Origin of the sequence: Aliidiomarina maris (genome assembly GCF_003987335.1) — a bacterium.
Taxonomy (GTDB): Bacteria; Pseudomonadota; Gammaproteobacteria; order Enterobacterales; family Alteromonadaceae; genus Aliidiomarina; species Aliidiomarina maris.
Genome location: NZ_PIPK01000003.1, coordinates 229,681 through 287,351, shown reverse-complemented (window position 1 = coordinate 287,351; position 57,671 = coordinate 229,681). Strand labels below are relative to the sequence as shown.

The following is a 57,671-nucleotide window of genomic DNA, read 5'->3' as shown; positions in this document are numbered from 1 at the left end:
TCGTGCCCCATGCTTTTTTAGCCATAGCAGCAAGCCGACTTGATCGTCAGCGGGCCAGTTGGCTAAGAACTGGCCGAAGCTACCATGGGCTTCACTGGCATCGACTATCATCATGGCATTACGTGGTACGGTGGCAATTTTTTGCATATTGCGCACAATGCGCTCGTCGCGGGCTAAGTCTTCCAAACGTTCAGGCGGCACTTGCTGCCAATACAGCGGTACAAAGCCACTAAATGCGGCCTCAAAACCATCCCATTTGGCTTCGATTATGCGCCATACAAACCCAGCGCGAAACACACACTTGGTGATAGTCGCTAAATAACGGTCGTCGCCAAGCTCGGCAAGTTGCTGCGCGGAAGCCACTTTCGGCAAGCGCGCTTGCACCGCTGGTGCTTCTTTCACTGATAGTGGCAGCTACGAGTATGGCCTCGCTGCAAGCGCTCGGATTTTGGCAACTACCGGTGAGGTCATGGTATTTGGCGTTAGCTTTGTCTGCTCTGGTTACTGCAATTGTCGCCCCGCTGGTGACATGGCAGTTGGTGAATATGGTGTTTCGCATTCATCAACTGCAGCGTGATTTACGCCAATTAGCCACCTTCGATGCGCTACCTGGATTGCTCAACCTCGGCCATGGTGCTGGTGCTCACGTGCTTAAATCTTTTGGGCGCATGCTGAGTGATTTAGTACGTGGGTCCGACGTAGTGGGGCGGATCGGTGGCGAAGAGTTTTTAATTTGTTTGTACGGCGTGAGCCCCGAAGCGTTAGCCGATTACTACGACAAGTTGATTCATGCGGCGCGCTTACAGCCATATTTCTACGCCGGTCAGCGCTTTCATGTGACCGCCAGCGTGGGAGCGACACACTTTAAAGGCACGCACTTGGCGCTTGGGCAACTGATCCAGCAAGCGGATGAAACCCTGTATCAAGCCAAGCGCGCAGGGCGCGACCAGTGGCGTATGTACACTGCGGTAAAACCATCCAAGCACGCACTCAGTTGGGAGATATAAAAAAAGCCCCTACGGTTTAGGTAGAGGCTTCTGGATGACTATAAGTCGTGTTGTACTGAGCGCTTAATCAACGCGAGTTTTCAAACCACGACGGATCAGTAACGCGTCGGTAGTTGGCTCTTGGCCACGGAACTCAATATATGAGTCCATTGGTGGACGCGAGTTACCAACTTCTAAAATATTGCGACGGTAGATATCGCCGTTTTCGCGCGTTAAGCCACCTTTGCTTTGCACATAAGCAAACGCGTCAGCCGCCAAGATTTCACTCCACATATACGCGTAGTAACCAGCTGAGTAGCCGCCACCAATTGAATGGTTGAAGTACGTTGACTTATAACGCGGTGGTACGGCTGGTAAATCGACACCGTATTTAGCAAGGGCCGCTGCTTCAAATTCTTCAACGTCTTGCTCGCCTGCATCGGCGCTTAACATGTGCCATTCCATGTCGAGGAATGAAGCGGCAATGTACTCAAGGGTATCGAAACCTTGGTTAAAGCTGCGCGACTCAAGCACTTTGTCGAGTAATTCTTGTGGAATTGGCTCGCCCGTTTCGTAGTGCTTAGCATAGTTTGCTAATACGTCTGGGTAAGCCGCCCAATCTTCTTCAAACGTTGACGGGAACTCAACGAAATCGCGTGATACCGAAGTACCGGCTAAGGTTGGGTAGTTGACGTTTGAGAACATGCCGTGGATACCATGGCCAAGCTCGTGGAACATGGTGGTGACATGGTCATATGAAATCAGGGTAGGCTCGCCGTCTGGGCCTTTAGGAATGTTCATCACATTCACCACCACTGGTTTTTGCTCCAGTAAGTGTGATTGACCAACAAACGAGCTCATCCATGCACCGCCACGTTTGCCTTCGCGGGCAAAGTAGTCGGCATAGAAAATCGCTAAGCTGGTGCCGTCGTGGTCGAATACTTCATACACTTCAACGTCTTCGTGGTAGGCTGGTAAGTCTTCACGGCGCTCAAAAGTAATGCCGTATAAACGGTTCATGGTGTAGAACACGCCGTCATGTAATACGCGGTTGAACTCGAAGTATTCACGCACTTCGCTTTCGTCCATGTCATACAATTCTTGGCGTACTTTTTCTGCGTAGAATTCCCAATCCCACGGCTGAACTTCGTAGTCACCGCCTTCTTGCTCAATCATCGCCTGAATGTTGGCTTGCTCAGCGCGGGTATTTTCAACCACCGCTGGTACCATGCTGGTGAGCATTTCAAGCACGTTGTCAGGGGTTTCAGCCATGGTGTTCTGCAATTGGTACTCAGCCCAGTTGCTGTAACCAAGAAGCTGCGCGCGCTCTGCACGAATTTGGGTTAAGCGGCTGACGATAGGGCGGTTGTCGTATTCACCTGAGGTGCCACGGAACGCCGAAGCTTCCCAAACGCGCTGACGCAATTCACGGTTGTTCAGTGAGGTTAAAATAGGCTGACGTGTGGTGTTGGTAATGCTGAGCAAGTACTTGCCTTCGTGACCAGCGGCTTGAGCTGCATTGCGTGCTGAACGGATTTGGCTGTCAGACAAACCATCAAGCTCTTCTTCCGAATCAACTACTACCGCGATATCACGGGTAATTGCCAACTGGTTTTGTGAGAACTGGGTGGTCAAGCGTGCATGCTCTTCGTTCAACGCACGGATTTGCTGGCGCTGTTCGTCAGTTAAGGTTGCACCTGCACGCACGAAACGGTTGTAATAGACTTCCAGCAAACGGTCTGACTCAGCGTCAAGATCAAGTTCATCACGTTGGTTGTAAATCGCTTCAACACGCTCAAACAAAGCTGGGTTCAGGTTAATGTCGTCTGAATGCGCTGATAATTTAGGTGACAGTTCGCGCTGTAGGCGGCGACGTTCTTCGTTACTGTCGGTGCCGCTTAGGTTTGAAAATACGCGTGAAACCCGAGTTAATAACGCACCACTGCGCTCCATGGCGACAATCGTGTTTTCAAACGTTGGGTCTTCAGGGTTTTGGATAATCGCTTGAATCTCAGCTGCGTGCTCTTGCATGCCGCGCTCGAATGCTGGCATAAAATGGCTGTCTTCAATAATGCGGAAATCCGGCGCTTCATACTGTAACGCAGAAGGCTGAGCAAACGGGTTGCTGGCAGCAAATTGATCGTGTTGTGCGTTTTCAGCCTGGTCTTGCTGCACGCTCGCGTTTCCTTGGTTGGTGGCGTCTGTGGCCGGTTCAGAACAGGCACTCAAGGTTAATGCTGCTACGACAGCAACGCCGATGACACTTCTTTTGAACATGGAATAATTCCTACAATAGAGTTAACGCAGTAGCACCAAACTCACGCCAGCGGAGCTGGAACTTAGAATCAGCTACTACAAAAGCCCCAACACTTTCCACGATTCTTTACTTAGACACAAGTTTTTCTACGCGTGAGCGCGGTAAACGGTGGTTCCACTGCGTTAAATTAGCGTAAACCAAGTTTAGTCGCGACGGTATTTTCTCTACACTACGCAGCGCCTAAATATTAACTTTTCAACATGTGATACCGAATGAAACACCAACTTCCGATACTTTTGGTTTGCTTGAGCGTGTTTGCGCTAAGCGCCTGCTCAACCACGCCGCCTGCCAATACCAGCCGAGTCGGCTTTACTGAAACTGGGGTCGCTTCGTACTACGCGATGAAGTACCAATTTCGTCAAACCGCGAACGGTGAGCGTTTTAATCAAATGGCGAGCACTGCCGCCCACAAAACATTACCGTTTAACTCACGTGTACGGGTGACTAATCTGGACAATGGCAAAAGCACGGTGGTAAGAATTAATGATCGCGGGCCTTTCATTCAAGGCCGCATCATCGACTTGTCGCGCTCGTCATTCAGCCACATTGCAGATACCAGCCAAGGCTTGGTGCGGGTGCGTATTGAGGTCATTGAGTGACGTGGTAGAATACCCCCTGAGATGGTGTGAAGAGGTCAAAGCATGCAGCTGGTATTACAACGTTTAGGTATTACTTTGTCGTTGATTAGTGCGGTGCTAACCCCATGGCTGCTAATCCAACAGTCAGGTAGCCTGGCCTCTATCATGCTTTACCTTACTTGCCTGTGGGCCACCTCGCCCTACGTCTACCTGAGTATGCAGAACCTGTCGGCACGTAATCTCAACCAACGCATCAGCGGCTTTTGTATGGCGCTTAGCACCGTACTGCTCGGGGTTTATTTCACCCTGCAAGCGGCGCAGTCAGGGCGCGTAACTGAACAAAACTTGGTGTGGTTATTTGGGCCTTTGGTGCAGTGGCTGGTGATGTTTATGGTCTCAATGGCAACCGCGATTGTGCTGATGAAATTCAAACGCAGACGTAAATTTTAGGTTATTTCGCGGCATTCAAATTGACAAATAGCTGACCTCTACCAAGCTTATCGTGTTTACACACATTTGAAATGAAGAGGTCAACGATGAAACAGCAAGGATCGGGATTAAGTTTGAAACTTGGTGCTTTAGCTTGTGCCGCATTGCTCACCGCTGCTTGTACTGAGCGTCAGGAAGAACGTGCCGAAAGTGGCTGGGACGCCACCAGTGAGCGCACTGAGCAACTGTATAATGATATCCGTTCAGAACTGCGTGACGCGCGCGAACGTGGCAGTATTTGCCTGTCGAGCTATGAAGAGCTGCGCGATGAATGGAACGAACATACAGACAACTTAGAAGCTGACCGTGGCGACAACACATGGCGCGAACAAATGCGCGAGTGGGGCGACGAGCTCGGTGACATGTTTGACGACATGGGTGATGAAATCGACCGTAACTGCTAATCCATCGCAGTTGAATGACAAAGCCAGCCTTCAAGGCTGGCTTTTTTGCGCTCGCTAAACGCGAAGCTAAAGCGTTTAAAAAATCTGTTGTTGAAACAAATGATAATTATTCCTATTTGCTATTGACACTGATTCTCATTGTCATGTAAAGTCGCCGCATCAAAAATATCGACAATGATTTTTTCAGGAGTAGTTATGCAGACGCGCATGTCCAAGTTATCTTTTAGCATTCTTCTGGCGACGTTACCGTTAGCCGCTCATGCTCAAGACCAAGCCAGCGATCCGCAACCTGACGCCAACCATCCATTGATGCCAAGCATTGAAGTCATCAGTGTCAAAGGGCAAACCGCGGCACATCGCTTTGATGAAACTGGCTCTGTCGTGCTAGTTACCGAGCAAGACATTGCGCGCATTCAACCGCTATCTACTGAAGACATGCTGCGCCGCATTCCTGGTATTAATGTAAAAAGTGAGGAAGAAACGTCAGTCGTTGCTAACTTCGGTTTACGCGGCTTGTCTGCCAGCGAGTCAAAGTCGTTAATCCTTGAAGATGGCGTACCTGTCGCACCTGGTTTGTTCATCGGTAATGACCGTTACTACAACCCTCGCGTACAGCGCATGGCTGGCATTGAAATCTTGAAAGGCTCATCGTCGTTGCGTTATGGCCCTTCCACCATTGGTGGCGTAGTGAACTACCAAACCAAAACACCGGATGACGGCGTTGCATTAGCCGCGCGTGTAGGTTCGTTTGATATGCGCGAAGTCACTGTCGAAGCGGGTAATCGTACTCAGTCTGGCGACGCATTTGGTGGGGTTATCTTTACCCACGCGCAAAGTGACGGCTTTATGGACAAAGGCTACGAAATGAACGACGTCATGTTCAAAACTGGCGCGCGCATTTCTGATAACCAACGGATTGGCATGAAGTTCTCTTACCATGAGAATGACGCCAATATTTCTTACCGCGGTTTGTTCCTGGACGCCTATTTAGCGGGCGAGCGCTATAACCCAGCGCCTGACGACTATTATTTGCAAGATCGCGTGGCATTTGACGCCAACCATGAACTGATTATCAGCCCAAGCATGACGCTGAAAACCCTGGTGTACTGGAGTGACGTAAGCCGTGACTACTGGCGTTATGACGTTGACACGGCGGCATCAGAAGCTGCAGGTCGCTGGGTATACACCGATAACTTAGTGGGTAATAACCGTTCATTCGAACGCTTTGGCGTGGAGTCGCGATTATTGTTCGATAACGATTTGTTTGGTTTGGTCGCCAGTTCAGAAATCGGCTTCCGTTATATGACCGAAGAATCAGACGACCGCCGTATTCGCGCTACTCGTGAGCAAGACCGCACGGGTTTGAACGACCGTCACCGCATTGACTCGGCAGACAGTTACGCGGTGCATGCGCAAACCCGTGTTGGTTTAACCGATCGTTTATCAGTAACACCTGGTATTCGCGTAGAGTCGTATCAGCAATCGCAGGTGGTATTAACTGATAGCAACGCGACGGCAAAAACCAGCAATACCGAATATTTGCCGGGTGTCGGCTTTACCTTTGATGCCAACCCTGCGACGCAGTTTTACGGCGGCGTGTACCGTGCGTTCTCACCTGCCACCAACGGCGTCGCACTTGACGGGCTGATGGACCAAAACTTAGACGGTGAGCGTTCTAATAACTTTGAATTAGGTGTGCGTGGTAGCCTCGATCGCTTGCGCTATGAAGTTGCGGCGTTCTACATGGACTTCGGTAACCAAGTCGTGACCGGAAACACCGATCCGAATTTATCGCAGTCAAACGGCGGTGAAACCGAACACTACGGCATGGAATTCTTACTGGGTTATGACCTAGGTCGCGGCTTTGATATCGATGCCAATGCGACCTGGGTACCAAAATCAGAGTTCCAAAGCGGCGAATTCGCGGGCAACCGTTTGCCTTACGCGCCAAAGTTGACCGCCAACCTGGCGCTGAACTACAACTTTGAGAACTTAACCACCAGCTTTATTGCCCATCACCGTGGCGAGCAATTCGGTGACCCGAGCAACCAGGTCGACATTCCTGCGGGCGCTGGCGGCGGCATCTGGGGCGGCTTACTGCCATCGTACACTGTGTATGACATTACCACACAGTACGCAGTGACGTCGCAAATGACCGTGTTTGGTTCAATTAAGAACTTAACGGACAAGGACTACATCGCTGGCCTGCGCCAAGGTATTTATGTGGGGCCAGAGCGTTCGTTTGAAGTCGGTGTGCGCTACCGCTTCTAATCTGAGGCATGCAATGAAGAGCTCTGCAAATGCAGAGCTTTTTTTTCACTCGGCTTGGCTTACAACCTAACGCCTGCAACCTAAGTTGGCACAGTGATACCAAGCTAAATGATTTGATAAAAGGGCGTACGTGATGAAATCAGCGATTAAAGCTATGCGCATTTATGTCAAAACCGTGGAACTCGGGTCGATGTCGCGTGCGGCAGTCACATTAGGTATCAGTACCTCGGGTGTTAGCCAACAAATTCGCAAGCTTGAACAAGAGCTTGAGGTAAACTTGCTGCACCGCAACACGCGCAAATTAACGCTCACGGAAGCAGGTGAAGTGTTTTTTCGCCATAGCACCGGCGTGTTGCAGCGCATGACGGAAGCAGAGCGCGACCTCGATATGTTTAAACAACAGCCTCAAGGGGCATTGCGTTTATTTGCCCCCGTTGGCTTTGCCGGTAGCGGTATCCTCAGTCAGCCATTACAGCATTTATTAACGTCCTATGAGCAACTAAAGCTTGACCTCATTGTGTCGGACGACCATATCGATATGGTGGCGCAGCGCATTGATATTGCGTTGCGGGTAGCGCCGGGCGCTTTACCTGATTCGTCATTGATTGCTCGCCATGTGGGCAGCTGGGACATGATGGTCTATGCATCGCGCGACTACTTACTGGCCAGAGGCATCGACCCTCAAGACCCGTTACTGCAAGGCACGTTCGCCAGCCAAGCTGAAAAACACACGCGCATGGTGCATCAGAATGTGGACGATGAAGCGATTGGCTTTTTGCCTGCTCAGGTCAAAGTCAACAATATGCAAACCTTAACTCAACTAACCTTGGATGGCCTCGGCGTGGCTATCTTACCTGAGCCAGAAGTACGCAGTGCAGTCGCTGCAGGGCGCTTGGTGCGAGTCATGCCTGACATCGAGATTGCGAAACTCAATATTTTTGCTGTAACCACGCACAAAGCCCCGCACCCAGCCAAAATATCAGCAGCGATGGAGGCAATAGAGCAGGCATTTACGCGTTTAAACCAGCAGAGCTGACCCAGTTAGTCACAGGTTCTATCAAGTCCCTGGCTTTCAAGAAAGTCCTGGATATCGCCGTAAGCAGGTGTCCAAAACCGCAGCGGGCTGGCAAGACTAGCGACTAAATCAACGTGGCGACGACGCGGGTAAATTTGTCTTTTACTCGCTCATGTTCTAACGGTAAATCATAAGGGCCGGCCAAGCCGATCAAGGCGAGTAGTTCAACCTCAGCTTGTTGCTCCGCTAAATACTGAGGGTCGGTGGCAATTAAGGCGGCGGTGTGCGCACCTGCTGAGTGCCCAGCTAAGATAACTTGTCTGCCACTTACGCACTGCTGCTCGGGTAAGTGCTGACGTATATCGGCACGCTCAAATTGCTCTGGCAGCATAGCCAAGGCCTTGGCGATGTCGTGAATGAAATCAGGAAACTCTACGTCAGGATACACGCGGTAATTCGGTACGACAGTTACGTAGCCTAAACGGGCAAAGGCTTGACCAATAAACTCAAAGTCTTGCTTGTCGCCGTCTTCCCATGAACCGCCGTAGACAAACACCATCACGGCTTGTTTTAACGGTCCGTCGCTGGGAAGATACACGTCCATGGTTTGGCGCGCATGTTCGCCATAGGCAATGTCATCCACTTTATGGTAACTACCAGAAGGCACTACGGTGTTTAACGCACTGGTGGGAGAGCACGCAGCAAGTAGAAGGGCGCATAAAGCGGCGCTTAATTTGGCGATAGGTTGCAGCATTCGCAAGTTCCTGTTGTCGATGGCTTAGAGTGGCAAGCAAAACGAGTTATACCTCGTCATATACCTTTCTAATACGCAGCTTGCTCTAATCGGGATTTTTAAACCCTCTGGTTCTACACTTCGTGGTATTATGAACGGGTGTAGCGCAAGGCTTGACAGCCTTGGTACACTTGCTGATATCTGCCGCCAACGGTGGCTCGGGTGCCCTTGGGCAGTTGGTTCTCGAAACTTAGTCAATTGAGTGAATACGATGCAAGTTAAAATTGCAGCAAAAACAAAACTTCCGACACCGTTTGGTGAGTTTGAATTAATTGGGTTTGAAACCCCGTCAGGCCAGGAACACGTGGCGCTGGCGATGGGTGATTACGCCGATGGACAGCCCGTGTTAGCGCGTGTGCATTCGGAGTGCCTGACCGGCGACGCACTATTTAGCCAGCGTTGCGATTGTGGTCCGCAGCTGGAAGCAGCGATGCAGAAAATAGCGGCTGAAAAGCGCGGTATTATTGTGTATCTACGTCAGGAAGGCCGTGGTATTGGCTTGATTAATAAGCTACGCGCCTATGCCGAGCAAGATAAAGGCTTAGACACCGTTGAAGCCAACGAGATTTTGGGCTTTTTACCGGACGCGCGTGACTACAACGTGGCCGCAGCCATGCTTGAGGCATTGCAGGTGAAGCAAATCCGCTTACTGACCAATAACCCTGACAAGTTAAAGTCATTATTGGACGCTGGGATTAACGTGATAGAGCGCGTGCCGCATAAAGTCGATGCGTCGCCGCACAACCAGCATTATTTGGACACTAAAACCAAGAAATTTGGTCATTTGTTGTAATTGCTTACAATTTAAAGCAGGTCAGTTGGCCTGCTACCCCACCTCGCTATTTGCAGTCCTTGCGCGTGCGGCATACACTGAATGCGCTAATATTAATGATGATTAATAACGCTTCGCGTGAGGACTTAAATACCCATGGCAAACCGTACTTTAAAACCTGTGACATTAATTGCTGCTGGTGTAGCAATGGCACTTGGCCTGGCTGCTTGTAGCCCAGCGTCTGACGATACGCGTACTGCAGAGCGTGAACAACGCAGCAGCGCAGAGCAAGCGACAGAGCAAGCAAATCTGCAATCTGGCTTATTCCTGGAAGATTACGATCGCACTACACGCCCACAAGACGACTTATTTCGTTACGTGAACGGCGCTTGGTATGACAACACCGAAATTCCAAGTGATATGTCGAGCTATGGTGCGTTTCGCATTTTAGCTGAAGAAAATGAGCTGCGTTTACGCGGTATTATTGAAGATGCGGCCGCTACCGAAGGGGCTGAGCATGGTTCCAATGAGCAAAAGTTAGGCGACTTCTACGCTAGCTTTATGGACACCGACCGCATTGAAGAGCTTGGCGTTAGCCCAATTCAGCAAGAGCTGGATATGATTTCTGGGGTCAGCAACCACGAGCAACTAACCGCAACTATGGCGCAACTACGTTTGCGTGGTGTGGGTGGTCCATTTGGCTACTACGTGTGGGCAGATGCGCGTAACCCGGATTACAACGCATTGTATATGAGCCAAAGCGGCTTGGGCTTACCGGACCGCGATTACTATTTCCGTGACTCAGAAGATTTCGCCGAAATTCGCGAAAAATATAAAAGCTATATTGCCGATATGCTAAGCGCAGCCGGTCACGATGACGCTGAAAGTGCGGCTGAGCGCATTTATGCGTTGGAAGAGCGTTTGGCAGAAGCACACTGGACCCGTGCCGAAAGCCGTGACGCGGAAGCGACTTATAACAAAATGAGCAAAGAAGAGCTGGATGAGTTGTTGGGTGAGTTCAACTATAGCTTGTTTGCTTCGCAAGCAGAGCTTGAAGCCGCCAGCGAAATGATTGTGCGCATGCCATCATACTTTGAAGCATTTGGCGAAGTATTTGCCGATACCGAATTACAGACCTGGCAAGATTACATGCAACTGCGCACGTTAAGCACCTTTGCGTCGCGCTTAAGCAGTGAGTTTGCGGATCTGAACTTTGATTTCTACCAAACCACCCTAAGCGGTGTGCCAGAGCAGCAAGAGCGTTGGAAACGCGCTGTGCAAGCCACCAACGGTGTACTTGGCGAAGCGCTTGGCGAAGAATACGTTGAGCGTTACTTCCCACCTGAAGCCAAAGCGCGGATGGAAGAGCTGATTGACAACTTGCTCGCAGCTTTTGAAGATTCAATCAATGATCTTGAATGGATGAGCGACGAGACTAAAGAGCAAGCGCTGGATAAGCTGAGCAAGTTCACTCCGAAAATTGGTTACCCGAATCAATGGGAAGACTATAGCGAGTTGGAAATTTTTGCAGACGATCTGGTCGGCAACACCAAACGCGCTGCTGCATGGTCGTATCGTGATATGACCAGCCGCATTGGTGAGCCAGTTGACCGCGAAGAGTGGGGCATGACACCACAGACGGTGAATGCTTACTACAGCCCAACTGCAAATGAAATCGTATTCCCTGCGGGTATTTTGCAACCGCCATTTTTTGATATGAATGCTGACGATGCGGTCAATTATGGTGGTATCGGTGCGGTCATTGGACATGAAATTGGTCATGGTTTTGACGACCAAGGTTCACGTTATGATGGCGACGGTAACTTGCAAAATTGGTGGACTGATGCCGACCGCGAGCAATTCGATGGGCGTGCGCAGGTGCTGGTGGATCAGTTCAATAGTTACGAGCCGCTTGAAGGTTTGAACATTGACGGCCAAGTTGCACTTGGTGAAAACATCGGCGATTTAGTCGGTTTAACTACAGCTTTCCGTGCGTATCAAAAGTCGCTGGAAGGGGAAGATTCGCCAGTGATTGATGGTTACACTGGCGAGCAACGCTTCTTCTTAAGCTGGGGTCAAATCTGGAAAATTAAGATGCGTGATGATGCCATGCGGGAGCAAATTGCCCGTGGCCCACATGCGCCGGGTAAATACCGTGCGATGGGCGCACCACGTAACGTCGATGCGTTCTATGAAGCGTTTGATGTGCAAGAAGGCGATGGCATGTACATTCCACCAGAAGAGCGCGTGCGCATCTGGTAAATTTGCCTTGTAAAGCAGCAACAAGCATGTAAAAAGGGACTTCAGGTCCCTTTTTTTATGAGCGATTAATGGCATTTCGTACTTGGTTTCGTTTTGGCCCGGCAACTTTAGTTGCGGCAGCCTTTATTGGCCCCGGCACTGTGGTAACTGCGTCCATGGCTGGCGCGCAATTTGGCTATGCGCTGCTGTGGGCGCTGGTGTTTGCAATTGCCGCCACTATGGTGCTGCAAGAAATGGCGGCACGTGTGGGGGTAGTGACAGGCGCAGGGCTCGGTGAAGCGCTACGCAATGTGGTCAAGCACCCGAGTTTGAAGGTTGGCTTTATCGGATTAGTCGTGGCTGCAGTCGTGATTGGCAACAGCGCCTTTCAAGGCGGTAACCTGACGGGCGCGAGTATGGGCGCGCAGGGCATTTGGCAAGACACGGCGTGGGTAGCGTGGTTTCGCCAGCAATTGGGGTTAAACCCATGGGCGCTTATCATTGGGTTGCTAGCCATCGCCATTTTATGGGGCGGCTATTACCAGCGTATTGAAAAGATCTTGATTGGATTGGTGGTGTTGATGTCCTTGGCGTTTATCACCACCTTTGTATTAACCCGTCCTGATCTTACCGCAATGGCACGAGGGCTGGTGCTGCCTGCCATTCCGTCTGGTGGTGCACTGACGACGATGGCATTAATTGGCACGACGGTTGTGCCCTATGCCCTGTTTTTACACGCAGCTAGCGCGGCAAAACGCTGGCCACAGCGTCACCCGCAGAGCACTGACATTGTACGCGCGCATTTGCAGCAAGCGCGTGCCGATACTCGCACCTCGATTCCTCTGGGTGGCCTCGTAACCCTGGCTATATTATCTAGCGCTGCCGCTGCATTTTTTAATCAACCGGGCACCATCACCGGCGCTGCCGATTTAGCGCGTGGGCTGGAGCCTGTGTTTGGTGTTGCCGCTACCTATTTAATGGCGATTGGCCTATTGGCCGCGGGCGTGTCGTCTGCGGTGACCGCGCCGTTAGCATCGGCTTACGCCTTGACGGGGGTGATGGGTTGGTCGAGCGACATGCGTGGCTGGCCATTTCGCTTAACCTGGCTAAGCATTATTATCGTCGGTATGGTGATAGCTTCGCTAGGTGTGCAACCGGTCACGTTGATCATGTTTGCACAGGTCGCGAATGGCATTTTACTTCCATTTATCACCGGCTTTCTATTGTTAGCAGTGAACCATCGCCAAATGGGCGTGTTTGCGAATCATCGCTGGCAAAATGTGCGCGGCGGCATCGTCTTGGTGATTGCTATCGCACTGGGCGCACGCAGTATTTGGCTGGCCCTTGGCGCATAACAGGGGGCATCACTTAAGGTATTAAAAAAGCCAACCGCGATGAACTCGGGCTGGCTTTTAAACTAACTAACGTCGCGCTTACGCTTCGAATGCGCGGTCAATTAACAAGTGCAAGTAACCATAGTGGTTGCTGACAGAGTCGCCGGCACGGCGCGGAGCGCTCATGTTACGGATACGGCGTAACTGGCCAACCGCTGCCGCTTGGCTTAAGTTGTCGTAGCCAGAACCACCCTCTAAACCAGCGATACCGATTAGGCGATTGACGTACTCGATTTGCAGGTTTTGACTCACTGTTGTGTGGGTGCCGTTAAACACACCACCAGTTAAGTCGCCCAGCATATCGGTCAAGCTGTACTCGTTGCCGTACATCGCTGTGTCAGACAAACGCAGCAACACGTTCTCATGCAAGATATGGTTAAACACGTTACGTTGCATGTTCAGAATCATCTGATGCGGACGCGGGTCTTCGTTATTACCCCAGTGATTAAAACCACGGCGTTGCTGCTGCATGTAAGCCAATACTGGCTGCATGCTTTCCAGCGTATCTGCGGCAAACACATAGTTGTTTAACGCTTGCATAGCTTGACGTTGGGTGTCGCGTGGTACAGGTGTATACGGGCGTACATCGTTGGTTTGGCCGACGTAAGCGCGCTCAACATACACACCACCAATATAACGACTGACCACAGTTGCTTGGCCGGCATACTGACCAAACAGCATGTTAGCGCTGGTCAGCACGCGTTGGTGCGATTGACCGTCTTCACGGCCTTTGTCCAGCAGCTCACCAAACTCATGGTTGACTAGGTCCCAACGGTCAATGGCATAGGCCACAGGGTCAGAGCTCATCGCACCAGTCATAATGCGCGGGTCGATATGGCGACCTGGCGCGCGCATATCATCAGCGTCATTGCCGAAGGCTAACTCACGCTCATGAGAACGGCTTAAGATTTGCTGTAAACGTGCTTCTTCTGCGTCAGCATCATCAAGGGCTGGTGAATAGCCATACTCAATTGCCCACAAGTCGTAAGGGCCTGGCTTATAGCTGTAATAATCGCCTTGAGCTTTACCAACTGGCGCAATGTTAACTGGGTTATAGTCCATCACTGAGCCGGCAATCACACCTTGGGTTAATGCGGCGTCATGCACCTGCTCGTTGTCCCATAAACCATGAGATTTCATGTTGTGGTTCAAACCTAAAGTGTGACCCACTTCATGCATAATCAAATGGCGTAATGCCTGGACTAAAATCGGGTCGTTTTCAATGTCGTCGTACATGCGCTGGTCTGAGGCTAAACGACCTAACATGTGACCCATTTGCACTTCGTGGCCGTGGCTGCAATACATGTGCGCGTCATCAAAGTTGTGGTAATCGCCGAGTGCAGCACCGTTCGAGAAAAGTTCGCCTAAAGTCCAGCGGTTCGACATAAAGACGAACTCAAGCATAATGTTTGAACTGATTAGCTCGCCGGTCATCGGGTTTGCCAAAGAAGGTCCATAGCCACCAAAGGGCGGGCGCGGTGATGACGTCCAGCGTAATACGTTGTAATTCACGTCACCGGCGTCCCATTCGGCGTCGTCAGGCTGCACTTTAACCACTAACGCGTTTTTGAAACCGGCTGCTTCAAAGGCAATATTCCAATCTTCCACGCCTTGGCGAATCGCATCGCGCCATTCGTGTGGGGTAGTGTTTTCTATCCACCAAACGATAGGCTCAACAGGCTCAGACAAGGCTGCATTTGGGTCTTGTTTAACCAGGTTCCAGCGGTTGATGACATCACCCCATGGTGCCCATTCTGGGTTGGTCATTTGGTCAAATTCTTGGGTGAAATAGCCAACACGCGGGTCGTCGCGACGTGGTTGATAGTCGTTGTCAGGCATTTCAATAAAGGAGTGCTGTAAACTAATGGTAATTGAACGTGGGTCAGCGATAGCGGCTGAACCAAATACCACCGGCTCTTCATTTAAGAATACGTAGTCAACTACGACGTCCATGTTGTTGTCATACACGCGCTCGCGGGCAATGCGTGAACGGTCGGCACTTAGTTGGCCGAGAGAAAAACGTGGCCCCGATTGATTCGGGTTGGCCCACGGCGCAATTCGATGTAACGCCTGGCTCTTGAACAGTGGATCTGCTTTTAACAACACGCGGCCATTGTCATCGGCTTCAATGTCTAACACCGCTAATACGGCTTCACTGCGGTTGGCTTCTGCAGCGCGGCTTAATGGGTTATTTTCATCAAATACAAAACGCGGGTTCCAGGTGACCACTTCAATGCGGTTGAAATGACGACGGAACTCAATCAAGCGCGTATCACGGAAATTACCACGGAAGTGGCCAGCTTCTACCACGCCGTCCATGGTTTGGGCGTGATAAATAAACGGTGTATTCAGTTGCTCTTCACGCAACGACAGCATAGTTTCGCCGCTGTCGGTGTTGCGATAAAAATTAAACAAGCCTTCTTGAGCTGCAAGATCAGCGATGAGTTCGGCGTAGCCTTTCTCTGCGGCTTCTTCACTTTCTGCTTCTTCGGCAAAGGCAGGTGAGAGCATTAAGCTCATGGCTATTAGGCTGGCAAGGGTTGACTTGCGCGCCATAAATCTGGTGGTTGCCATAGTGTATCCCTATTAATCGTCGTTTAATCGACTCGTTATAATGTGTTGGTTAAACTAAATGTCGGCTCGAGTGTATCGCAGTTTGCGAGCCAACCGTTGCGCTAAAATGTAATAAAATGTGGCATGCTATCTTCGACGGTGTGGTTAAACTTGTCTAGATCGTTAGTCGCTAGTATGTGTACAATGAACGTATCTTGATGCGTGGTTAACCAAAGTGCTTATTCAACGCCTGTTTTTAACACTACTTATGTTTACCGTCATGCTGCTGCCTGTCTCAGCGGCTACGCCGTGGCCATCCATAAGTCACGGCGAGCACCAGCCGGTCGTTGAAGCCACTACCAGCAAAGCGGACTGCCACGACACTCAGCACGAGAAGCAGCAAGACACATGCTGTGACCTCCAAGGGGCGGCAAATTGCTGTCGCTTTTGTTGTAGCTCGCTACCAACACTTCAATCTACAACCGACACCGCCACCTAATATCGCCTGAATCGAATGCCCGTGTCGCAGGAGCTTATGTGCCTGCGTGTGAATTGATTCAGGAGATACTTCATGTTTATTCAAACATCAGCTTGCTCGGCTGTCCGGCCATTTCGCCGGGTGTGCCTTGTAATATTTATAGCTATCTGGGGCGCGACTGCGTGCGCCAGTTACCGTCCGTCGTTTGATGACAATTGGATGGCGCCAACCGATAGCGTCGAGAGTTTGCCGCCCAAAGCGACGCCGCTGTTTTACGATGCCGTGGCAGGGGTGCAATGGCCGCAGCATGCCGCTGAGATTGAGAGCCACCTCAACCAAGGTGCAGGTCATGCCCATCACGTGAATGACATTGTTCGTGCGCGCGACCATTTTTATGCCCATTCGCAAGCGGTGATTGCCTTAGCCCATAGCGGGTACCACGAGGGCACCTTGTACCTGATGTTCTGCCCGATGGCTCGCGATGACGCCGGTGCCTACTGGTTGCAGCAGGAAGACAGCTTGTTAAACCCATATTTTGGTAGCCAAATGTTGCGTTGCGGTAGTATGCGCGGTGCGCTTGAAGGGGCTGCAGGGGGGCATGGCGAATGATTCGATGGCTGCTAACGAACAAACTCATTGTAGCGCTGCTCATCCTAGTGATCATTGGCGCCGGCATCTCGGTGGCGCCGTTCAACTGGGACACTGGCACGCCGCGTTCACCGATTGCGGTGGATGCAATTCCGAATATCGGTGAGAACCAGCAGATTGTATTTACTGAATGGGCAGGGCGCTCGCCACAGGATGTGGATGACCAGGTCAGCTACCCACTCAGCGTCGCATTGATGGGCGTGCCTGGGGTAAAAGACGTACGTACCTTGTCGATGTTTGGCTTCTCCAGCATTGCAGTCATTTTTGATGACAGTGTTGAGTTTTATTGGTCGCGCACACGCCTACTGGAAAAGCTAAGCAGCTTACCTGCCGGTACCTTACCTGACGGCGTGCAGCCTACCTTAGGCCCGGACGCGACAGCACTTGGCCAAATCGATGTCGACCCTGAGGCATTACGTTATTACAACGTCACCATTGAACAAGTGATGGATGCGGTACGTGAGTCAAATCAGGATGTGGGCGCGCGTACCACTGAAATTAACCGTGTCGAATACATGGTGCGTGGTGTCGGCTTTATTCGCTCTTTGCAGGACATTGAGCAAACCGTAGTGCGTTTAGCGTCCAATAATATCCCGATTCGGGTGGCGGATGTAGCGAGTGTCAACTTTGGTTTCGCCGACGAAGCACAGCAAGCATGGACCCAGTGGTTAAAAGACCACCCACGCGAGCAGTGGCCAAATTGGATGACTTTAAGTCAGTTAGAAGTCGTGCCATTTTATGACCGCTCTATTCTAATTCAGGAAACCCTAGGCACCTTAAGTGACGCACTAAGTCAGCAGTTGATTATCACGGCCGTAGTGGTGTTGATTATGCTGTTGCATTTTAGGGCTGCGCTGAGTGTCGCCACGATGCTGCCATTAGCGGTGTTGTTGACATTTATTGGCATGCGCTTACTGGGCGTCGAGGCGAATATTGTCGCGCTGGCGGGGATTGCTATCGCCATTGGCACCATTGTCGATATGGGCATTATCGTCACCGACAATGTATTGCGCCACCGCAGGCAATCGCCGGATCAGGACTTAACCGGTGTGATAGCACGCGCGACCAAAGAAGTGGCGCCTGCCGTGGCCACAGCCATTGCCACCACGGTGATCAGTTTCCTGCCGGTGTTCACCATGACCGGCGCCGAAGGCAAGTTGTTTACCCCGCTCGCCTATACCAAAACCTTGGTTTTGTTGGCAGCCATTGTGTTGGCTCTGGTGTTTGTGCTGTTGATTTTTGCCGTTGTGGTGGGCGGGTTTAGTCTGCTACTGCATTTTTACGAGCGCACGTTGCGCTGGTGTTTGCGCTTCAAAGCACTGTTCCTTGCACTGCCGCTACTGGTTGTTGCACTCGGTGCTGCAATTGTGCCGGGCTTAGGGCGCGAGTTTATGCCGCCATTAGACGAAGGCGCGTTTTTGTTGATGCCAACTACCATGCCCCACGCATCTATCGGTGAGGCTTTGGATGTGTTGAGCCAACAAGACCGCGCCATTGCCGCCATTCCTGAAGTGGAATCTGTAGTCGGTAAAATCGGCCGCGCGGAAACCGCACTCGACCCCGCGCCGGTGTCGATGATAGAAACCGTGATTCACTATAAAAGTGAATTTAAAACCGACGACAACGGTCGCCGCTTAACCTTCGCCGTCGACAGCGACGGGGAGTTCGCTCGTGATGAACACGGCAATCTAATCGAAAGCCGTCGCGGGCGCCCGTATCGCCAATGGCGTGAGCACATTCGAAGCACCGACGATATTTGGCAGGCAATTGTCGAGGCTGCGCGAGTGCCTGGGGTGACCTCAGCGCCGAAATTGCAGCCGATTGAAACCCGGCAGTTAATGCTGCAAACGGGCATGCGTGCGGCAATGGGCGTGAAAGTCCAAGCCGGTGATTTAGCCACGTTGGAGCAAGCGGCTCTGGCGATTGAAGCGGCCTTGCGCGAAGCACCAGGTGTGAACGGTGCATCGGTCAATGCTGAGCGTGTGGTGGGCAGTCCGTATCTGGAAATTCACTTAAAGCGGGAAGAAATGGCGCGCTATGGCTTGCGAGTTGACCAAGTGCAGCAGGTGATCAGCGCGGCGATTGGCGGTTTGCAAGTGACGACAAGCGTCGAAGGGCGTGAACGTTATCCGATTCGGGTGCGCTACCAACGCGAGCAACGTGACAGCATCGAAGCGATGCAAGACGTGCTGGTGACCTCGGCGACCACGATACTCGCACTCTTCCCGGTGCTAACAGCAACCGGGCGCGGCGCTGATTTGATGATCCCGATGGCGATCCCAACCGTGGGTGGATTAACCTTCGTGGTACTGAGCATGTTTGTGGTGCCAGTGCTGTATTGCTGGCGCGAAGAACGGGCTTGGCACCGCAGTCAGCCACAAGGGCAAGGTGATTAAGCCTTGCCCCACCGCGTGTGGTTTTATATCCTCGAATGCTGATGTAGCGGCTTGGTGGTGTGAGCGCCAAGCCGCATAGCAAAAAGAGAGTTAACACAGTGAGCCAATCGAACACCCCCCAACAGCCACCTCAAGAACAGGAAAAAGGCTTTATCGCCTTTGTTGAACGCGCCGGTAAGATCATTCCCGACCCGGTGATTATCTTTATTGCTTTTTTGGTCGGCGCCCTAGTCATCAGCGCGCTGCTCAGCGGTGTTACTTTTACCACCTTTGGTGGCGACGGTGAGCCAATCACCCATGGCATCCAGAACATGTTGGCGACAGAGAACGTGCGCTGGCTGTTCGATAATGCCTTGCTCGCTAACTGGCTAGGGTTCGGCGGTGGTGTGTTAGGGGTGATTCTGATCGTGATGCTGGGTGTGGGTGTCGCGGAAAACTCCGGTATGTTTGCCGCGATTTTGAAGAAAATTGGCCGTGGTATTCCGGTCAACTGGCTGCCCTTGGTGTTGGTGTTCTTAGGCATTATGAGCTCAATTGCCACCGATGCTGGGTACTTGGTACTGATCCCATTGGCGGGTTTACTCTATGCTGGTTTAGGCAAGAACCCACTGATCGGCATGGCGGCCGCGTTCGCAGGGGTGTCAGCGGGGTTTAGCGCTAATCTCATTCCCGCCACGCCAATTGACGTGATTCTGGGCGTCAATGCGCAAATCTTTGCGGAAGCACAAGGCGTGCCTTTCGTGAATGCTCAGGGCGACCCACTGACCCCTGCCACCATGAATTACTATTTTATTTTGGTATCTACCTTTGTGCTCGGCGCGGTAGGCGCCTTTGTGACCCTAAAATTCGTGCAGCCACGGCTGAATAAGAAAAGCTTTGTGGTGCCAGAAGAGCTCAGTTTGACCGACTTCGATGTCAGCCCCGAAGAGCAAAAGGGTCTGCGTTGGGCCGGTATTGGTTTGCTGTTAGCCCTAGGTGCGCTGGTGTTGCTGGCCCTTGGCCCATTAGCACCCTATGAAGACGCCGACGGCGTGCGACACACCCCATTTTTGAACAATGTCATTTTGCTGATTACCTTTGTGTTCCTGGTGGTTGGTGTGTTCTTCGGGGTGGCGGCAGGTCGTTTCAACAGCATGATGGACGTGGTGCGTGCAATGGTGAAGCAAATGGACACCATGGGCTACATTTTGGTACTGACGTTCTTCTGTTACAACTTTTTAGGGGTGCTGACTTACTCTGGTTTAGGTTCGTATATTACCTATTTAGGTGCCACAGGGCTTAGCTCGCTGGGCTTACAACAGTTCCCTGTGCTGCTGATTATTGGCTTCGTGCTGACCACCGCGTTAATTAATATTTTTGTGGGTGGGTTAACGTCGAAATGGATGTTGCTCGGGCCGATATTTATTCCGATGCTGTATATGGTCAACCCGCAAATGACACCAGATTTAGTCACCGCAGCGTTTCGTGTGGCGGACTCTGCTACCAACATTATTACCCCAATGATGAGCTACGCGGGTATCGTGCTGGCATTTATGCGCAAATATAAACCTGAACTTACTTTTGGCGACATGATCGCGATGATGCTACCTTATTCCTTAGCATTTTTAGGTGTTTGGATAGTGTTGCTGGTGAGTTTCTTTAGCTTTGGCATTCCGCTTGGGTTTTAGGCAGCTAGCGAGCAAGTCATGCAAGGGGCGTCATGTTAGCAATTAAATCCGTGGCCGAGCAGGTGTTTACCGCGCTGGCTTACCACAAGCGCCCCATGTTGGCGTACCACGTATTCTTCTCACTGCTGGCGTTATTGGCATTAAGCCCGCTAGCAGGTTGGGCCCTTGCAGGCCTGATTGAGTTGAGCGGTTACAGTATGCTGGGTAACGAAGACTTGGTACGTTTCCTCGCTACCCCGCTTGGGGTGGCCTGGATGATAGCCGCCGCCAGTGTGTTTGCGTTTTTATTGTTTTTCCAAGCCGCTGGCATGCTGTTGATTGCCGCGCGCAATCAAGATGACGTCTTTCACACTGCGAGCAACGCATTATGGCAAGTGCTTAAGCGTTTTCGCCAGTTAATGAAGCTTGCCGCCATGCAGGTGGTATGTCATTTGTTACTCGCCGCACCGAGCGTGATTGCCTTAGTGTGGCTTTTTCAGTGGCTTTTGGGCGGTTACGACATTTACTACGTGATTAATGCGTACCCCACTGAACTGTTTTACTTTTTACCCATGGCAGCGATGCTATGTATCGCCTTGTTGCTCGGCAATGGCCTGCTATACGCCAGTTGGTCGTTGGCATTGCCTGCGATGCTACTCGACGGCTATTCACCACGTTTGGCGCTCACGCGCAGCTGGCAACTAATCAAAGGTGCGCGCTTTCAGGTAGCACGCATTATCTTATTCGCAGCCTTATTCACGCTGCTGTTACCGATTCTTTTTACCGTCGCGTTCGACGCCCTTGGTTCGGCATTAATGGCATGGTTGCCAGGCCCATTAATCCTTCAAGTGACGCTGATGGGCCTGCTGATAGTCATCTATGTCTTATTGGCGGTGGTATTGGCATTCTTTGCTGTTGGGGTGAATAGCTTATTATTGCTGAAGTTATATTTGCGCTGCTGTGGTCATCAGCCAACGCCGCTGACGGAGTTAGAGCCGCGCACCACCGCGCGTTTGGCGTGGGCATTTGAAGCGGCACTGGCGGTGATAGCGATTAGTCAGTTGGTGTGGATAGCCCATAGTTTCGATGAGCGCGATACCGTGAGTAATATTGCCCACCGAGGTGCGTCTTGGGACGCGCCTGAAAACTCCCTCGCCGCGATTGCGGTGGCGATAGAGCAGGGCGCTGATTATATCGAATTGGATGTGCAGCAAACCGCAGATGGCACCTTAGTATTGTTGCATGACCGTGACCTGCTGCGTGTAGCGGGTGATCGCCGGGCGATTTGGGACATTGAGTACGACGAACTGGCGCAGTTAGACGCCGGGAGCTGGTTCTCAGTTGAATTTGCCGACCAACGCGTACCCACCTTAGAGCAAGCCATCGAGCTTATCCGCGGGCGAGCCAACTTATACCTTGAAATCAAAACTGCACCACAAATGCCGAACTTAGTCGCCGATACCGTGGCGGAGCTACAGCGGCTGAACTTCGTTGAGCAAACCGTGGTGGCCGCATTATCGCCCCGCGTATTAAACCAAGCGTTAGCCCTGGAGCCGGATTTACGCGCTAGTTTATTAGTGCACACCGCGATTGGCACCATGGCAGGCCACCCGTACGATATGCTCGGCCTGCGCGACGGTATTGTGACCCCCAGCCAAGTGCGCGCCGCCAGACGTTCAGACTATGCGTTGCATGTCTGGACCGTGAATAACCGCCGCGACATGCACCGATTCATTGACATGGGCGTCGACGGCATTATTACCGATGTACCAGCGCTGCTGACGGAAGTCATGCAAGAGCGCAACGAACTCAACCGCAGCGAGCGCCTATTGCTGCGCATGCGGCATTGGGTTTGGTAGTGCGGCGCCATACCTATCTTCCTTTACCTTCCAGCAAGCGTAACTGACCTGACAATATAGACATAGCAAGTGTGGTTGTTGTCTTTTAAAAGTTAATATAATGTAAGGAGCAATGAGTAACACAAGTTGACAGCAGGAAATAAGTCAGCCTGCGCAGATATTTAGTCATGACTAAAAATTAGAACTTAATCTGCGTAATCTTCAGGGAACAGGAGGTCAGGATGAAGGAACTTAGCCCATCTGATTTAAAAAGCATTCTGCATTCTAAACGCGCCAATATGTATTACTTAGAGTATTGTCGGGTGATGCAAAAGGATGGCCGAGTCCTTTATTTATCGGAAGCCAAGCACGAGAACCAATATTTTAATATTCCCATAGCCAACACTACCGTGCTACTGCTGGGTAACGGCACCTCAGTTACCCAAGCGGCGATGCGCATGTTAGCGCAAGCCGGTGTGCTAGTCGGATTCTGTGGTGGCGGTGGTACACCGCTTCACATGGCATGCGAAGTAGAATGGTTTACCCCACAAAGTGAATACCGGCCAACGGAATACTTGCATGGTTGGTTACAGTTTTGGTTCGATGATGAAAAACGCCTATCGTCAGCGGTTACGTTTCAAAAAGCTCGCATTCAATACATTGAAAAGGTGTGGCAAAAAGACAAAGACCTTAAAAGCGAAGGCTTTGTTTTTTCAGATGAAAAAATACAGGCCGCGCTGGCTAAGTTTCAAGCTCGAACTGATACCGCCACGAAACAATCAGACCTATTGCTTACAGAAGCGCAGTTGACCAAGGCGCTATATAAGTACGCTTCCAACAGCACTAATATCAAAGATTTTACCCGTCAGCATCAATCAACTGATAAAGCTAACGATTTTCTAAACCACGGTAATTATTTAGCCTATGGACTGGCAGCAAGTTGCTTGTGGGTGTTGGGAGTACCGCACGGGTTTGCTGTCATGCACGGTAAAACCCGTCGCGGAGCTTTAGTATTTGATGTCGCGGACTTGATTAAGGACGCCTTGGTATTGCCTTGGGCCTTTATTTGCGCCAAAGAGAACGCAACTGAGCAGGAGTTTCGTCAGCAAGTGCTCCAGGCATTTACCGATCACAAAGCACTGGATTTTATGTTTGATACTGTCAAAGGCGTTGCATTGCAGAACTACTCTGCTGAGCAAATTGAGGCACAAAATCTATGATGGTGACTTTCGTATCGCAGTGCGAAAAAAATGCATTGAAGAAAACCCGGCGGGTACTCGACGCTTTTGCGAATCGCATCGGTGATAATACTTGGCAAGCTTTAATCACCTCGGATGGTTTGCTAACCGTTAAAAAGATGCTGCGCAAAACGGCTAGTAAAAGCACCGCAGTAAGTTGCCATTGGCTGCGTTCACGCTCTCGAAGTCAATTGCTTTGGGTAGTGGGAAATAGAGCAAAGTTTAATGCCGAGGGTGTGGTGCCAGTTAATAGCACTCAGAGAAACTTGCTAACGAGCGATAGCGAAAACGATTGGCACTATTTACCCTTAATAAAAGGGCTGACTGCTTTAGCCGCTTTACTCCATGATTGGGGGAAGGCAACAGCCCTATTTCAGAATAAATTGCACCCTGATAGCCAAAGTCGCTTTAAGGGTGACCCTATTCGACATGAGTGGATTTCGTTGTTGTTATTGCATGCTCATGTGCAGGCAACTGATGCCAAAACCGATGAGCAATGGCTTAGTGCATTGAGCCACGCGGAAATTAATGAGTCCAAGTTAAAAAAATTCATTCAGGCCGATATCCATCAGCCACTCACCGCCTTACCACCTATTGCAAAGTTAGTCGCGTGGCTAATCGTGTCGCATCATAGATTGCCGTTGCCAAGCAAAGAGGTTTGTGGCGAATATAGAGCGCAAGGCGCTGATTCTCTGGAAATAATGCTTAGTCGTGTCAGCAAAGAGTGGGGCTATCAGAATCGTTACGATGAACAAGATTATCAGCAACGGCTAAAAAAATGCTTTCGCTTTCCTAACGGCTTGTTAAACACTTCAAAACTGTGGATGCAACAAGTTAAAAAATGGGCGACAAAGCTTTTGCAGCAGCAACAGTTAGCCCATAAATGCATCAATGATGGTAGCTATCGTCTGGTGCTGGGACACGCTCGCTTGTGTTTAATGTTAGGTGATCATTTTTACTCGTCACAGCAAGCGGATCAGAAGTGGCCAGACAGTACAGGTCTCTATGCCAATACAGACCGTCAGACTAATACGTTAAAACAAAAGCTGGACGAACACTTGGTTGGTGTCGCCCGCAATGCACTAAAAACCGCTCATTTGTTACCCGCATTCGAAACCGAACCACCATTAGCGCAAGACATCGAAAGTTTGCGAAAGCCCAGCCCTAAGGCATACCAATGGCAGGATAAAGCAGTAGATAAAATCACGACTTGGCGCAAAGAGCTCGAGAAGCAAAGTAAGCAGAAGTATGGTTTTTTCACCGTCAATCTGGCCAGCACGGGCTGTGGCAAAACTTTCGCAAATGCGAAAGTCATGCGGGCATTGTCGGCCGATAGCCAAAGCTTGCGCTTTGTTCTGGCTTTGGGGCTACGCACATTAACTCTACAAACGGGTGATGAATACCGCTCACGTGTGGGCTTAGATGATAGTGAACTGGCCGTGCTTATCGGCTCACGTGCTGTTATTGAATTACATCAACAGCGCAAAGCGGAACTTGATAAAAATAGTGTAGAACACACGGGTTCATCATCGCAGGAAACATTGTTAGATGAAGAATTGGATTTTGACTGCTCTATCCCAGAGCAAGGGCTAAGTACTGTTCTCACCTGTAATAAAGACAAACAGTTTTTATATGCGCCTGTCCTAGCATGCACTATTGATCACTTGATGGCAGCTACGGAAACTAAGCGCGGTGGCCGTTATATCTTGCCTACGTTGCGGCTTATGTCATCCGATTTGGTGATAGACGAAATTGATGATTTTACTGGCAATGACTTGATTGCGATAGGCAGGCTGATTCACTTAGCAGGCATGTTGGGGCGTAAAGTAATGATTTCCTCGGCCACCATTCCCCCTTTTATGGCCGAAGGCTACTTCAAGGCCTATCGGGACGGCTGGCAGCTGTATTGCCAAACCCGTAGCGCTAACTTAGCTATCGGTTGTGCTTGGATAGATGAATTCTCAACTCAGGTAACCACGAATCGTGGAGCAGATGCCCCTGAAGCCATAGCGCTGTACCAGCAAGAACATGAAAGATTTATTAGCAAACGAATAGTCAAATTAATGCAACAGCCTGCGAAACGAAAGGCCGATATTAGCCTTTGTCAGCAGATTGTAGAACAACACGAAGGGCAGCAGCATCGGCAGCAAAGTGTGATAGAAAGTAAGCAGCAAGTTTATTTTAATGTCATTGCGCAAAGTGCTCTGCAGAAACACGAGCGACATCATTACTTCGATACAGACAACCAGTTAAAAGTATCCTTTGGTGTTGTGCGTGTTGCCAATATTTCGCCCTGTGTAGCATTGACTAAGTACCTGCTAGAAAAAGATTGGCCGCTTGATACCGAGGTTCGGGTGATGGCTTACCATAGCCAGCAGGTGTTATTAATGCGCTCAATCCAAGAGCAACACTTAGATCAAGTGCTCAAGCGTAAAGAGGCGACAGGTCAACCACCGCAAGCACTGTCCAATCCAATTATTCGTCGGCACTTGACTACAATCGCAGCACAATCCGAAAGTATCCGGAATGTGCTGTTTATCTTGGTAGCAACCCCTGTCGAAGAAGTAGGTAGGGATCATGATTTAGATTGGGCAGTCATAGAACCTTCGTCGTATCGCTCTATTATTCAGCTCGCGGGGCGCGTAAAGCGACACCGAGAAGGCGCAGTCAATGAGCCAAATATTGCATTGCTGCAATACAATTGGAAAGCAATTCGAGATCATCATCTGGATCATGTCAGCGTATTCACCAGACCTGGTTATGAAGATGTTTGCCCACTTGCATCTCATGACCTTACAAAGCTTATTAACGTTCGCTTTGTAGCTGAGGGGCTGAATTCAATTCCTCGTATAAAAATGCCACAAGTTTTCACTGTCGAGCCTATGCATTGCAAAGACATGTGCAGCAGCTTGATCGAGTTGGAACATTACGCTACCTGGCGCTGGTTAGCCAATCATGGCCTTGGTGAGAAAGCCGGGCCAAAAGGGCCTGAAACTTTGTCAGGTTGGCTAACCCAACATTGGTTCTTGTCCGCAATAGCGCAACAGCTAACACCTTTCAGGCAAAGCAAACCTAGCATCAAAGCATTTTTAGTTTTTGATAGTGAGCTGCAACGTAGTCGCTTTTGCGAAAAAGATGCCGAAGGCTATGCCATTGAACGAGAGAGCATTTTAAATATTGAACGCGTTGCCTTATCAGAGAAATCTATCAACAGGTTATGGTTGGTACGGGACTATGACAGCGCTTGTGCTGCATTTGCCCAAAATACTATTGACAGCCAGCAGCCGCTGAGCCAACGGCGGGTATCACTAAGATATGGAGAGCTGAGTTTTCCGTATGACGAAAGAAATAAATATGCCTATAACGACCAATTAGGCTTGGTCAAAATATAGAGAAGCCAGAGTAAAAACTTTCACTATCAGCAGGATTGAGGAAATTAGTCTTGTTGATGATATTGAATCAGTTCCGGATACCAATAAAGTTGCAGTGTGGAGACGGATTTTTAAGTACTTGATTGTAATAATAGGGATTGGAGGGAAGGATGATTGATGATGCAATAAATAGCTTTTTTGCTGACCGAAAATCGGCATGGCTCAAAAAAAACACTAAAGCATCTATGTCTGATGCTGAGGTACGAGCGCTTGAGTTCGAGTGTGAAGCGCAGTTTAGTCTGGCAAACTGGTTGCCTAAAGCGGCTAGCCGAGCAGGGCAAATCGCGATATCTACTCACCCCTGCACTTTTAGCCATCCCAGCGCGCGAAAAAATAAAAATGGCTATGTTAGCTCTATTATTGCTACGAGCAAAAAAGCTAACGATGGTTTTTTGCGTAGCGGCAATGTCAGTGTCGCGGCTGATGCATTGGGTAACGCAGCAGCGCTGGATGTATATAAGTTCTTAACCCTAACTCTGGCTGATGGCCATACCCTTATTCAACATTTAGAAGGCGATAGCGAGCAAGCGGTGAATATTCTGTCGGCCGCTGATAAAGACACTTACCCTGATTACCAAGCACTCAAGCAAGCCTTTCTAGCGATGACAACGCCGAGCAGTGAGAATATAACCAGCTCGAGAATAAAGCAGGTCTACTTTCCGCTCAACACCGATACTTTGGAGGAAACAGACTATCATCAACTTTCTCTGCTAACCGCATCGGGTGTTGTGTTTGAATTGCGTCAAAGGCTGGATGTTTTACGTTTTGGCGAAGCAATAAAAGAAGCCCGAGAGAAGAAAAAAAACAATCAGTTGTATGACGATTATAAAGAAGTTTATGACCTCACCACCATAGGGTATGGCGGCACCAAACCGCAAAATATCAGCGTATTAAATAATCAGAACGCAGGCAAAGCCCACTTACTATTAAGCTTGCCACCCAGCATAAAGCATCGCGATATTCATTTCCCGAAGCAGGACTTTTTTAGTCAGACGCTCAGGTACAGCCAATGTAGACGCCAGTTTCAGGCTCTCCACACATTGTATCGGGATAATAAAAAGAATATGCATATTCGGGCACTGCGAGATGACTATTACCAGAGTGTGGTAGACCACATTATAGAGAAAATGTGGCAGGTACGTGCAGTAGCCCAAGAGCAATACCGGTCGGACGAAAGCCTACTTCCAGCCGCTCAACAAACTTGGTTGTGCGAGCAAAGCATAGCTTTACGTGAAACAACTGATGATTGGCTGGATGATATTTGCAGCAGTGTTACCAGCTTTATATTTCATGGCTATGAAAAAACGTTGGGCAACAAAGCGGTTAAGTTGGGCGATGAGGAATACCGGCACATGAAAGCCATAGTGCTAAGCAATAAGGAGGCATTACGATGATAGGTGATGTTAAAAAACTACTCATTATTCCTCGGATCAAAGTGCATAACGCAAACGCTTTATCGAGCCCCTTCACCATTGGCTTTCCGGCAATGACTGCTTGGCTCGGTGGGGTACATGCATTACAGCGGCATTTGAATGTGCAGAACATTCCGGTGGTGTTCTCTGCTACGGCTGTGGTGAGCCATGACGTAAACCTGCAGACCTATAAAGGGCAAAACGATTACGTGCACTCTATTGTGGGTACTGGCAATCCACTTGATAAAACCGGCTCCCGCTCCGCCTTCATTGAAGAAGCACGTTGCCACCTAGAAGTTAGCCTGGTTATCGAATTTAACGGTATTAGCATAGATCAGCATGATCAATTACTCAGTTTAGTGACACAGTTAATGCACGCAAAGATGAAGCTAGCTGGAGGCGATATAAAAGGTTTTCAGCCACCATTTTGCATAAACAGCACTGAGGGGAATACAGAGGACTTGCGCAAAATACAGCGCCACTTAATGCCGGGGTATGTGTTGGTTGAGCGCCGCGACCTAGTGATAGCAGCGCTGGAAGAACACGACGGCACAGATGTTTTGAACGCCATAATTGACTATCTTGCCGTTCACCACCGTTGTGAACAGGACGAAGACGGGAATATTACGAGGCATAGCTACCGTAAATCGTTTGGCGGCAGGCCTTCAGGCTGGATAGTACCTATAGCGACTGGCTTTCATGCCCTAAGTGATGTAGGCGAAGCTAAAAACCAGCGCGACCCGACTACGCTGCACCGGTTTGCTGAAAGTTTAGTGACCTTAGGTGAATTTAAAATGCTTCATCGTCTGAACAGCGTTGAACAGATGCTGTGGCGTTATCACGTAGACGGCGATTTATATATTTGCGAGCAAAAGCATAGTAATCAGCCACAAGTGGCAGGCGCAGATTTAACTTCAATTGAACCTGAATTTTAATCGTTAATTTAAAAGGATATTTATCATGGCGAAGAAAGAAAACGTAGCATCAGTATTGGCATTCGAGAAAAAGTTGGTTGTTAGTGATGGATATATGTACGGTACGTTGTGGGCAGACCGCAGCCAGCCTGTGCCGCTAGCTCTGCGGGAAAAGTCAGTACGAGGGACCATTTCCAACCGACAAAAACCCGCGATTATGAAGGACCCAGCCAAACTCAATGCTGAAGTAGAAAAAGCTAATTTGCAACGTGTAGATGCCTGCGCATTGGCGCCAGAACACGACACCTTGAACCTGCAATTCACCATCAAAGTATTAGGCGGTATCACAGAGCCGTCCGCATGCAACAATGCTTTGTTTAAACAGAGTTACCGGGCCGCAGCAGTTAAGTATATCCAAGATGAGGGGTTTACGGAGCTAGCTCGTCGTTATGCGACTAACCTCGCGAATGCCCGATTTTTGTGGCGAAACCGAGTCGGTGCTGAAAGTATTGAGGTTCAGGTAAGAGCCCGAAATAGCGAAGTTGATCAATCTTGGGTCTTTGATGCTACGCAATTTAGCACTAAGCACTTTGATAGTAGCGACAGCCAAATTGACGCTCTTGCCAAACATATAGCCAAAGCGCTGTCCAGTGATGACGGCTTTTTGTTATTGGACATTAGTTGCTTCGCGAAAGTAGGTCGAGCGCAGGAAGTGTACCCCAGCGAGGAGCTGGTGTTGGATAAAGGTACGGGAGAGAAAAGTAAAATTTTATATCATGTAAACGATTTAGCGGCTATGCACTCGCAGAAACTTGGCAATGCGCTTCGCACAATTGATACCTGGTATCCGGAATTTAGCGATCCAGAAACCAGTGCAGGCCCTATTGCTATTGAACCCTACGGAGCGGTAACTAACTTAGGCAAAGCGTATCGTACGCCGACAGCAAAACAAGACTTTTATAGTTTTTTTGATGTTTGGGCGCGAGGGGAAAAACTGAGCCGGAAAGAAGACGAACATTATGTGATGGCAGTTTTAGTGCGTGGTGGCGTCTTTGGCGAGAGCGATAAGGACTAGCGCTATGCACCACTATCTCGATATCACTCTATTACCTGATGATGGAATTGGCGATTACTTCCTTTGGGGTAAGCTTTATCAGCAATTACATCTGGCTCTGGTGGAGCATAACCAGAGCAAAAACGGCAACATTGGTATTTCGTTTCCAGAGTACAGCATAAAGCCGCCGCAGTTGGGGGTAAAGCTAAGAATATTTGCTCCAACAGAGAGCGAATTGGCTCTGCTCAATATCGGCAAGTGGCTAAACCGGTTCGCTGATTATTGCCATATCAGCAGCATTAAGGCGGTACCAGAGCACACGAAGTTCGCATTGTTTTCCCGTAAACAATGTCAAACTAACCCTGAGCGTTTAGCTAGAAGGCGAGCCAAACGTAAAGGCGAAACTTTAGAGCAAGCAATGCAACACTTTGCAGGCTTCAAAGATGAGAGCTCAAAGTTGCCTTTTATCGCTATGGAAAGTTTGTCGTCTGCTAACGCCAATGGTGACGCCAATAAATTTCGTCTAATTATCGAGCAAAAAATATTACCTGAGCATCAGCCTGGCAATTTTAATTGTTACGGCCTTAGTCAAGACGCAACGGTACCTTGGTTTTAACCCTTAATTATTGAGTTAAACACCAAACGAAAATGCTCTTTAAAAAATCGAAATAAAAACAGTAAGTTACAACAAGACGTTTTTTGATAGGTAAAAATGATTTTTTGAACCTATCTGTCTGTTGTAACTTATTTTTTTGTCGAGAGTCTTCTGTTCACTGCCGCACAGGCAGCTTAGAAATATCGTTGTAAGACCTAAGTCTGATGGTTTTTGTTCACTGCCGCACAGGCAGCTTAGAAATTACCACCGCAGCACCAGAGAAGTGTGGAGTCGTTCACTGCCGCACAGGCAGCTTAGAAAACTGACGCGATTCTTATCAACAAAGAATTAGAGTTCACTGCCGCACAGGCAGCTTAGAAAAACCGCTGACCAGTGTCGACTTTAATCATGTGGTTCACTGCCGCACAGGCAGCTTAGAAATAGATAGGTTTCGCCATCTATCACTATTGGACGTTCACTGCCGCACAGGCAGCTTAGAAAAATTTGGCGCGGTCGCTGCGTGAATATAAATGGTTCACTGCCGCACAGGCAGCTTAGAAAAAGCTGATGAAGGCATTAGGTATCACGTATGGGTTCACTGCCGCACAGGCAGCTTAGAAACCTGAAGTCTAGGTTGCGAATAGTCGCTACGTGTTCACTGCCGCACAGGCAGCTTAGAAAACAATGGCCAAACAGTCCACCAGTGCCATAATGTTCACTGCCGCACAGGCAGCTTAGAAAACCTTGGAAACCTTGCTGATTTCCAACATAGCGTTCACTGCCGCACAGGCAGCTTAGAAAACCCAGCCAATGATTGGCTTGTGGGTTCCATGGTTCACTGCCGCACAGGCAGCTTAGAAATCCGCGAGGATTTGGCCATTGCGCATTAGTACGTTCACTGCCGCACAGGCAGCTTAGAAAATCGCCGAAAAGATTGTGGAGCCCGCTTGTTCGTTCACTGCCGCACAGGCAGCTTAGAAAAGCAATGGTGCTGCTAATGCCAAGCCCCACTTGTTCACTGCCGCACAGGCAGCTTAGAAAACTTGAGCCACCGATTCAACCAATTCATCAACGTTCACTGCCGCACAGGCAGCTTAGAAATATTTATCGACGAGACGTTTACAGCGTACAGCGTTCACTGCCGCACAGGCAGCTTAGAAAGGCATGGGCGGCTACACCGGCGGCATTGGCGAGTTCACTGCCGCACAGGCAGCTTAGAAAAAAACGGCACGCGAATGAGGGGTGGGGGGTGGGTTCACTGCCGCACAGGCAGCTTAGAAAAACCGAGAGAGCGCACGTTCCGGCGCATGACTGTTCACTGCCGCACAGGCAGCTTAGAAATCGCAGTGGCTTAACGCCTTACGGCTCACCTGGTTCACTGCCGCACAGGCAGCTTAGAAATCGATCAGGTTCTCAAGTATTTTGCGGTTGCGGTTCACTGCCGCACAGGCAGCTTAGAAATTCTGGGGCGGCAAATGGAGCGCATGGCCAGAGTTCACTGCCGCACAGGCAGCTTAGAAATGTTTGCTCATAGCGGGTAATTCTGGCCATGCGTTCACTGCCGCACAGGCAGCTTAGAAACATTGGTGGTATTGGCTTTATAGGGCTGTGCTTGTTCACTGCCGCACAGGCAGCTTAGAAATGCGTCATGGGTTGCTGGTAGCTTTAACGGCAGTTCACTGCCGCACAGGCAGCTTAGAAATTGGATTTAATGACGATCAACAGCGGGATATTGTTCACTGCCGCACAGGCAGCTTAGAAATGATACGCTTGAGCGTCGTCGACTACATCAGCGTTCACTGCCGCACAGGCAGCTTAGAAATTTAATGACACGATGACATGACTCATGGTGTCGTTCACTGCCGCACAGGCAGCTTAGAAATGCTGGGGTGATCCCGCAAGGTCGTCTATACGGTTCACTGCCGCACAGGCAGCTTAGAAAAATGAGAAACGAAACCCGCAAAGTATTTAACAGTTCACTGCCGCACAGGCAGCTTAGAAAATGGTCAGGTCCTATCAGTGGTTTCGGTGCAAGTTCACTGCCGCACAGGCAGCTTAGAAATACTGACCCAACTGATCTGGAAAAGAACTCTTGTTCACTGCCGCACAGGCAGCTTAGAAAAATTGCTTGGCTTTACCAAACAAGACCTGCAGGTTCACTGCCGCACAGGCAGCTTAGAAAAGCCGTCGAGCATGGCAGCAATGGGAGCGCGGGTTCACTGCCGCACAGGCAGCTTAGAAAAGATTGGGGCGACTATTTTTTCAATGCTAGTAGTTCACTGCCGCACAGGCAGCTTAGAAAAGATGAAGCGCGACACAAGCGCGACACAGGAAGTTCACTGCCGCACAGGCAGCTTAGAAATCATCGTGGAGTTGGCTAGCTGGTACGCAGTTGTTCACTGCCGCACAGGCAGCTTAGAAAACCAGTGGCACGGTACCGCGCATTCTGTGACGGTTCACTGCCGCACAGGCAGCTTAGAAAAAGCCCGCCCTTTGATGGGTCGTAACCAATCCGTTCACTGCCGCACAGGCAGCTTAGAAAAGCAAGGCAGCGCAGGTGTTCGATGCCAACGAGTTCACTGCCGCACAGGCAGCTTAGAAATGCTGAATATCAGAGCGAGGCTAATACTGAGAGGTTCACTGCCGCACCGGCAGCTTAGAAATACTCTGCCAGACGATGACGAGATAGACCGTGGTTCACTGCCGCACAGGCAGCTTAGAAATGATAGAAAACCACATAGATATACGCAACGTTGTTCACTGCCGCACAGGCAGCTTAGAAATGAAACTGAATACCGAGTATGGGCGCGCACGAGTTCACTGCCGCACAGGCAGCTTAGAAAAGTGAATCGAACCCTAGGCGCGTTATCAATCTGTTCACTGCCGCACAGGCAGCTTAGAAATCTACGGAGTTCTTCGTGGTCGTAACCAAATGGTTCACTGCCGCACAGGCAGCTTAGAAACTCCGAAGCATCCGTACAAGATAGCGCTTCTGGTTCACTGCCGCACAGGCAGCTTAGAAAACTGAGTCTAAGTCATCATCACTATCTGAGTCGTTCACTGCCGCACAGGCAGCTTAGAAAAGCTGGTGAAGAAGTTCTTCCCCATGGTTACCGTTCACTGCCGCACAGGCAGCTTAGAAACAACAGACCTTGCCAAGTACTCTTACGAGTGTGTTCACTGCCGCACAGGCAGCTTAGAAACTCAAGCTTGCGCAACAGGCGGTTTACCTGCTGTTCACTGCCGCACAGGCAGCTTAGAAAACTGCAGCGAGACCAGCACTATCACCAAGTCCGTTTACTGCCGCATAGGCAGCTCACAAATCTTGTTCGCTAAGTTTCACCTTCGACTAGCGCCTACTAGCATGCACGCCGCTCGGGGGGGAAACCGAGGTAATTGAGCTCCCCCTCAAGCAACGCCAAACCCAAATCAACCTACCCGGCGGTGAAACACCAACGAGTACGTGACAGGTATCACCAGTAGGGTGAGCAAGGTTGCGAAGCCGAGGCCGAACATGATGGTGACGGCCATGGCGGCGAAGAACTCGTCAAATAGCAGCGGTATCATGCCTAAAATGGTGGTGACGGCGGCCATGCTGACCGGGCGTACGCGGCTGACGGCGGCGTCGAATAGCGCGTCGCTCGCTGCTTTGCCACTGTCTTCCTCGATTTGTACTTGCTCCAGCAATACCACGCCGTTTTTAATTAACATGCCGGTTAAGCTAATTAACCCAAGTAGGGCCATAAAGCTAAATGGTTGGCCGGTGAGCAACAGCCCGAAACTGACGCCTATCACGGACAGTGGCACTGTGGTCCAAATCACTGCGGCTTTGCGCGCCGAACTAAACAGTAACGCGGTAATAATAAACATGCCTAAATATGCCAGCGGCAGCGAGGTAAATAGCGCGGCCTGAGCGTTGCTGGATGCTTCTGATTCACCGCCCCAACTTAGGCTGTAGCCAGACGGTAATTCAATCGCTTCAATTAACGGCTGTACCCGCGCCTGCACCACGGCGGCGGTTTCTTCGCCAAATAGGTTGGGGTCGGCCATCACGGTGAGGGTGCGGCGGCGATCACGACGTTTAATTAAGCTGTCTTCCCATGCCAGTGGCATGTCGTGAACCACTTGCGCTAAGGGAATATAGCGATCAAATACCAGGCTATAGATTTGTAAGTCTTGCCAGTTGTCTAAATCAACGCGCTCTTCCAAAGGTGCGCGAACCACAATGGGTAACAAGTCGGTGCCGTCGCGGTAGACGCCGACATTCTTGCCGATGAAATTCGCCAATAGCAGTTCGTCGACGTCGGCTTTACTAATGCCCACGCGGCGTGCGGCGAGCTCATTAAACTGCGGTTGCAGCACTTTGGCTCGTTCGCGCCAGTCATCCATAATGTTCACCACGCCAGGGTCGGCGGCTAATATGGCTTTAGCTTGATGGGCCAATTCGCGCAGTACTTGAGGCTCGGGGCCACTGAAACGGGCTTCAATTTTGGCGGTGGTGGGCGGGCCAATTTCCATGCGGCGCAATTTAATCCGTGCTTGCGGGTGGGCTTGGGCGAAGTAATCCTGGGTGTCGTGCATTAATGAACGCAAGCTGTCCATAGAGCGCCCCTGTACAATCAGCTGCGCGTAATTCTCGTAGGCCTTTTCCACCACGTAGGTGAGGGTGAAGCGCAATGCGCCCTGGCCAATCGTGGTTGCCACGCTGTCGACCTCAGCATGTTGCACTAAATACGCTTCTGCGGCGGCAATGTCGTCTGCCGTGGCCCGAATGTCAGTGCCTTGCGGGTACCACACTTCGACATAGTAAATCGGCGTATTGGCGGCGGGGAAGAAGCTTTGCTTGACCTGACCAAACGCAAACACCGAGGCGATCAATAGCACTGCCATCGCCACCATAGTCAGCACACGAAAGCGCAGGCAAACTTTGAGCATGCCGCGGTAGACGCTGTACACCACGCCGCGGTAGGCGTCGTCTGTTGCACTTGGGTTCAACGTCGGTTTTAACAATTTGTCGGCTAAAAATGGCACCAAGGTGAGGGCGGTAAACCAGCTCAGTAATAGCGATATCAGCAGCACCCAAAACATCGAGCCGGCGAACTCACCGGTGGCGTCGGCGGATAACCCAATGGGTGCAAATGCGATAATCGCGATGACGGTGGCGCCTAACAGCGGCCACATATTTTGCTGTACCACGTCGACTGCAGCATCGAGCTTTTTCTTGCCGCGCTGTAAGCCGACTAAAATGCCGTCGCAGATAACAATCGCGTTATCGACCAGCATCCCCAAAGCGATAATCAGTGCGCCCAAGGACACGCGGTGCAAGGTGATACCAAACATGGCCATAAAAATGAACGTACCCAGCACGGTGACCAGCAACACAAAACCAATGATAAAGCCCGAGCGCATCCCCATGGTCAGCAGCAGTGCGACAATCACAATGACAACAGCTTGAGCTAAGTTAATCAGGAAGCCATCGACCGAGGTTTTAACCGCCTCCGGCTGGTTGTAAATGATATCTAGCTGCAAACCTAAAGGGGTGGCGTATTCGAGCTCAGCGAGGCGTGCACTGATGCGCTCACCCACTGCGACGACGTTTACACCGGAGCTAAACGAGACCCCAAGCCAAAGCGCTGGGTCTTGGTTAAAGCGCAGCAGGTGATCAGGAATGGGATTGGGCGCGCGGTAGATACTGGCGACATCGCCTAAATAAAGTTGCTGGCGTGCGCCGGGGTTACTAATCAGTAAGCCTTGCAGCGCTTCGACACTGCTAAATTCGCCGCTGGTAGCAAAGCGCACGGCGTCGGCGTCAAGTTGTACGCGGCCTGCGTTGGACACGGTATTCTGGCTAGCTAATAAATTATGGATACGTTGCGGCGAAATGCCTAAATTAGCCAGACGCGCACGCGATACTTCAACTACGACTTGCTCTTGTTGCACCCCGGAAATAGTCGCCTTCGCGACGCCATCAATGGTGACCAGCTCGCGCTGTACCAAACGGGCGTGATCGTGCAGCGCTTTGGCGGAGAAGCCTTCGCCACTAAAAGCGAGAAGCACCCCGTAGACGTCGGCAAAATCGTCCATCACGCGTGGGGTGCCAGCGCCCGGCGGTAAGCGGGATTGACTGTCATTGACTTTGCGGCGTAGCTCGTCCCAAATTTGTTTGAGCGGCTCTTTGCGGTAAATGTCACGCATTTCAACGGTAATTTGCGACAGCCCCGGTTTACTAATCGAGGTGATATGGCGCACGTATTCGAGCTCTTGAATCGCGCTTTCCAGGCGGTGTGTGACTTCTTCTTCTACCTGCTGTGCTGACGCGCCAGGGTAACTGGTAATCACCAGCGCTTGTTTTAACGTGAACTCAGGATCTTCTAAGCGCCCTAATCCTTGTAGTGCCATTGCACCGCCGATTAGTAGCACCAGTAAAATCAGCCAACTGGTGGTTTTGTTGCGCATTGAGTAGGCTGCAATATTCATCTTCTACAGGCCTCGCTCGCGCGCCCAAGCTGACACTTTTTGACCTTCCTGAAGCTGATGCACCCCTGCTTGTACCACGCGCTCGCCAGGCTCAATGCCTGACAATACCTGCACGCCCTGGTTGGTCATGTCGGCTATCTCGACTGCGCGCAAACGCACGTAGCCGTAACGCTCACCACTGCGATTGTCACTGGCGTCTTCAAATACCCACACATAGGCGATGCCGGGTTGCAACGGTTGTTGCTCTGGGGCAAACACCGCATTCACTGGCAGCAGCATCACCGCACGCTGACGTTCCGTCATTTGGGTCGCGTCAATTAATACGGTCGCGGTCATGCCGGGGAGTATATTCACCCCTTGCGGCGAGGGTAAGGTGAACACCACACGGTAGGTATTGGTGGCGGGGTCGGCAATTCGATCCCATTCGCGAATGCTGGCTTTAAAGGTTTGCCCGGGCACACTGTCAAACGCAATATCAGGTTGGTATTCAAGGTCGCGGCGTACGCGGGCAAATAATAATTCTGGTACCTGAATGCTGACGTCAATATGACCGTCGACTTGCAAGGTCATAATTGGCTGTTGCGGTGCAACATTTTCAAAGTTTTCCACATGTAAGTGCGCTATTACGCCGTTAAAAGGGGCTTTTAAACGGGTATAGTCTAAATTGGCTTGGGCACTGCGCAGGTTGGCTTCGGCCACGCGCAAATCGGCTTGGGCTTGGTCAAACACCGACGCGGAAATTAATGCTTGATCCAACATGCGCTGGTTACGTTCAAATTGCGCACGGGTTAGCTCCGCTCGGGCTTGGGCTTGCTCTGCCGCAAGTTCGAAGTCGTTCGGGTCGAGGGCGGCAACCACTTGCCCCTGGCGCACACTTTGGCCTGGTCGCAGCGGGAGTTGCTGTAATTCTCCGCCGACACGAAAGGCCAACTCTGCGGTTTGAGTGGCCTCGACGACGGCTGGAAAGCGTCGAATTTGATGGTCGCTGTCGCCACTGACGACATGCAAATGCACTGGGCGCACATGGTTCGCATGAATACCCGTGTCAGGTTCGGGCTGGCAGCCGGTCAGCATGACACTGGCAATGGCCAGTGGCGCGATATATTGGGCGATAGCACGCATAGCGGCTCCTTTTAGCGACTCAACAGGTCATTCAGTTGGTGATAAAAAAGCCAGTGTAAAGCAGCTTGTCTTAAAGTAATATTGAATAAATCTTTCAAACTCATTAAGGTTTTCTTTATGAATTTATGGCAGCTGCAAGTGTTTCAGGCCATTGTTCAACATGGTAGCCTGCAAGTGGCGGCCAACCAGCTGCATCGCACGGCACCTGCGTTAAGTATGAGCTTGAATAAGTTAGAGCAAGATCTCGGCTTTCAGCTGTTTACCCGCGACGGTTATCGTTTGCAGCTTACCGCTCAAGGGCGTCAATTCCACCACCATAGTTATGAATTATTACTGCAATACCAGCGCTTGGAATCCTTCACCCAGCAGCTGCGCGAGGGCGCGGAGCATAGCTTTGAAATTGCGTTTGAGAGTGCTTGCCACCCAAACTTATTGAGTGCCGCCTTGCGCCATGTACAGCAGGCATATCCCGCCACCGACATTGTGGTGACTGGCGAATCGCAGTTGAACACATTAAAGCGCGTGCAGCACAAGCAAGTCTTATTGGGGTTAACGCCTTGGTTAGCGGTATTCCAACAACAGGCCGACTTTGACAGCGTGTTCGTGGCCGAGTACCAACTGACGGTGGTGGTGGCGCGAGAGCGTGTTGAGCACTTGGCAGCAAACGGCTTAACCCGTGCGCACTTGCAGCATATTCCGGCAGTACTGCCGCAACATATGGACATGGGCATCGAGCCAGAGCAAATTTTTCGTGGTATCGGTAGTGCACGAATTCGCGTGAATGACGTCAACACCATGCTCAGTATGGTGCGGACCGGGGTTGGCTGGGGCATTGTGCCGCGGCAGTTCGTTGCCACTGACTTGAAAAATGGGCGACTGATTGAGGTCAACGTGGCCAGCATGATAAGTCAAGTGCATGCCGAGGTGCGATTGGTCAAGCTAGCGGGTTCGGTGCTTGGCCCCGCAGCGCAAGCGCTTTGGGACTTTTACCAACAACAGCAGGCACTTAAATAGCAGCCACAGCGACATGCTGGCATAGTATTTGTATTCCAATGGCTATCGGTAGTAATAGGAAATGACGACGTGGAAGTAGCGGCAAGACTAGCAAATACCCCAACACCCGCCATCGCAAGCCAAGGCGCCCAAGCGCAGACCTCGCAAGGTGACGGACAGAAGGCACCATTCGACCCCGCCGTGCTGAAAGATCAAAAAGCAGCGTTGAGCGCCGCCAATGAAATGGCGCAGGCCGCGAGTGATGAGCCAATTGCTCACGCTAAAAGCGCCGCGACCAGTGACACTGCAGTGTCGAGCCAAACCTCACCCAGCGCGCGCCAAAATGCCGAATGGTCACGCACTGATGGCGCGCCGAATTGGTCGACGTTAAGTGCGCAATCCAAAGGCTACACCTTTACTGACCGCGCGATTAATTTGTATCAACATATTAGTGCGATGCGCGTAGCTTAAGAATTACGCATTCTGTTTAATAGCTCGAAAATGTTAAAGTAACTGCATGGCAACCTAGGGTTAATTCATTTATCTAAACCCCTTTTATCTAAATAAGGACCCGTCATGCGGATTGTGCACGTTCTCTTGACTAAACGTTTTGCAGGCACTGAACGCCATGTTGTTGATCTTGTAAGCGAACAGGCGAAAACCCATGACGTGCATGTCATTTTGCATGCAAAAGGCTATGGTTCGAGAGTTGATGCCGTCGCGCGCAGATTCCCAACGAACGTAACCTTGCATAAGGTGGGTCGTCCTATCCGCCAGTGGACCTTTGCTCAGGTACGGCATGTCATTGGTAAAATAAACCCCGATGTTGTGCACTGCCATCTAAAAGCCGCGTGTAAGAGCGTGAAGGGGCTTCGCAATGTGGCGCGAATTGCTACCTTGCATATTGACTACGATGCTGCGCAACATGCGCATATGGACGCGCTGATTTGTTTAACTCCACAGCAGCAAGTGCGAGCACAGGCCGTTAGCCAAGCAAAGTTGGTGCACATTGATAACTGGGTGACGGGCGAACCGGCTAACTCCGCAGACGCTGAAGCTATTAGGCGCCAACATGGCTTTGATAAAGATGCATTTATAATCGGAACCGTCGGTCGAATCGAAGCGAGCAAGCGCCATCGATGGTTGATTGAGACGCTGCAACCTTTGCTGAGCGACGCTGTGAAACTGGTCATCATTGGCGAGGGTAGGTTGCGTGCTGAGTTAGAGCAAGCTTATCCAGAGGTCTACTTTCCAGGTTACAGTGACACCCCAAAAGCCTGGCTCAAGAGCTTTGATGTATTTGTCAATGTTGCAGATTTCGAGCCTTTCGGTTTGGTGTTTTTAGAAGCAGCGCAAGCAGGCACTGATATTGTTGCGACCCAAACTGAGGGTGCAAGCCACCTGTCTCAGTTGTTGGGCTTTGAAGTGGTACCTATTGATAACCCAGAGGCCTTCAGGCAAGCCATCAGTTCATTACTAGATGCCAAACAGAAGACGCGAAGCTATGATTTAACTGGCTTTGACCTTGCAGGCCAGTCCGCCAAAGTTGAGCAAGTGTATAGTGCTTGTTTACAAGAGTAAGCGTCATATAAAAACAAGGTGCATTTAAATTAAGCATCCGATTATTTACATGTTTTTACCTCTATTTCGTGCTTAAACCACTTATTTTCTGCATTCGTTATTATGTATAATATACGCCCTCCAATTGATACGTAAGGGAATGCAGTGTCTTTGTTGTTAATTATTGTTGTTTTGTTGCTAGTTTTCGCCATCGGGTATTGGTGGTTTCAGCAAACTAAGCCCGTCGAGTTGCCTCATTTTACTGATCATCAAATAGTTTTAGGCCAAGGCCAGCCATGTGCCAAGCCCATTCCTCAAATTATTTGGACCTACTGGCATTCGCCGACATTGCCGCTTGTGGTGGAGCAATGTATTGCAGGATGGCGGCGTTTCAATCCTGAATATCGTATTGAGGTGCTAAACAAAGACAATTTGGCGGATTTCATTAGCCCAATTCCCGCTCATCTTGAGCGATTAAATGTGGCGAAGCAGACGGATTGGATGCGCCTGGAATTGCTCAACCGCTATGGTGGCATTTGGATGGATGCGTCGATTATATTGACACAACCGCTTGATTGGGTCGGCCAACTTCAGCGCCAGCAAGCTGCTGAATTTGTCGGGTACTACATTGATGGCTATACCCAGCGTAAAGAATTACCCGTGGTCGATAGTTGGTTCTTAGCGGCACCCGCGGGAAGCCGATTTATTGCGGACTGGCTCTCATTGTTTAAACAGCAGGCTATCGTTGGTGATACAGAAGACTATATTGCTAAGCTAGAACAAAGTGGGCGCCTGGCCGATGTGCGTCAAGGCATTGGCGACCCCTATTACCATACCGTGCATATTGCAGCGCAGGACGTGCTCAGCCAGCATGTTGCGGGCTATAAATTGGCATTGATACGCGCTGAAGATAGCGCTTTTGCGCTGCATGCGTGCGCCAAGTGGCGTCGTAAGCGTTTGTACGTACGCTTATTGTGGAATACACAGGCAGAACGCCCATTGATGATTAAACTTCGTGGCGGTGAGCGAACCAAGTTAGAAGGGTATTTGCGCCGGGGGCTGTTCCGGCGCGATAGCATTGTGGGGCGTATGCAGCGCTAAATAATCGCTGCCACCAATATTGCTACTTCCAGTTTTCCGCTATCCATGGCACTGGCTTAACGTGGCGGTACCACTTACCACTGCGTCCAATGATGGCATCGTCAGGGTGCGGCTTGCCATGGAAAATGACAATTTTAGCGCCATCTGGAATGCTGGCGGTTTTGAACCATTGCATGATGCCTTTTGGCATACAATGACGCTTAAAGCTGACGCACCAGCCTTTTGGCCAGTAGTCGAGTTTGCCTTGGCGGTGCAAATTTAAGGTTACGAATTCTTGTTCGTTACGCACTTCACGCAGCACTTTGTCTTTTTGCGTTTTTAACAGCTCAATTAAGTCGCTGTGTGCGCCTGCTTCGAAGCGATACACTGACGTATTACCGGTCGCATCGCTCTTGTCCCACTCTTTAATGACGCGGAATTCACCTTCAGGCTCAAAGAAGCAGTCAATGCTATCCACGATAACAATGTCTAAATCTAAGAAAATCGTGGGGCCGGTCAAGTCGCTGAGCGGATCAGCAAAGCTGGTCACCTTCAACCAGCCATGACCTTTACTCCAAGGCTCAAAATTATCAAAGTCAGCAAAACCAATTTTTGGAATGGCCTGAACTTCAATGCCCAAGTTCTCGTCGATACCAGTTGGGTCGTCAGTGAAGCAGACGAAGCGATGGGGTAAACTTAAATGGCGTGACACCATAGCGCGCAAGCGGTTGACATAATCAGAGCCATATTTTTGACCCCACTTAATGCAAATAATATTAACCGGTTGTGACATAACTCGAAGCGCTCCTAACGGACGAATATATATAAAAAATGGCGTATTTCTTTTAACATAGCCGAATAACCCATGATAAAGCACTCTGCATGAAGATACTAGTTTTAGGCGGCGCCGGATATATCGGTTCACATATGGCAAAAGTCTTGGTGAACGCGGGTTATCAAGTGGTGGTGCTGGACAATTTAAGCACCGGATTTAAAAGCCAAGCCAAGTATGGCGAACTGGTGTTGGCTGACTTACACGACAGCGATGCGCTTGACCGCGTGTTTAGCCAGCACCAGATAGCCGCAGTAATGCACTTTGCGGCGGCCAGCTTGGTTGGCGAATCTATTGTCGAACCGGCGAAGTATTACCACAATAACCTGATCGCGAGCTTGAACTTGCTCGCTGCGATGCGTCGTCATCAGGTACCGCATTTGGTGTTTTCGTCGACCGCTGCGGTGTATGGGGAACCTGCGTATACGCCGATTGACGAAGCACACCCCAAGCAACCGATTAACCCGTATGGCAGCAGCAAATGGATGGTGGAGCAGGTGTTGGAAGACTACGCCAGTGCCTATGGCGTCAGCTCGGTGCGTTTGCGTTACTTTAATGCCGCGGGGGCCGATCCTGACGGTGAGCTTGGCGAGTGCCATGACCCTGAAACCCATTTAATTCCAATTATTCTGCAGGCTGCGTCCGGGCGACGGGCGTCGATTAAGGTGTTTGGTCAAGATTATGCAACCCCGGACGGTACCTGTGTACGCGACTATATTCATGTGATGGACTTATGCCAGGCGCATTTACGCAGTTTAGAGCTGTTACTTGCGCAATCAGCGCCCGCGAGCCATGTGTTCAATTTAGGCATTGGCCATGGCTTTTCGGTGCAGCAAGTGATTGATGCGGCGCGCTCGGTGGTGGCCGCTGATGGTTGCACGATTACGGTGGAAGAGGCCCCGCGCCGTGCCGGTGACCCAGCGGTGCTGGTCGCGGATTCACAATTGGCGCAGCAACGCTTGAACTGGCAGCCAGAATACACGGACTTAGCCACCATGATTGCCCATGCATGGCATTGGGAAAAGCAGTACAGTCAATTTAATAGCAGCCGATAGGAAAGCAACTCATGCACATTTGTCATGTCATTTTGACCCATAGTTTTGCCGGGAGTGAGCGCTACGCCATTGAGCTGGCGAATGCGCAAAGCGCCGAGCATGAGGTGACGGTGATTTTACATCAGCGTGGTTGCGAGCAGCGTGCCAATGCATTGCGTCATCGCCTAAGTGATAGTGTGCGCGTGCTGACTGTGTCAGGGCCGAAATGGTGGGCTAGTTGGCAGGCCAAACGTCTACTTAGGCAGCTGCAGCCTGATGTTGCGCATGCGCATTTAAGCGCTGCCTGCAAAGCCTTAAAAGGTTTACACGGCCCGCTGCGATTAGCTACTTTGCACATTCACTATAAGCCAAGCCAGCATGCTCATCTGGATGCGGTGATTGCAATTGCACCATGGCAACTTGACGCATTACCACCCCGTTTAAGGTCGCGCGCTATTCAAATTGACAACTGGACGTCCGCGGCCATGGCGTCGAACCAAGAGCGGGATGAGATACGGCAACAATGGGGTGTCGGGCCAGACGATTATGTGTTCGGCGCGCTCGGACGCATTGAACCTAGCAAAGGCCATGACACCTTGCTCGCGGCGTTTGCCGAAATTGCTGATAACAACACCAAGCTCGTGATAGTTGGTGATGGTAGTGCGTTATCTAAATTGCGCGCAGACTTACCAACGGCATTGGAATCCAAGGTCATTTTTCATGGTTTTAGTGCTCACCCGCAGCAATGTCTCGCTGGGTTCGATGGCTTTGTCAGTGCCGCGCGTTCTGAGCCTTTCGGTTTGGTATTTTTAGAGGCGATGGTGGCGCGCTTACCAACTGTGGCAACCGCTTCTCAGGGCGCTAGCTACCTAGGCGAGTTATTTCAACATCCAGTCACGCCTGTGGATGATGTGGCCGCGTTGGCAAAAGCCATGGCCACACTGCGCGCCTTGGGTAAAACGCCGATTCAGCGAGACTTAACTCGCTTTGATGTGCAGCAGCGTTGCGCGGATGTAGTCGCTTTTTATCGTCAGCAAATCGAGCATCCACAGTGATGTAAAGCATTACCTGTGAGGCCTTACGGGTTCGCAAATATAACTTTGATGAATGGGCACCATAGTTGCCTTGATGGCGGCGGTCATTCAAACGCCACGCCTTTTCCCGTATAATGCGGGGGTTTTTCCAACGAGTTGCTATGGTGCGCACATTTCCCTGGGAGTCAGGTATCGCACACGCCCATAGCAGGTCCAACGATAAGAGGAAGCAAGCGTGTTACAACAGTATCGTGAGCATGTGGCCGAGCGCGCCGCAGAAGGTATCCCACCGAAGCCGTTAAGCCCAGAGCAAGTCACTGATTTAGTGGAATTGCTGAAGAACCCACCGGCAGGTGAAGAAGAATTTTTATTTGAATTGATCAGCGAGCGGGTTCCTCCGGGCGTTGATGAAGCAGCGTATGTCAAAGCTGGCTTCCTTTCAGCCGTTGTCAAAGGTGAAGTTACATCACCTATCGTGAGCAAGCAGCAAGCGGTGAAGTTGTTAGGCAACATGCACGGCGGTTACAACATTGTGACCTTGGTTGACTTACTTGATGACAGCGAGCTTGCTGAATTGGCAGGGGAAGAGCTCAAGCACACGATTTTGATGTTTGACGCCTTCCACGACGTTGAAGAAAAAATGAAAAATGGCAACGCAGTTGCCAAAGCTGTGATTGAGAGCTGGGCAGAAGCCGAGTGGTTCACTCAGCGTCCTGCGTTGGCAGAGTCAATCAAAGCAACCGTATTCAAAGTACCTGGTGAAACCAACACCGACGATTTATCGCCGGCACCAGATGCTTGGTCGCGCCCGGATATTCCGTTGCACGCGAAAGCGATGTACAAAATGCCACGCGAAGGCGTGACCGATGCCGCGAAGCAAATTGAAGAATTAAAGCAAAAAGGTCACCCAGTGGCTTTCGTCGGTGACGTAGTGGGTACAGGTTCGTCGCGTAAATCTGCGACTAACTCAGTGCTTTGGAACATTGGTGAAGACATGCCTGGTACGCCGAACAAGCGTGCAGGTGGTATTTGCATCGGTGGCAAAGTGGCGCCAATTTTCTACAACACGATGAAAGACGCGGGTACTTTGGTATTCGAAGCTGACGTTGATCAAATCGATACCGGCGACGTGATCGTGATTTACCCGTACGAGGGCAAAATTACCAACGAAGCGGGCGATGTGATTGCACAGTACAGCTACGGCTCTGACGTGATTCTTGATGAAGTACGTGCGGGTGGTCGAATTAACCTGATCATCGGTCGTGGTTTAACTGGTAAAGCGCGTGAGTCACTAGGGCTTGGTCGTACTGACTTGTTCCGCACGCCAGAGCAACCGAATGACACTGGCAAAGGTTACACCTTGGCTCAGAAGATGGTTGGTAAAGCCTGTGGTATGGATGGCGTGCGTCCAGGCACCTACTGCGAACCTAAGATGACCACCGTGGGTTCACAGGACACCACCGGCCCAATGACCCGTGACGAGCTAAAAGACTTAGCGTGTTTAGGTTTTAACGCTGATTTGGTGATGCAGTCATTCTGTCACACCGCGGCGTATCCGAAGCCAGTTGATATTGAAACTCAGCACACCTTGCCTGATTTCATCATGAACCGTGGCGGTGTGTCGCTGCGTCCTGGTGACGGTATTATTCACAGCTGGTTGAACCGCATGTTGATGCCTGACACGGTCGGTACTGGCGGCGATTCGCACACGCGCTTCCCGCTGGGTATTTCTTTCCCTGCAGGTTCTGGTTTGGTCGCGTTTGCTGCGGCCACAGGCGTGATGCCGTTAGACATGCCTGAGTCAGTGCTGGTTCGCTTTAAAGGCACCATGCAATCAGGTGTGACCTTACGTGACTTGGTTCACGCCATTCCGTTGTATGCTATTAAGAAAGGCTTATTAACCGTTGAGAAACGCGGTAAGAAGAATATCTTCTCTGGCCGTATTCTTGAAATTGAAGGCCTTGAGAACTTAACCGTTGAGCAAGCCTTTGAATTGTCAGATGCATCGGCAGAGCGTTCAGCAGCGGGTTGTACAATTAAGCTGTCTGAAGAGTCAATTGCTGAGTACTTGCGCTCAAACATCACCATGTTGCGTTGGATGATCAACGAAGGCTATGGCGATGCACGTACCCTTGAGCGCCGTGCGCGTAAGATGGAAGAGTGGTTGGCGAACCCTGAATTAATGCAGGCAGATGCTGACGCTGAATACTCTGAAGTGATTGAAATTGATTTGAATGAAATCAAAGAGCCAATCTTATGCTGCCCGAACGACCCAGACGATGCGAAAACCTTGTCTGATGTTGCAGGCGACAAAGTTGACGAAGTATTCATCGGTTCATGTATGACCAACATTGGGCACTTCCGTGCGGCAGGTAAACTGCTTGAGCAGAATACCAAAGAGTTGCAGACTCGCCTGTGGATTGCGCCACCGACCAAGATGGACGAAGCGCAGTTAATGGAAGAAGGTTACTACAACATTTATGGCCGCAACGGTGTGCGCACTGAAATGCCTGGCTGTTCACTATGTATGGGTAACCAAGCACGTGTTGAAGCCAATTCAACGGTGTTGTCGACCTCCACGCGTAACTTCCCGAACCGCTTAGGTGATGGTGCGAACGTGTACTTAGCGTCAGCTGAGCTGTCAGCGGTGGGTGCGATTTTAGGTAAGATCCCAACCCGTGAAGAGTACATGGAATACGCGCAAAGCATCGACGCGATGTCTGGCGAAGTATACAAATACTTGAACTTCGACCAAATGCCTGAGTTCAAGGAAGCGGAAGACAACGCGAAACTGAAAATTATCCCAACGATTAACGTTGCGTAATTAACGGTTTCAGCAGTAAGTAATAGCAGTAAGTTACAGCAGTAAGGAACAAAGCCCAGTGCAGTCAATGCACTGGGCTTTTTTTGTGAGTCATTGTGGTTGAATATTTTACTTAGCCTTAACGTGTATCACGGTTTAAACTTGGTATGCTAATCGCTACAACCCACGCAAACCAAACGTGTAACAAAAGCACAAAGGAGCATCAAGATGCAGGGACAACCTTGGTTCGCCGTCATCGCCATGGTGACGGTGCTTGGGTGGGCAAACGTCGCTGCTGCAGAGCAGGAGGTAAGCATGCAACAGCAATTGACGTACTTAGATTCCGCCCCTTACGAAATTGAGTACACCACACCTTATTTCAGCCGTCTCCATGATTACCCTGATTTAGCTGCCATGCTGCGAGCTTACCGTGACAACTTGCTGGCGCTGGCTAGCTCGGCAAATATGCAATGCTTTCGTGTGCGTGAACCCTTTGCGTTACCCATTGAGCATCGCTTAACGATGCAACATATCACCATGGCGGACGGCACACAGCTGCAAATGCCGGATGTGATGGCAGGGCGTCGCCAGACTGACGCGTTGCGAGCACGCAATGACGGCTTTTGTTTTCATCAGCCGTTGTCAGATGCGGCGAAGCCACCGCAGTCAGTCACGGCTGAATTGAGCGCGCGGGTTCCCGAGCAACTACTTACGTTTGAGTTTAATCGCGATGATGTGGGCAGCACACACACTCAACATGGGTATGCAGTGACGTTAGTGGCGATGGGTGCGCATAGCTATGGTGTGCAGGTTAAAACCCGCGGTGAGGGCGGTAATGACCAGTCAGGCTACACCCTGGTGGGCGAGGCTCAGGCATCGAACCAGCGTTGGTTGCGCCAACGCACTGCGCAGACCTATGCCAGTGGCGATTCAGCGCGCGAAACTACCCATGCCTTTGCGTTCCATGGTGCGGTTGAGCATGCCAGGGTGAGGTTAATGGTCTACGCCAGCAAAGGTGACGAGCATGGCGCCAGCGTAGTGCAAACGGTGGACATTCCGTTTCACGGTGAGTTGGCTCAAACCACAGAGTTTGAATCCATTAATGCCTTACCAACCATTGATGTGGCTGGCCCCGTATTGAACCATCGGCCTGAAGTACGAGCCGAAGCGTCTGATCTTGATGCTGCACGAATGGCAACTGCCATTGAGATTCGCCGCCGTCAGCTATCGCCACAAAGTGACCCCGCGATTCGCCATCCTGAGCAATTATTTTTGCACTACCCCAGCGTACAAAGTGATGTATTTATTGGCATCTTCGAAAGGTTTTCGGCGCAGGGGGTGGCTAACAGCGTGAAGTTCTTTGACGCCAGTGGCGAGCTGATTCAGCCAGCCACGGATTTAAGCGAGATAGTGCGCTTTAATGTCTCGCGCTTAGAGTTTGCCCCCAGGGAACTTGCGCAGCCGCCCGCACGCTTGCAGGCAACGGTTACCGTGCGCACCGCGCCGGAGATGCAACAGCAAGCCTACGCCCGCGACGCGTTGCCGCCTGGAGTGAGTATGTCCGCCAATCGTATCGTGATTGATTATGCGGTGTTTCAACCTGAGGAAATGCAGGACGTCAGCGCGCGACGAGTCGACCGTCGTAATCAGGTGTTTGCCAAAGACAGTGAAGGGCGTTATTTGGCTGAAATTGGCCTGCTAACGCAAATACGGCAAGGCGCTGAGCCTGTAGATGTGTATTACTTTTACGGTGAACCACAGTGGTTTGCAATATGGTACCAAGGTGAATTGAAGGACGTTGAATTTGTGCTGGATAGCGCGCTTTAACGCACAACGTTGACGACCTGTCACTTATGTAAAAGCGGTGTATACTTAGTGTTATTAAAGTGATGTTTAAACACGCATTATAATAACAATAAAGGGATATACCATGGCTGCGCGTCCACAGCCCGGCGTCTACACCGTTAATAGCCTGCATGGTCTGATACTGTTTTGTCAGTTGCGTGAGGGGCACGTTGCCTCCGCGCGTTTAAAATTAGCCAAGCTGCCTAACTTACTGAATAGTTTAAGTGAGCGATTTTCAGAATCGCTATTAAGCGTTGTCACTGCGGTCGGTAGCCGCGGTTGGGAGCGCTTGTGTCCAGCGCCCGAGACGCTGCCTCCAGGGTTGCGCCCCTTCCCGAAATTTGACCAAGCCGTACATAGCTTAACGGTGAATCAGTATGATTTGGTATTGTTGATTCGTTCAGACCGCGTTGATACCAACTTCTTCGCTGGGCGTGTGTTGCTTGACTGGTTCGGCGATGATCTGCAGTTAGTGCTGGAACATAATGTGTTCCACTATTTGGATAACCGCAATTTATTGGGTTTCAAATGCCAGCGCGCGTTACACGGGCCGAAATTGGAGCAAAGTTGCTGGGTACAAGCACCGCAGCAGCCTTTATGGCACTTGGGTAGCTTTATGTTTATTCAGCATTTCTTGCTGCACTTAGAGTCCTGGCATGAGCTTAAGGCGAGTAAGCAGGAGCAAATTATAGGGCGTAGCAAGCTGAATAACGAACCGCTTAGTACGCACTTGTCAAGCCACGCAGATAAAACCGCGATGGTGACCAGTGCGCCACTGGTTTGGCAGCAAATGCCAAGTGCCAGTATGCGTGAACAAGGCCACGTAGACGTGATGTGGGCGCGAGACTTTAACACCTTAACCGAGTTCGTTCGCCAACGTGTTGAAGAAGACGAGAATGGCTTTTGCGACCCGTTACTGGACTATCAAAGTAACACGGTCAGCTGTGCGTTATTCGTGCCACCGCTGGCATGGTTTCAAGCGTTGAATCCAGGCTAACTCAAGCGGATAGCGTTTATACCCGCGCAAATAATTCACGTACCTTTTGCAACGTGAAGTCGATTTGTGACACTTTCACCGGCGCAATAAAAATGGTGTCGTCACCGGCAATCGTACCCAGCACGCCTTCTTTGCGGCCGACTGAGTCGAGCAAGCGCGCAATCAGTTGTGCAGCGCCTGGGGAGGTACGGATAATGACCATAGATTCATTATGTTCCACTTCCAGCACTAACTGACTCACAGGGCTGCGCGCTGAAGGCACACTCAATTCTGAGGGCAGGCAGTAGACCATTTCTTGCTTCGCATTGCGCGTGCGCACAGCACCGTACTTGCTCAGCATGCGCGACACTTTAGACTGACTGATATTGGTGAAACCTTGAGCTTTCAGCTCGTCAACAATCGCCGTTTGTGAGCCATAGCGTTCCTCTTTTAACAGCGCTTTGAATTGTTCGGTCAGTAAATCTTGTTGTGGGCTGCTCATAGGCTAAATTCTATTCATTCAACTTTGGTCGATAAGTGTACCTCACACTTGCGCTCAGGCCTAGTAAAGCGTGTCTTGCGGTTGTTTTTTAACGCTTGATCCAGTAAGGTTTTACCCTCTCAAATCCGAGCTAAATGGAGTACATCATGAAAGTAGCAGTGTTAGGCGCCGCGGGTGGTATTGGTCAGGCGTTATCATTATTGTTGAAAACCCAGCTACCAGCTGGCACCGATTTGGCTTTATTCGACATTGCGCCAGTTACCCCTGGTGTGGCGGTTGATTTAAGCCATATCCCAACTGCTGTGAACGTGAAAGGTTACGGTCAAGACGGCTTGGCAACCGCGTTACAAGGCGCAGACATTGTATTGATTCCTGCAGGTGTTCCACGTAAGCCTGGTATGGACCGTTCTGACCTGTTCAACATGAACGCAGGTATCATCAAGAACTTGGTAGAAGCTTGTGCAGATAACTGCCCGAAAGCTTGTATCGCAATCATCACCAATCCAGTCAACACGACCGTAGCTATCGCTGCAGAAGTGCTGAAGAAGAAAGGCGTTTATGACAAGAGCAAATTGTTCGGTGTGACCACGCTAGACGTGATTCGCGCAGAAACGTTTGTCGCTGAACTGAAAGGCTTGAACCCTGAGAACGTGCATGTGCCAGTGATTGGCGGCCACAGCGGTACTACTATCCTGCCATTGTTGTCACAAGTGGAAGGCATTAAATTCTCTGACGACGAAGTGAAGCAACTGACGCACCGCATTCAAAACGCCGGTACTGAAGTCGTTGAAGCAAAAGCGGGCGGAGGCTCTGCGACTTTATCAATGGGTCAGGCAGCAGCGCGTTTTTGTCTGTCATTAGCCAAAGCGATGCAAGGCGAAGCTGTGACTGAGTACGCGTATGTCGAAGGCGACGGTGCTGACGCACAATTCTTTGCCCAAGCTGTGCGTTTAGGTACCAATGGTGTGGTTGAAATTCTGCCATACGGCACCTTAAGCGAGTTTGAAGCGAAAGCTAAAGCTGACATGCTTGCAAGCCTGAAGGGCGATATTCAAACAGGTATCGAGTTCGCGAACCAGTAATACCCTGTTTAGTGTAACGCGCACAACAAAGCTGAGCTTAGGGCATACCTAGCTCAGCTTTTTTTATGTTAGTCCGTGTTTTAACCAGGGCTCAGGGCGCCAGAACATTTTAGCGCTATTAACCAAGCTTCTACGGTTTGGGCATTGCGGGCTGGTAAGAAATAATCACCCTGCATCAGGAAGCAATTGCGTTGCATCAGCCAATCCCGTTGTGCGGCTAATTCAACACCTTCGGCCACACAAGCTTTGTTCAAGTTACTCGCCATTGCAAGAATGGATTCAATCATCGCTTCATCGGCACTGCTGCTACCGATGTCTCTGGTAAAGCTGCGATCTATCTTGATGACTTCAATAGGGAATTCTTTGAGATAACGTAGCGACGAGTAGCCGGTGCCAAAATCATCTAACATCAGGTCGACGCCAATTTCGTTTAATTGCTGCATGGCTCTGCGCGCACGCACGGTTTCTTCAATTAAAACCCCTTCGGTGATTTCGAGTTTTAGGGCTGAAGCGGGCAGTTCAAACTGCTCAAGTAGTGCACTCAGATAATGGGGTAACGAGGTGTGCCCCAAATGTTGGACCGACAGATTCACCGACAGGTAGAGTTCTGGGCTGACGCGACGCAAGCGCACTAAATCAGCCAGACCACGATGAATGGCTTGCTCGGTCATATTGACAATCAGGCCGAGATCTTCTGCCAGTGGAATAAAGGTTTCCGGGCTGATGGGTTGCTCATTGATGGACCAGCGCATGAGAAGCTCAATCCCTCGGCAAGTTTGCGTCCTGGCGTCGACAATGGGCTGATAATGGTTACGCACATGGTGTTGTGCCACGGCTTGTTTCAGCTCGGTTTCCAGATTTAAGCGCTGGCGCACTTTGGTGTCCATCGCGCTTTTAAATACCCGATAACAGTTACGCCCAGCGGCTTTGGCCTCATACATGGCGAGGTCGGCATGCTTGAGCAGTTCGTCACGTTGGCGCCCGTGCTGGGGATACAACGCGATGCCGATACTGGGTGAGATACGAATATGGTGTTTGTCGATAATAATCGGCTCGTTGACGGCGCTAAGAATACGCGTCGCGGTTTGATACACAGAGGGTTCGTCTGCTGCAGTCAGCAACACAATAAATTCGTCGCCACCTAAGCGTGCTACGGTGTCACTACTGCGCACACAACTGAGCATGCGCTCACCAATAATGCATAGCAATTTGTCACCGACATTATGGCCGTGACTGTCATTGATTTGCTTGAAGCGGTCAAGGTCCATGAAAATGAGTGCGGTTTGTTGCTGGTGCAGTGTGCCTTCGCTCAGCACGGCGTCAATCCGCTGAGTCAGTAACGCGCGATTCGGCAGGCCTGTGAGTGCATCATAGTTAGCGAGTTGGCGAAGTTTTTCCTCGGCTTCTTTCTGCGAGCTGATATCAGTAACCACGATGACGAACGCATGGTTTTGGGTTTGGTTATCAGCTACTGCACTAATATTAATCAATACAGGCACATAGCGCCCGCTGGCAAGGGATACAATGTCCTCGCCGCGCCACTGTTCGCCTGGACGCAAATTGCGCACGACTTCGCGATAGAACTGAATGCGTTCGGGCGCTAAATTATTAAAACCATAGTGAGCAATTTGCTCTTCATCTACCCCAAGCGCTTGGCAAAAGGCACGGTTGGCGGTCATTGGCAACTGCTCAGCATTGAGCAGTAACACCCAATCTTGGGTTTGTTCAAACGCCTTGCCGAACAGTAGCGCTTTCTCTTCGGTCGAGCGCGCGTTGGTTATATTCTGATACACCCCGGTAACACGTTCAGGCACACCGTCGGTGCCACGCGCTGTCACATGGCCGATGTCGTGGAACCATAGCCAGTGGCCGTCGCTGTGGCGCATCCGGTAGCTGCAATTAATGTCATCGCGTTCACCAGCCAACAGGGCCTGCCATTGGCGCGCTAAACCGGGGTAGTCACGGCGGTGAATAAACTCACGGTAATCTTCCAGGGTGACACCTGCAGCCTGAGTTGCGTAGCCAAGGTCATGGCTTAAGCGGGTTTCAAACAATAAATCGTCACTGCGATGCCAGTCCCAAATGCCGCTCTTGGTGGCGTTGATAGCTAACTGCAGACGTTCCTGACTTAATTCTGCGTGTTGTATACTGTCGCGTAAACGCGCGTGATGCTGCATTCGGTAGCGCGCAAGTAGCAGCAATATAAACGCAATCGCAATCACGTATAGGGTCATCGCAAGGGGGGAGCTAAAGGGCGGGTAGGCCACATAAATCCCCAATATGGCAGGCCCAGTCAGTTCACCATTACTCGGGTTAACCGCGCGCACACTCAAGGTGTAGCGTCCAGAACGCAGCCGGGGAAGTGAAATATTAGGGTCACGCACGCTTTGTAAGCTCAGCTGTTCGCGGCCAGTTAACTCAAAGTAGTAACGAACTTCATGGGGTCTGTCTAAACTGGTGGTTGAAACTTCAACGCGAATACCGCGGTTATCATGGTCTAAGCGCAGCTGATAGCGATGTAAATTACGGATCGGCAACGCCAAACGCTGCCCTGTGGTGATGTCGCTAATCGCTGAAATGCGCGGTGCCAATTGCACCGCACTGCGGTTTAGATTGCTCGGGTCAAATAATGTCACACCGCGCATCGAGCCGTAGGCAAGGCGTCCATCGTGCAGCTTGGTACTGGCTAGCAAGTTGAATTCATTGCTGCTGGTGCCATCCCGGTAGGTGAAACGTTGCGAATGAAAGGTATCTGGATCAATGGCAAGCAAACCATTCATTGAGCTAAACCAAAGCGTGCCGTTGTCATCTAACTGGCCCTGATAGACATCGCTGGTGGGTAAGCCAGTGCGGGTTGTCAGTGTATGCTGAAGCTTAAATTCCTGGTCAAATATTAGAATCCCATGGCCCAACAGGGTCATCCAGATTCGTCCTTGCTGGTCACTGACCATGCTTTCAACGTAAATGTCAGAATAAGGCTGGAATGGGTCGTGCTGATAAATGCGTTGAAGTGATTCAGTGCTGGTGTCAAATAGCCAGATTTCACTGGCTAAGGCCAGAATTATTTGCTCCGGCGCATGGGGCGCAACGCCAACAATCCGATACAAGTTCATCAAATCAAAGTCAGGCGCATCAAATTCGCTGTACAAATTGAGTTCAAAACTTTGCGTATCGAAGCTAAAAAGGCCTCGGGAATTGACGAACCAAAGGCTGGTACCGATTAATTGGTAGCCCCACATATATTCGCTGAGTAGTTCACGCGCTGTGGCGTCGGTGACCAAATCAGCCAACACCGTACGCTCGCCTGAGCTGGCGTCAAAGCGGTACATCTCGTCACTTTGATACAACCACAGCACATCGGCGTCTACAGGGTCCGGATACAAGTTGTAGACCGTGCCTTCATGGATATACGCCGAGTCATCGTCGGTGGCAAAAAACACCTCGTGGCGCACAGGGATGCTGTTTGTATCGAGTAGATTGAGTCCGTTTTGGGTGCCGGCCCATAAACGTCCGTCATTATCTTCAGCAAGTGCCCAAATCTGATTACTGCTCAGGCTTGGAAAACTTCCCACGCCACGGGCAATGGTTTCGAATACACGGGTTTGTGGGCGCCACTGGAACAACCCGTTGAACCAAGTCCCTAACCAAATATTACGGTCACTGTCGATAAACAGGTGGTGAATGCTGTTGTCAAAGACCGGCACGCTTGAATCGGCAAAGCGCAGTACATTGCTAAAGTGGTTGCGGTTGGTATCGAGCTGATAAAAACCGGTGTGCGCGGCCATTAGCAAATTATGGCGGTGGCTTTGGATTTGCCACACATTGAGGTCGGCGGCGACCACCTCAGTATCAAGGCTAACACTTGAATCCTGGGCGCTTAGGGCTTGTTCGAGTGCTTGCAAGGGCAGGCGATATAACCCCTGTACCGTGGCGACATATAAATAGCGGTCAAGCACATACAAATATTTACTATTTAGCTGGTTAAAATGGGCATCGGGGTCGTTCAGGTAATCAATTTCGGTGACCGCAAAGGTGTCGGTACGAATAGCATCAAGCCCTTTGGACGTGGCGACGAGAATATAGTCATTGAAAGCGATCGCGTGGCGGATAATATCGTAGTAATTATCACTTTGTTGGTCCACTTGGTATACGTCGGTAAGCTCATTGGTTTCCACATGCATGCGGCGAACGCTGGTATCGTTGCTAAAATAATAATAATCATGGTGGCGAAAAATATGGTTAATTTCCGCGAACCACCATTCATCAATAAGCTCAAAACCTAGGCGCTGCTCGAAGTTTTGCGCATTGGGTGAGAGGCTAAATAAGCCCACATTTGGAATAGCAAGCCACAGCACGCCGTCGTCAGTAAGGCGCAACATTGAGATATGGCGATTGGTAAACACCCCTTCGGGGCCTTTAATATGGTGGAAGTGATGGCCGTCAAAGCGGTTTAAGCCCGCGCCGGTTGCAATCCAAAGAAATCCGTCAGCGTCTTCAACCACACCGGTAATGGTATTTTGCGTTAACCCATGATTAACAGTGAAATGCTCTAACCTCACACTTTGGCCGTCAGTATTAGATGCTGCGGCATGCACCGCAGGGATCATCCCACCGAAGACGATGAGCAGCAGATATAAAAGCGTATATCGCATGCCGTTCCTTGTGCTTTCTATTTATTAGGCGTCGCGGTCGACGGCTAAATGCGCCAGGGCAATTAACGCATCTTTATACTCTGAAGCAGGTAAAATTTGCAGTGCTTGTTTGGCCTTTTCGGTTTCTTCTATTGCTTTCGTGCGGGCATAATCAAGCGCACCGGTTTGCTGCATGGCCTGCATCACCGCAGGTAATTTATCGCGCTGACCGCCCTG

Annotated in this window: 39 protein-coding genes and 1 CRISPR repeat array (2 of these 40 only partly in view); of the genes, 29 read left to right on the top strand and 10 right to left on the bottom strand. The window is 50.5% G+C overall.

Annotated elements, in window-relative coordinates; all coding sequences use genetic code 11:
- Positions 1–402, bottom strand: the 5' portion of a protein-coding gene (locus CWE07_RS05505) for a DNA-3-methyladenine glycosylase I (protein WP_241974072.1). Its footprint begins 231 nt before the window's first position; only the first 402 of its 633 coding nucleotides appear in the window; its start codon is at positions 400–402; its stop codon lies off the left edge, out of view.
- A 20-nt stretch (positions 403–422) separates the two neighbouring features.
- On the opposite strand from CWE07_RS05505, the gene CWE07_RS05500 reads away from it, so the two are divergent.
- On the top strand, positions 423–1,007 hold the full coding sequence (locus CWE07_RS05500; RefSeq protein ID WP_111568381.1) for a GGDEF domain-containing protein: 585 nt from the start codon (positions 423–425) through the stop codon (positions 1,005–1,007).
- 63 nt (positions 1,008–1,070) lie between these two features.
- Here the strand turns inward: CWE07_RS05500 and CWE07_RS05495 are convergent, their stop codons facing one another.
- Positions 1,071–3,263: a M3 family metallopeptidase gene (locus CWE07_RS05495; RefSeq protein WP_111568382.1), complete on the bottom strand. Its 2,193-nt coding sequence runs from the start codon at positions 3,261–3,263 to the stop codon at positions 1,071–1,073.
- Positions 3,264–3,515: 252 nt separating this feature from the next.
- Here CWE07_RS05495 and CWE07_RS05490 point away from each other — a divergent pair, with 252 nt between their 5' ends.
- From CWE07_RS05490 to CWE07_RS05470, 5 genes are all read left to right on the top strand, one after another.
- Positions 3,516–3,902 carry a septal ring lytic transglycosylase RlpA family protein gene (locus CWE07_RS05490; RefSeq protein WP_111568383.1) on the top strand — a complete coding sequence of 129 codons (387 nt, stop codon included), beginning with the start codon at positions 3,516–3,518 and terminating at the stop codon, positions 3,900–3,902.
- Positions 3,903–3,944: 42 nt separating this feature from the next.
- Positions 3,945–4,331 carry a hypothetical protein gene (locus CWE07_RS05485; protein ID WP_111568384.1) on the top strand — a complete coding sequence of 129 codons (387 nt, stop codon included), beginning with the start codon at positions 3,945–3,947 and terminating at the stop codon, positions 4,329–4,331.
- 86 nt (positions 4,332–4,417) lie between these two features.
- A complete protein-coding gene (locus tag CWE07_RS05480; RefSeq protein WP_111568385.1) occupies positions 4,418–4,774 on the top strand; it encodes a hypothetical protein in 357 nt (118 codons plus the stop codon).
- Positions 4,775–4,981: 207 nt separating this feature from the next.
- Positions 4,982–7,045 carry a TonB-dependent receptor family protein gene (locus tag CWE07_RS05475; RefSeq protein ID WP_241974071.1) on the top strand — a complete coding sequence of 688 codons (2,064 nt, stop codon included), beginning with the start codon at positions 4,982–4,984 and terminating at the stop codon, positions 7,043–7,045.
- A 133-nt stretch (positions 7,046–7,178) separates the two neighbouring features.
- On the top strand, positions 7,179–8,081 hold the full coding sequence (locus tag CWE07_RS05470) for a LysR family transcriptional regulator (protein WP_111568387.1): 903 nt from the start codon (positions 7,179–7,181) through the stop codon (positions 8,079–8,081).
- A 103-nt stretch (positions 8,082–8,184) separates the two neighbouring features.
- Here the strand turns inward: CWE07_RS05470 and CWE07_RS05465 are convergent, their stop codons facing one another.
- Complete coding sequence (locus CWE07_RS05465) at positions 8,185–8,814, bottom strand: alpha/beta hydrolase (RefSeq protein ID WP_111568388.1); 630 nt, start codon at positions 8,812–8,814, stop codon at positions 8,185–8,187.
- Between the two features lie 250 nt (positions 8,815–9,064).
- On the opposite strand from CWE07_RS05465, the gene ribA reads away from it, so the two are divergent.
- From ribA to CWE07_RS05450, 3 genes are all read left to right on the top strand, one after another.
- On the top strand, positions 9,065–9,646 hold the full coding sequence (gene ribA / locus CWE07_RS05460) for a GTP cyclohydrolase II (RefSeq protein ID WP_111568389.1): 582 nt from the start codon (positions 9,065–9,067) through the stop codon (positions 9,644–9,646).
- A 135-nt stretch (positions 9,647–9,781) separates the two neighbouring features.
- Positions 9,782–11,887, top strand: coding sequence for a M13 family metallopeptidase (locus CWE07_RS05455; RefSeq protein ID WP_111568390.1), 2,106 nt, complete (start codon positions 9,782–9,784; stop codon positions 11,885–11,887).
- Between the two features lie 68 nt (positions 11,888–11,955).
- Complete coding sequence (locus CWE07_RS05450) at positions 11,956–13,221, top strand: Nramp family divalent metal transporter (RefSeq protein WP_111568391.1); 1,266 nt, start codon at positions 11,956–11,958, stop codon at positions 13,219–13,221.
- Positions 13,222–13,299: 78 nt separating this feature from the next.
- Here CWE07_RS05450 and CWE07_RS05445 read toward each other — a convergent pair whose 3' ends face one another.
- Positions 13,300–15,834 (bottom strand): zinc-dependent metalloprotease, encoded by a 2,535-nt coding sequence (locus CWE07_RS05445; protein ID WP_241974070.1) that lies wholly within the window; start codon positions 15,832–15,834, stop codon positions 13,300–13,302.
- A 550-nt stretch (positions 15,835–16,384) separates the two neighbouring features.
- Between CWE07_RS05445 and CWE07_RS05440 the strand changes: the two genes are divergently transcribed.
- From CWE07_RS05440 to cas6f, 10 genes are all read left to right on the top strand, one after another.
- A complete protein-coding gene (locus tag CWE07_RS05440) occupies positions 16,385–16,900 on the top strand; it encodes a DUF3347 domain-containing protein (protein ID WP_111568392.1) in 516 nt (171 codons plus the stop codon).
- The gene (locus tag CWE07_RS05435) at positions 16,897–19,335 is read left to right on the top strand and encodes an efflux RND transporter permease subunit (protein WP_111568393.1); all 2,439 of its coding nucleotides are present in this window, start codon (positions 16,897–16,899) and stop codon (positions 19,333–19,335) included. The genes CWE07_RS05440 and CWE07_RS05435 overlap by 4 nt, the downstream gene beginning before the upstream one ends.
- A gap of 98 nt (positions 19,336–19,433) precedes the next feature.
- Complete coding sequence (locus CWE07_RS05430; protein WP_111568394.1) at positions 19,434–21,002, top strand: AbgT family transporter; 1,569 nt, start codon at positions 19,434–19,436, stop codon at positions 21,000–21,002.
- 32 nt (positions 21,003–21,034) lie between these two features.
- Complete coding sequence (locus CWE07_RS05425) at positions 21,035–22,840, top strand: glycerophosphodiester phosphodiesterase family protein (protein ID WP_111568395.1); 1,806 nt, start codon at positions 21,035–21,037, stop codon at positions 22,838–22,840.
- Between the two features lie 221 nt (positions 22,841–23,061).
- A complete protein-coding gene (cas1f, locus tag CWE07_RS05420) occupies positions 23,062–24,039 on the top strand; it encodes a type I-F CRISPR-associated endonuclease Cas1f (RefSeq protein ID WP_111568396.1) in 978 nt (325 codons plus the stop codon).
- Positions 24,036–27,449 carry a type I-F CRISPR-associated helicase Cas3f gene (gene cas3f, locus CWE07_RS05415; RefSeq protein WP_111568397.1) on the top strand — a complete coding sequence of 1,138 codons (3,414 nt, stop codon included), beginning with the start codon at positions 24,036–24,038 and terminating at the stop codon, positions 27,447–27,449. The genes cas1f and cas3f overlap by 4 nt, the downstream gene beginning before the upstream one ends.
- Positions 27,450–27,598: 149 nt before the next feature.
- On the top strand, positions 27,599–28,882 hold the full coding sequence (gene csy1 / locus CWE07_RS05410; RefSeq protein WP_111568398.1) for a type I-F CRISPR-associated protein Csy1: 1,284 nt from the start codon (positions 27,599–27,601) through the stop codon (positions 28,880–28,882).
- Complete coding sequence (gene csy2, locus CWE07_RS05405) at positions 28,879–29,835, top strand: type I-F CRISPR-associated protein Csy2 (protein WP_111568399.1); 957 nt, start codon at positions 28,879–28,881, stop codon at positions 29,833–29,835. The genes csy1 and csy2 overlap by 4 nt, the downstream gene beginning before the upstream one ends.
- Before the next feature lie 25 nt (positions 29,836–29,860).
- Positions 29,861–30,889: a type I-F CRISPR-associated protein Csy3 gene (csy3, locus tag CWE07_RS05400; protein ID WP_111568400.1), complete on the top strand. Its 1,029-nt coding sequence runs from the start codon at positions 29,861–29,863 to the stop codon at positions 30,887–30,889.
- Between the two features lie 4 nt (positions 30,890–30,893).
- Positions 30,894–31,484: a type I-F CRISPR-associated endoribonuclease Cas6/Csy4 gene (cas6f, locus tag CWE07_RS05395; protein ID WP_111568401.1), complete on the top strand. Its 591-nt coding sequence runs from the start codon at positions 30,894–30,896 to the stop codon at positions 31,482–31,484.
- 152 nt (positions 31,485–31,636) lie between these two features.
- A CRISPR array of direct repeats spans positions 31,637–34,786; the repeat unit is 28 nt; unit sequence GTTCACTGCCGCACAGGCAGCTTAGAAA.
- 106 nt (positions 34,787–34,892) lie between these two features.
- Here cas6f and CWE07_RS05390 read toward each other — a convergent pair.
- The gene (locus CWE07_RS05390; RefSeq protein ID WP_111568402.1) at positions 34,893–37,940 is read right to left on the bottom strand and encodes an efflux RND transporter permease subunit; all 3,048 of its coding nucleotides are present in this window, start codon (positions 37,938–37,940) and stop codon (positions 34,893–34,895) included.
- 3 nt (positions 37,941–37,943) lie between these two features.
- A complete protein-coding gene (locus CWE07_RS05385; protein ID WP_111568403.1) occupies positions 37,944–39,062 on the bottom strand; it encodes an efflux RND transporter periplasmic adaptor subunit in 1,119 nt (372 codons plus the stop codon).
- A 117-nt stretch (positions 39,063–39,179) separates the two neighbouring features.
- Here CWE07_RS05385 and CWE07_RS05380 point away from each other — a divergent pair, with 117 nt between their 5' ends.
- From CWE07_RS05380 to CWE07_RS05365, 4 genes are all read left to right on the top strand, one after another.
- Positions 39,180–40,076 carry a LysR family transcriptional regulator gene (locus tag CWE07_RS05380; protein ID WP_111568404.1) on the top strand — a complete coding sequence of 299 codons (897 nt, stop codon included), beginning with the start codon at positions 39,180–39,182 and terminating at the stop codon, positions 40,074–40,076.
- Positions 40,077–40,145: 69 nt separating this feature from the next.
- A complete protein-coding gene (locus tag CWE07_RS05375) occupies positions 40,146–40,526 on the top strand; it encodes a hypothetical protein (protein WP_111568405.1) in 381 nt (126 codons plus the stop codon).
- A 105-nt stretch (positions 40,527–40,631) separates the two neighbouring features.
- A complete protein-coding gene (locus CWE07_RS05370; RefSeq protein WP_111568406.1) occupies positions 40,632–41,636 on the top strand; it encodes a glycosyltransferase family 4 protein in 1,005 nt (334 codons plus the stop codon).
- A gap of 144 nt (positions 41,637–41,780) precedes the next feature.
- On the top strand, positions 41,781–42,716 hold the full coding sequence (locus CWE07_RS05365) for a glycosyltransferase family 32 protein (protein WP_111568407.1): 936 nt from the start codon (positions 41,781–41,783) through the stop codon (positions 42,714–42,716).
- Positions 42,717–42,738: 22 nt separating this feature from the next.
- Here the strand turns inward: CWE07_RS05365 and CWE07_RS05360 are convergent, their stop codons facing one another.
- The gene (locus CWE07_RS05360) at positions 42,739–43,488 is read right to left on the bottom strand and encodes a glycosyltransferase (protein ID WP_111568408.1); all 750 of its coding nucleotides are present in this window, start codon (positions 43,486–43,488) and stop codon (positions 42,739–42,741) included.
- 89 nt (positions 43,489–43,577) lie between these two features.
- Here CWE07_RS05360 and galE point away from each other — a divergent pair, with 89 nt between their 5' ends.
- From galE to CWE07_RS05335, 5 genes are all read left to right on the top strand, one after another.
- The gene (galE, locus tag CWE07_RS05355; RefSeq protein WP_111568409.1) at positions 43,578–44,582 is read left to right on the top strand and encodes a UDP-glucose 4-epimerase GalE; all 1,005 of its coding nucleotides are present in this window, start codon (positions 43,578–43,580) and stop codon (positions 44,580–44,582) included.
- Between the two features lie 11 nt (positions 44,583–44,593).
- Entirely contained in the window at positions 44,594–45,616 is a 1,023-nt protein-coding gene (locus tag CWE07_RS05350) for a glycosyltransferase (RefSeq protein WP_111568410.1), read from the top strand.
- A 214-nt stretch (positions 45,617–45,830) separates the two neighbouring features.
- Positions 45,831–48,419, top strand: a complete 2,589-nt coding sequence (acnB, locus tag CWE07_RS05345) for a bifunctional aconitate hydratase 2/2-methylisocitrate dehydratase (protein WP_111568411.1) — start codon at positions 45,831–45,833, stop codon at positions 48,417–48,419.
- 207 nt (positions 48,420–48,626) lie between these two features.
- On the top strand, positions 48,627–50,225 hold the full coding sequence (locus tag CWE07_RS05340; protein ID WP_111568412.1) for a hypothetical protein: 1,599 nt from the start codon (positions 48,627–48,629) through the stop codon (positions 50,223–50,225).
- Between the two features lie 103 nt (positions 50,226–50,328).
- Complete coding sequence (locus CWE07_RS05335) at positions 50,329–51,240, top strand: Dyp-type peroxidase (protein WP_111568413.1); 912 nt, start codon at positions 50,329–50,331, stop codon at positions 51,238–51,240.
- 16 nt (positions 51,241–51,256) lie between these two features.
- Here the strand turns inward: CWE07_RS05335 and argR are convergent, their stop codons facing one another.
- Positions 51,257–51,721, bottom strand: coding sequence for a transcriptional regulator ArgR (gene argR / locus CWE07_RS05330; RefSeq protein WP_111568414.1), 465 nt, complete (start codon positions 51,719–51,721; stop codon positions 51,257–51,259).
- Between the two features lie 146 nt (positions 51,722–51,867).
- Between argR and mdh the strand changes: the two genes are divergently transcribed.
- The gene (gene mdh / locus CWE07_RS05325; protein ID WP_111568415.1) at positions 51,868–52,803 is read left to right on the top strand and encodes a malate dehydrogenase; all 936 of its coding nucleotides are present in this window, start codon (positions 51,868–51,870) and stop codon (positions 52,801–52,803) included.
- A gap of 80 nt (positions 52,804–52,883) precedes the next feature.
- Here mdh and CWE07_RS05320 read toward each other — a convergent pair whose 3' ends face one another.
- Both CWE07_RS05320 and ispB read right to left on the bottom strand, forming a co-directional pair.
- A complete protein-coding gene (locus CWE07_RS05320) occupies positions 52,884–57,455 on the bottom strand; it encodes an EAL domain-containing protein (protein ID WP_111568416.1) in 4,572 nt (1,523 codons plus the stop codon).
- 24 nt (positions 57,456–57,479) lie between these two features.
- A protein-coding gene (ispB, locus tag CWE07_RS05315) for an octaprenyl diphosphate synthase (RefSeq protein WP_111568417.1) crosses the window boundary here: on the bottom strand, positions 57,480–57,671 show its 3' end. Its footprint extends 780 nt past the window's final position; only the last 192 of its 972 coding nucleotides appear in the window; its start codon lies off the right edge, out of view — the gene reads right to left on this strand; its stop codon occupies positions 57,480–57,482.

Bases quoted from the DNA above. Each gene is read 5' to 3' on its own strand.
- CWE07_RS05500 (WP_111568381.1), top strand. From the start codon at position 423: ATGGCCTCGCTGCAAGCGCTCGGATTTTGGCAACTACCGGTGAGGTCA.
- CWE07_RS05495 (WP_111568382.1), bottom strand. From the start codon at position 3,263: ATGTTCAAAAGAAGTGTCATCGGCGTTGCTGTCGTAGCAGCATTAACC.
- CWE07_RS05490 (WP_111568383.1), top strand. From the start codon at position 3,516: ATGAAACACCAACTTCCGATACTTTTGGTTTGCTTGAGCGTGTTTGCG.
- CWE07_RS05485 (WP_111568384.1), top strand. From the start codon at position 3,945: ATGCAGCTGGTATTACAACGTTTAGGTATTACTTTGTCGTTGATTAGT.
- CWE07_RS05480 (WP_111568385.1), top strand. From the start codon at position 4,418: ATGAAACAGCAAGGATCGGGATTAAGTTTGAAACTTGGTGCTTTAGCT.
- CWE07_RS05475 (WP_241974071.1), top strand. From the start codon at position 4,982: ATGTCCAAGTTATCTTTTAGCATTCTTCTGGCGACGTTACCGTTAGCC.
- CWE07_RS05470 (WP_111568387.1), top strand. From the start codon at position 7,179: ATGAAATCAGCGATTAAAGCTATGCGCATTTATGTCAAAACCGTGGAA.
- CWE07_RS05465 (WP_111568388.1), bottom strand. From the start codon at position 8,814: ATGCTGCAACCTATCGCCAAATTAAGCGCCGCTTTATGCGCCCTTCTA.
- ribA (WP_111568389.1), top strand. From the start codon at position 9,065: ATGCAAGTTAAAATTGCAGCAAAAACAAAACTTCCGACACCGTTTGGT.
- CWE07_RS05455 (WP_111568390.1), top strand. From the start codon at position 9,782: ATGGCAAACCGTACTTTAAAACCTGTGACATTAATTGCTGCTGGTGTA.
- CWE07_RS05450 (WP_111568391.1), top strand. From the start codon at position 11,956: ATGGCATTTCGTACTTGGTTTCGTTTTGGCCCGGCAACTTTAGTTGCG.
- CWE07_RS05445 (WP_241974070.1), bottom strand. From the start codon at position 15,834: ATGGCAACCACCAGATTTATGGCGCGCAAGTCAACCCTTGCCAGCCTA.
- CWE07_RS05440 (WP_111568392.1), top strand. From the start codon at position 16,385: ATGTTTATTCAAACATCAGCTTGCTCGGCTGTCCGGCCATTTCGCCGG.
- CWE07_RS05435 (WP_111568393.1), top strand. From the start codon at position 16,897: ATGATTCGATGGCTGCTAACGAACAAACTCATTGTAGCGCTGCTCATC.
- CWE07_RS05425 (WP_111568395.1), top strand. From the start codon at position 21,035: ATGTTAGCAATTAAATCCGTGGCCGAGCAGGTGTTTACCGCGCTGGCT.
- cas1f (WP_111568396.1), top strand. From the start codon at position 23,062: ATGAAGGAACTTAGCCCATCTGATTTAAAAAGCATTCTGCATTCTAAA.
- cas3f (WP_111568397.1), top strand. From the start codon at position 24,036: ATGATGGTGACTTTCGTATCGCAGTGCGAAAAAAATGCATTGAAGAAA.
- csy1 (WP_111568398.1), top strand. From the start codon at position 27,599: ATGATTGATGATGCAATAAATAGCTTTTTTGCTGACCGAAAATCGGCA.
- csy2 (WP_111568399.1), top strand. From the start codon at position 28,879: ATGATAGGTGATGTTAAAAAACTACTCATTATTCCTCGGATCAAAGTG.
- csy3 (WP_111568400.1), top strand. From the start codon at position 29,861: ATGGCGAAGAAAGAAAACGTAGCATCAGTATTGGCATTCGAGAAAAAG.
- cas6f (WP_111568401.1), top strand. From the start codon at position 30,894: ATGCACCACTATCTCGATATCACTCTATTACCTGATGATGGAATTGGC.
- CWE07_RS05390 (WP_111568402.1), bottom strand. From the start codon at position 37,940: ATGAATATTGCAGCCTACTCAATGCGCAACAAAACCACCAGTTGGCTG.
- CWE07_RS05385 (WP_111568403.1), bottom strand. From the start codon at position 39,062: ATGCGTGCTATCGCCCAATATATCGCGCCACTGGCCATTGCCAGTGTC.
- CWE07_RS05380 (WP_111568404.1), top strand. From the start codon at position 39,180: ATGAATTTATGGCAGCTGCAAGTGTTTCAGGCCATTGTTCAACATGGT.
- CWE07_RS05370 (WP_111568406.1), top strand. From the start codon at position 40,632: ATGCGGATTGTGCACGTTCTCTTGACTAAACGTTTTGCAGGCACTGAA.
- CWE07_RS05360 (WP_111568408.1), bottom strand. From the start codon at position 43,488: ATGTCACAACCGGTTAATATTATTTGCATTAAGTGGGGTCAAAAATAT.
- galE (WP_111568409.1), top strand. From the start codon at position 43,578: ATGAAGATACTAGTTTTAGGCGGCGCCGGATATATCGGTTCACATATG.
- CWE07_RS05350 (WP_111568410.1), top strand. From the start codon at position 44,594: ATGCACATTTGTCATGTCATTTTGACCCATAGTTTTGCCGGGAGTGAG.
- CWE07_RS05340 (WP_111568412.1), top strand. From the start codon at position 48,627: ATGCAGGGACAACCTTGGTTCGCCGTCATCGCCATGGTGACGGTGCTT.
- CWE07_RS05335 (WP_111568413.1), top strand. From the start codon at position 50,329: ATGGCTGCGCGTCCACAGCCCGGCGTCTACACCGTTAATAGCCTGCAT.
- argR (WP_111568414.1), bottom strand. From the start codon at position 51,721: ATGAGCAGCCCACAACAAGATTTACTGACCGAACAATTCAAAGCGCTG.
- mdh (WP_111568415.1), top strand. From the start codon at position 51,868: ATGAAAGTAGCAGTGTTAGGCGCCGCGGGTGGTATTGGTCAGGCGTTA.
- CWE07_RS05320 (WP_111568416.1), bottom strand. From the start codon at position 57,455: ATGCGATATACGCTTTTATATCTGCTGCTCATCGTCTTCGGTGGGATG.